We start from the raw sequence: 57,671 nt of genomic DNA, 5'->3' as shown, positions 1-57,671 counted from the left end.
TTATGGGAATATCTTTCCCGGCTTTTTTAATAGTTTGGATAAATTCTTTTCCTGATATTCCTGATAGATTCCAATCTAATAAAATAGCATCAGGGAAGGCCTCTTTCTCAAGTCTGGAAATAGCTTCTTTCCCTGAAAAATAACATTCCACTTTACAACCCTTTTCTATAAGATATTTTGCGACCACTTCGGCGATAGCTTTTTCATCTTCTACAATCATTACTTTAGGTGAGCTAAGCTTGAACCTCAAATCTTTTCTGATATCACTTCTTATCTGGTCTGGAGGGTCAACAAGAGGAAGATAAATCCTGAAAGTAGAACCCTTATGAAGTTTGGTACGAACAAGGATAAACCCTTTGGCCTTTTCTACAATTTTTTTGGTAACAGCCAACCCCAAACCTGTACCGGTTTCAGGATTTTTAGTAGAAAAATATGGGTCAAAAATTCGCCTTAGATGTTCTTGGGGAATGCCAGAACCCGTATCTTTAACCTCTAAACAGGCATAAATTCCGTGTATTTCCTTATTTCCTCCAGGAATATAGCCTTCAGGGGGCTCAGATAGCTCAACTTTAAAAGTTCTTAGCGAAAGGGTCCCAGTTTCCTCCATTGCCTGAATAGCATTAAGACATAGATTCATGATGATCTGAGTCAATTGAACTTTAGATAAAGGAACAAAAAGTCTTGACTCATTTAAATTAATTTGCACTTTTATCCCTTTGGGAATAGTTTCCTGGATGAAAGACAAGGCCTCTTTGGTTTGCTGATTCAAGTCTGAAATTTCAGTTTTTTCTTTATCTTCCGGATTAGCCAGGGTGATCATTTGATTAACTACCTGAGCGGCACGATCACAAAGAGCCAGGATATCTTCTATATTTTTTAGCTCAAAGGAAACTGTATTTCCTGCTATCAGTTCAGCTTTCAGTCTGATAGCGGCTAATATGTTGTTGAAATCGTGGGCAATTCCTGCGGCTAAAGTGGCTATAGCCTCCATTTTTTGCATTTGTATCAAGCGTTCCTGGAACTTTCTTTCTTCAGTGAGGTCTTCTATTGCAAAAACATAGCCTAAGAGTTTGTTTTTTTCTTTGGCAAAAAAAGAACGGACTTTTAAAGATATAATAGTTTCTTTTCCTGAAATTTTGACTTCACATTGAAAAAGTCCTTCTTGATTTACCACTTTAATAATTTCCTCAACACTAAAATTTCCCAGTAAATACTTAAGAAAAGAACAGAAACTTTCAGATTGTACCAGAGAAAAAATTTCTTCTGCCCTAGGATTGATAAAAAACGGCTCTATATTTTCATTAGTAATTACTAATCCTATATCGGTAGATTGTTCCACAATTAGCTGCAGAACATTTTGAACACGGACCAGTTCTTCACTTACCTTTTCAAGTTCTCTGGTTTTTTGGTTTAGAAGTTTCTGGCCTAAAAGAAGGGCCTTTTCTTTTATTTCCCTCTCTAATAAGAAGCGAATATATTCCGGCCCTGTATTTGGAGGTAACACCCAGCGAGCCCCTTTTATAACGTAAGAAAAAGGGTCAGTATCTTTGTTGGCCTCAGGGGGAAAAACAATAATAGAAAGTTCTGGTGCAGCTTGCTTCAGTATAAACACTTCATCAGGGGACACTTCCGGAGAAATAAAAGCAGCTTGAAATTTTTCTCTTTTAAGGATTTCAATACACTCTTTTAACTTCTCCTGGGCATTTACTATAAGCCCGGCTCTTTTTAATAACTCTATCCTCTCTTTTTCAAAGGAATTATTATTAACCAATAATAGAACACGATACGCTTTTTCTATTTTAGGGGCCTTTAAAATTTCTTCTATAGTGGCAAGAAGTTTTTCTTTGGTGCAAGGATAAGATAAAAATCCGGCCACCCCTAAGGCTTTAATTATCTCATCTATTTCTTCTGGAATAAAAAACGAAGAAATTATAAGTACTGGCACATTATGGCCGTTTTCCCATAAAAATCGACAAAGGCCCCAGCCATCAACCCTGGGCATATAAAGGTCAGTAATAATTAAATCAGGTGAAAGTCCAGAAGATAGCAAGTCAATGGCCTCCAGGCCGTCTCCAGCCTGCTCTACAAAATAGCCGGCTTTTTTAAGAGTTGATGCCAGGCGAAAGCGTTGAACTGGTTCATCGTTAACTAGTAAAATTTTTGAAGCCATACTTGCCACCCTTTAATTTTTAGATTAATTCTAAATTAAAGTTTTGTATAGAAGCGAGGTGTATATGAGTAGTTCCCTCCTTTTGAGTATCACAACCTTCCTTTATCTGACAGCGGGCATTTTTTATCTTTTTAACTGGATTTTCCGCTGGCCAAAATTTGGTGTAGCTGGCACCTTTACCGCCGCCTCTGGTTTGCTCCTTCATACAGCCGGTTTTTTCTTGCGCTGGTGGGAATCGTATCAGCTGGGCTATGGCCGCATCCCCCTTACTAATTTATATGAGTCTCTTATATTTTTCGGCTGGTCTATCGTTGCAGTTTACTTATTTATGGAATTCAAGTTCAAATCTCGCGTAATTGGTACCTTTGTAATGCCCTTTGCCTTTTTAAGCATGGCTTATGCCTCTTTTTCTACTAATCAGGAAATTCAACCTCTTATCCCTGCCCTCCAAAGTAACTGGTTAACAGTTCATGTTATCACCTGCTTTTTAGGCTATGCTGCTTTTACCGTAGCTTGTGCCCTGGGGATAATGTATCTCTTGCGTTCTAAAGCCCAAACAAAAAAAGGCATCTGGTCTCATTTACCAGACCTTAGAACTATTGATGACCTTATTTATAAAACCATTCTTTTTGGCTTCTTCTGGCTAACCGTTGGCATCATAACCGGAGCGGTATGGGCAGAACAAGCCTGGGGGAGTTACTGGAGCTGGGATCCTAAAGAAACCTGGTCACTTATTACCTGGTTTGTATACGCAGCTGCTATTCATGCCCGCCTTATGCGTGGCTGGAGTGGTAAACGCATTGCGTTTCTTTCCATTATAGGCTTTGCTTCAGTTCTTTTTACTTACTTCGGGGTCAATTTCTTGCTAGCAGGCCTTCATAGTTACGGTGCAGGCTAAACTTAAGTGTTTAGAGGTGCCTGATGAGGAGTGGGCCTCTTTTAATATAGAAAGGCTAAAAGAGGCCCACAAGACTTTTCCCTGGAAAAGTCTTCCTGAAGAAAACTATCTTCTCCTCAATAATTTGCTTGGCTTTTCTCCTTACGCCACCAATATCCTTTTAAGGCGAAGAGAAGTTCTTGACCTTTTCACTTTATTCCCCTTTCCAAGCCCTAAAGGAAGCCAATGCCTTTTTCGAGAAATAGTTAAAAAAACAACATCCTTAACCCATTGGAAAGACTTTGCTTTAACCCTCAGAAAGATTAAACAAGAAGAAGCAATCAAAATTCTGGCCCATGATTTGGCTGGCAGAGACTTTAGAAAGACTGTTTTTTCTATAACGGCCCTAGCTGAAGCCACTCTCAAAGCCTCCCTTTACTGGCTAACTGAGACGTCTTTCCCTGAAGAATTTCGCCAAAAGTTTTTTATCCTTGGCATGGGAAAATTTGGAGCGAGGGAACTAAACTACAGTTCCGATATTGACATAATTTATTTTTTTCATGGTCCATTATCCCGGAAGGAGCGCTTTATTGCTCTGGCGCGCGAAATTACCCGCATAATGGACACCCTTCTTGAGGGTGATCGTGTTTTCCGGGTAGATCTGGGGCTGCGTCCCGGTGGGAAAGATGGCGAGCTGGTTTACTCTGCTAGAGCAGGGGTCAATTATTACTTTTATAATGCCCATCCTTTTGAGAGGTTGGCTCTGGTTAAAGCCCGGCCTGTGGCTGGCAATATTAAGTTAGGTAAATCCTTCCTAAAAATTCTTAAGCCGGTTATTTATCCCCCATTTTTGGATTTTGCTTACCTGGAACATATAAAAGACTTAAAGGCCCGCATTGAAAAAGAAGCCCGTAAAAAGGGAGCGGAAAAAAACATAAAAATAGGTCCAGGAGGGATTCGCTCGGTAGAATTTTTCTGTCAAACTCTACAAATGATTTTTGGCGGCAAACACCCCTATCTTCGTACCCGCCATACCCTCTGGGCTTTAAATTTTCTAGCTAAATATAAAATATTACCTGAAGATGAAGCCTCTTTTTTAAAGAAAGCCTACATCTTTTTGCGTCAGGTAGAACATAGAATCCAAACGGTTCATTTTCGTCAAACTTATACTTTGCCTGGAGAAGAAATTGCCCTTAAGCGCCTGGCTAAAAGCCTGGGATATACCGGAGAAAAAGCCCACCAGGACTTTCTTTCCGACTTAAATAATATTCGCCACCAAACCGAAGAGATTTTTAGCTCTTTACTTGAACCAGAAAATACCAAAAAGACAAACCTCTCAGAAAAATTGGATTTATTTCTAGAAGGAGAAATACCTTCTAAGGAACTTGCCAGTGAATTGAACCTTCCTTCTCATCTTTTAGAAGACCTTAGAAATATGCTTGAGGCCAAAGGGCCATTGGCTTCTCGCCGTGCTCCCCTGCTTAAAGACATTTTTAAAACCGTCCTTGAAAAGATTGTTTCTGCTAAATTTGAGCCAGAAACTTTGGCCAGATTTTTGAGTTTTTTTGAACGCCTGGGAGGACGTCTTTCTTTTTATCACGCTTTAAAACACGATCCGGAAAAAATAGTAGATTTATTAGATATTTTTAAAAAGAGTGCCTTTTTACAGCACCTTTTAATGGAAGCTCCTGGAGCAGCAGAAGCCCTTTTTGAGCTAGAAACAGCTTTTGTTCCCCCTTCTATAGCCCCAGGCATGCAGCTTGAGGAAGCACTGGGGCTTTTACGTATGGCCAAAAATGAAGAAATTTTTCGCGTTGCCTTTTTAGATTTAAAACAAAAGATATCTTTTCAAGATGTTCCTGCACGTCTATCATCTCTGGCTGATAATATAATCTTTGAAACCTATAAAATAGCCTCTTCTACCAAGCCATATCACCCTGACCAGCTTGTTATCTTGGGGCTGGGGAAGCTTGGAGGAAAAGAACTTGGTTATCGCTCTGACCTTGACATGGTATTCATTACCCCTTCAGAAGAGGAACTGGTTCCGGCCACCAAACTTGCCCAGCGTTTTATTCACTATTTAACTACACCACTGCCTGAAGGCCCGGGATATGAAGTTGATACCCGCTTAAGGCCAGAAGGCCGCAAAGGGCCCTTAGTTATCACCCTTGAAGGCTTTTTAAAATATCACCAAGAAGATTCTGATCTTTGGGAGAAGCTGGCCTTGGTGCGTTTGAGACCTCTTGTTGGAAATTTAGAGGCAGGTGATCTTCTCCTGGAAAAATTGGCAAATATACTGGCGTCTTTTAATTTAGGCCCTGAAGAAGTGGCAAAAATCAGAAATATGCGTTTAAAGATGGAAAAAGAAAGAACCACACCGGGCAAATTCAACCCTAAAGTAAGTCCAGGTGGCCTGGCTGATATTGAATTCATCGCCCTCTGGCTTTCTTTAAAGAATATAAGCCAATATCAGGCTTTATGGGGTTCTTCTATTCTTGAAAGCATTGATTTTATGGATAAAGTTGGTCTTATTAGCCAACTTTTGGCGCAAAAACTAAAAGATAATTACCTTTTTCTCAGGCGTCTTGAACAACTGCTTATTCTACTTTTAGATAAACCTGGAGAAGAAAAAGAATATTCTTTAGAAGAATTGAAGCTCTGTGAGGAATACTTAGGGGGAGGCCTTGATGAAAAAATATCTAAAATTTGTGAAGAAAACCGAAAGCTTTTCAACGAATTGTTAGTATGAGCGAAGAAGTTATTCCTTCAATTTATGATCTTGAAACATATACCTACCCCCTTCCTCAAGAACTAATAGCCCAATATCCCAGCCAAAAACGCGAAGAAAGCCGTTTACTCGTCCTTGACAGGCGTAAACAAAAGATAGTTCACCACGAAAAATTCTCAGAAATTGAACAATATTTTGAAAGGGGAGATCTTCTGGTTATAAATGATACCAAAGTTTTTCCAGCAAGGATTTACGGCCATAAAGAAACCGGCGGTCAGGTAGAAATCTTACTGTTAAGACTGCCGGAAAAAGAAAAGCCTGTTCCAGCCCTTTATAGGGGAAAAAGGATTCGCCCAGGGACAATTATTCGCTTTGATAAGGGCCTTGTAGCCAGAGTTCTTGAAAATTTAGGCGAAGGGAAGGTCCTTCTCTCTTTTGAAAGTCCGGACGACCCGCTGGTCCTTATTCATGAAATAGGCAAAGTTCCTCTTCCTCCTTATATTAAGAGGTCTCCTGAAATTGAAGACCTTTTCCGCTATCAAACTGTTTACGCCAAGAAGCCCGGTTCTGTAGCTGCACCTACCGCGGGTTTTCATTTTACCAATGAACTGCTCAGACGTTTAAAAGAAAAAGGAGTTAAAATCCTTTCCATAACTCTCCATGTAGGCTATGGGACCTTTGCTCCTATAAAAACCAGGGATATCAGAAAGCACCAGATCCATGAAGAATACGTGGAAATTTCTCCTGAAGTGGCAGAAATTATTAATCTTAGCCGTAAGGCTGGCCATGGCCTTTTTGCCGTAGGCACAACTACCATGAGGGCTCTTGAATTTGCGGCCTGCCAAACAGGAAAGGTTGAGCCAGTTTCTGGCTGGTGCGATCTTTACATTTATCCTGGCTTTGAATTTAAAGTGGTAGATCACCTCATAACCAATTTTCACCTGCCTAAGTCCAGTCTTCTGGTTTTGGTAGCGGCTTTTGCCGGGCTTGATCTTATTAAAAAGGCCTATAATGAGGCTATCTCCCGAAAATACCGTTTTTTCTCTTACGGCGATGCCATGTTAATATGGTGAACATGAATTTGCGCAAGGAACTTGAACAAATTGAAGAAAAAGTCCTTTCACCTTTAGCGGCAAAATCGGCAAAAACAAGGGGACGCCAAAGGCCAGAAAAAGAATGTCCAGTTCGCACCGCTTTTCAGAGAGACAGAGACCGCATTGTTCACGCCAAGGCCTTCAGGAGGCTAAAACACAAAACCCAAGTCTTTCTTTCGCCAGGGGGAGACCATTATCGCACGAGACTTACCCATACCCTTGAAGTGGCCCAGATAGCTCGCACCATGGCAAGAGCCCTGCGTCTTAATGAAGATTTGACGGAAGCCATAGCTTTAGGGCATGACCTGGGGCATACTCCTTTTGGCCACGCTGGAGAAGCTGTGCTAAATGAACTTAATCCTGCAGGTTTTCGCCATTATGAACAAAGCTTACGAGTGGTTGATTTCCTGGAAAAAGAGGGAAAGGGATTAAACCTTACCTGGGAAGTGAGAGATGGCATTTTAAAACATTCTAAAGGTAAAGGGCCGATATTACCAAAAGATAAGGCCCAGCTGGCAGCTACTCTTGAAGGTCAACTGGTAAGGGTAGCTGACATTATTGCTTACCTTAACCACGATTTAGATGACGCTTTGCGAGGCAACGTCATTAAAGAAAGCGATATACCCAAGGAATGCCTGAAAGTTCTTGGGCACAGACACTCAGAAAGAATAAATACCATGGTAAAAAGTTTAATTTTTTCCACCTTGAAAGCCGATGACGGCGAGCTCCACATTGAAGAAACAGTCATTGAGGCTATGGATAGACTCAGAGATTTTCTTTTTGCAAGGGTTTATGAAGCCCCTTGCGTTTATGGCGAAATGTTAAAGGCCAAAAAATTCTTAAAAGAACTTTATTTTTACTTTCTGGAAAACGGGCTCCCCTGGGAAAAAAGTTCTATTTATGATGAAGAAACTTCTATTCACCAAAAAATTTGTGATTTTATAGCCGGAATGACCGACCGTTACGCCCTTTCTTTGTTTGAAAAATATTTTGTTCCTAAACCATGGCCTTTTTAAAGGGTTTATCTATAAAGTCCGAAAAATCTTTAAGGTGATATCCATGAAACAAAATACTTTTAATAAAAGCGATATATTTCAAGAAATTCTGAAATTTTTTCCGGGGTTCATAACTATTGTGGACCCTTCACATAAAGTTTTATTTTCTAACAAAAAGCTAATAAAACGCACTGGCTATAATCCAGTGGGGCATCTTTGTTATAAAGCCTTTCATAAGCTGGAAAGTCCCTGCCCAGATTGCCCTTTGGAAAAAGTTTTGAAAGAAAATAAAGCTATTAGCTGGGAAAAAATGAGCCCTTTAGATAATCGCTGGTATGGAGTGGTGAGCATACCAGTGTCACCTTCTACCCATCAAAAAGCCATGCTTACCATTGTGCTTGACATTCACGGGAAGATCGCCGCCCAAAAAGAAGCAGAAAGAAACCGGCGCTTATTTGAAGCCATATGGAAAAAGGCTCCCTTTATTATTACGGCTATAGATCCTCAAACCGGTGAAATTATCTTAGCCAATGAAAGCTTTACTAAAGTGCTGGGCTATGATTTAGGGGAAATAATAGGGAGAAAAGTATTTGACTTTATTCTTCCTGAAGAACGTAAAAAAGCCCAGGAATGTTGCCATAGAGTCTGTAAAGGGGAAGAGAAAGACGAAATAGAATTTTTATGGCTTACTAAAAGTGGCAATCATAAATTGCTCCGAAGTACCTGTTTTCTTGTTGATTTAGCTGAAGCCGGAAACATTATTTTTAATATTGCGCGGGACATTACCGAAGAAAAAAAACTTTCTGAACAGTTAATTCAGGCCCAAAAGATGGAAGCTGTTGGCCGTTTGGCAGGTGGGCTTGCCCATGATTTCAATAACCTTATAACCTCCCTCAAAAATTATGTAGAACTATTAGCTATTAATAAAAATAATCCTGAAAAAGTAGAACACATTGCTGAAAATATAAGGCTTGTGCTGGAGCGTACGGGTAATATAACCCAAAAACTTTTGACTTTTAGTGGTAAACAGCCACAAAAAACGTCCAAATTAAATCTCTCTCAATTTTTACATGAAATGCAAGATTTTTGGCAACGCCTGGTAGGCGAAAACATAGAACTAGAGACGGATATTGCAGATGACATCTGGGTAAAAATAGATGAAACACACTTACAACAGATAATAATGAATTTATTGATAAACGCCAAAGATGTCTTACCCGAAGGGGGAAAAATACAAATTACTTTAGAGCAAAAAGAGTTTGACTCTTATTTTCTTAACAAGCTAAAATTAAAAGGCAAAACTTACGCTATTTTAAGTATCTCTGATTCAGGGCCTGGAATTCCCCAAAAATACCTGCCCTATATCTTTGAACCATTTTTCACCACCAAACCACCAGGTAAGGGAACAGGACTTGGCCTGGCTATGGTTTATTCTTTAGTGAAGCAATATCAGGGTCACATTTCTGTCTATACTGAAGAAGGAAAAGGAACAACATTCAGGATTCTTTTGCCTATAGCTGAAAAGTCCACTACCCAAAGTCCACATACCCAGGAAAACCGAACTTCTATAAAAGAAAAAACAAAAAACTGGTCAATATTAGTGGTAGAAGATGACCCTCTAGTTAAAGAACCTATTATAGAACTACTTAAAAGTACGGGTTATCAGGCAGTAGCTGCACAGGATGGTCTTGAGGCTTTAAATATCATCTTAAAGACAAAGATAGACTTAGTTATAACAGATTTGATAATGCCTAAAATGGGTGGAGAGGCCCTAGTCCAAAAAATCAAAACCAGCTATCCAAATATAAAAATTATCCTAACATCTGGATATCCTGAAAGCTCTGTTCCAGTGAATGGTAAACTCCAGGGAATCACTTTTATTTCCAAGCCTTATTCTTTCTCCCAATTATTACGCGTCATTCAGGAAATGCTAACTGAAAGCCATTAATGCTATTTAATTTTAATACTTAGTATTAAGAGGGGAGCCTGGATGATACTTTTGGATTAGCGGGCCTCTTCTTTGTCATCACTTTTGTCATCACAAGCCCTCTCTGTCATGCAAGCGGAGTAATCTGATAATCCCTGAGACTGCTTCGCCTGTCCCGGTCTCCTCGCAGTGACAATGTAGAAAAGGCTCCTCGCAGTGACAGGTAAAGATGGCATTGCGAGCTACGTTCCCCTCCTCGTCATTACGAGCGAAGCGAAGCAATCTCTGTCACGGGCGGTAGCCTGGGATAAGATTGTTTCGTTGTCCCTGCAGGCCTCCCTATTACCGATTAGGGAGAAGATACTCGTATTTTCCGGCTCCTTGCAGTGATAGTATTGAAAGTTTAGCCATCAGAAAGGATAAAAAAATGCTTTTGGCAAAGATAAAGAAGCTGCGTTATCATTATTTTATGGAAGATAAAAAGGCTTTAAATTGTCCCTTCCAGTCTTTATCCCAAAAGCTTAGAAAAGAATATCTCCCTGCCGAGCGGGTTGCTCCAGATTCTTCAGAGGACATAAATTTTGAAGAAGTTATGAATGGCATAAAAAAACTCCCTGATAGGGAAAAAATATTTTGGAAACCCTCCTATAAACCTCCCAGATTTTTTTCTGAAGAAGAAAAAATTTCCGCAAGAGAAATACTCAAAATTAGAATCAGGGAAACATCAGAATACGTAGAAGAACTAGTAAGAGGTTTTCAAAAAGAAATCTTTGATGCTTTGCATGAAGGCAAAATATCTATATCTCGGACTTTGAACCTTAGAAGACTTTTAGTCCCCGAAGCCCTGGCCGCTCTGGAAGAATTTATCAAGGAATCTTTAGTGCGGGGAGACCACTGTGTGCTTATTATTCATGGTAGAGGGCTTTCTTCCCCTAAAGAACCTGTTTTAAAAACAAAAGTGCATGAATGGCTTAAAAAAGGACCGTATCGTAAGTACATTATAGGTTTTTGTACGGCCAGGCAATGTGATGGTGGGCTGGGAGCTACTTATGTATTGTTATCGTCAAAACCGTTGAAAAAATGTTATTCTCTCACCAAGGGGGCAGGATAGGAGGTGGCCAATGCTTTTACCTCTTCACAGCAGAAAGAATGTCTTACTTCACGGACTTCCAGGAAGCGGGAAAACAACTCTGGTGGAACGCCTTGTCAATAAAATTCCTTATCCAAAGAGAGGGTTTTATACCCGCGAAGTGCGTGAAAAAGGCCGCCGTATAGGCTTTAAAATTGTTACCTTAGATGGCAAAGAAGCCTGGTTAGCCAAAAGGGGAAAGGGCTATCCCCAGGTAGGAAAGTATAAAGTCTATGTAGAACTTTTTGAAAAATTGGCAGTACCTACCATTTCTGAAATAAAAGACGACGAAATAGTTATTATTGATGAAATAGGCAAAATGGAACTTTTTTCCAAATCTTTTCAGGAAGCCGTGCTCAAGGTGCTTGATTCTAAGTCTCCTGTGTTAGCTACTGTAGGATATGGATTAATTCCCTTTGTGGAAGAACTTTTTAAGAGAGACGATGCTATTTTTGCCGAAGTAACCCCTGAAAGCCGGGACTATTTAGTTGACCGGGTAGCCGTAGAGTTTTATCGGCAGGGACTTTTGATAGCCATTGAGGGTTTGGATGGTGCAGGTAAAAGCACTATTATAGAGGGTCTTGCTAAAAAATTGGAAGAAAAAGGCGAAAAAGTTTATGTAACCAGGGAACCTACTTCTGGAGAGTGGGGGCAAAAAATCAGAGAACATCTAGCGGCTGGTTCAAAAATTTCTCCTCAGGCCATGGCTGAATTATTTTTGCGAGACCGTCGGGAACATGCTCAAAAATTTTTGATACCCAAATTACAGGAAAAACAAATTATTCTCTGTGACCGTTATTATCTTTCTACCATGGCCTACCAGGGAGCATGTGAACTTGATGTAAAAGAACTTAAAAAAGCCAATGAAACCTGGGCTCCTGTGCCAGATTTAATTCTCTATTTTCGCGTTCCAGTAAAAGAAGCTTTGAAAAGAGTGAACCAAAGGAAACTCTATAAACCAGAAGTATTTGAAACAGAAGAGTTCTTATCTAGAGTGGCTTCTCTTTATGAAGAAAACCTTAAATATTTCAGACACGAAATCATAGACGCTTCAGCTAACCCTGAGGAAGTTTTGGCCCAGGCCTGGAAAGTATTAACTAACTACCTAGACGAATGGAAAAAGCGATTTACTTAGTCTCCCGTATCCCTGATTATTTCTTTTAGATTTTCAAGGACATAGAGTATATCCTCTACAGCCACGTGAGGATGTTCTTCATAAAAGGTGTCAATTACTTCTAAAAGCTGATCTAGCAGTTCGTGAAATTCATCCATGGTAAGGCCAATGGCCGGCTCCTTAGCCATAAGGCGGTCAAGGTCTATACCATGAACCCTAAGAAGTTCTTCTTTAAGTGCTTTAAGGCGCTTGCTGCGCCCCTTTTTTATGCGTTTTTTATCTTTAATGGAGATGATTTCGGCCATTTTTTACCCCTAAACTTTTATCTTTTTTAAACATAAAAAGTTTCTCAATTAAGTGCAAGATTACATTGTGACCTTTGTAAAAATCTAAAACATTAGTTTTTATATTTTAAGGGAAGAGATTGTTTCACCTCTTCATGGCTCGCAATGACTCCTCTCCCTGTCACTGCGAGGAGATCCTTCGCTTCGCTCGGGACAGGCGAAGCAGTCTAGGGAAAATATTTTGCAAAGGTCTCTACATTTTTCTACGGACAGCAAAATTAAAATAAGCTTGCTGAACAGGAATTTGCAGGGGAATAAAAATTAGGGCGGCCTTGGCCGCCCGTATGTCTATAAGCTTTCTGTTATCTCTACCCAGCCAAAAGTAGCTTTATCTTTGGGAGAATAAAGAATGGTTTCAGGAAGAGGGTCTCTTTTTAAGCGGCGTTTAATAACCTCTCGCACTTCTTTCACCCGCCAGTAGGCCAGAAGCAGACCACCAAAAGGGTCATCAGTCCAATACCCCGTTCTTAAAGGAATATGGAACTGGCGCAGGCGGTTGGTTAAGTCCTCATAAAAAGGCACAAGTTTGGGCATTGTTTCCCGGAAATGCCTAAGTTCTGCCCGAGCTAAACCTTCACAATAGCTAAGCCCGGCATATTTTATCACCTGCGGAATTTCGGCTTCAAACTCGGCCACGCCAACAAAAACCTGATGTTCTTTCTTTTTAATTATTCGGCCGCTTGAAACCTCTATAGTTTGCACCAGGCGGATGGTAATTTCTTCTAGCCAGATTTTTTCTGGCAACACTAATTCCTGCAGTTCCAGATAGCGCTCACACAATCTATCAAGCAAGAAGTCTTTTACAGAAGAGATTTTGTCAAAGTTTCCAGCCATTAGAAAGACGCGTACCAGCTCAGCAAAATCAGAGTGTTTACCAAGGGCATAGAAAAATAGGGCTTCTTCTATAGAAGTCCTGATAAGGCTACCTGGAAAAAAGGGCTTTCCCCCTTCACGGGGAAAGCCTGTTTCCTGAGCAGCTATAGGCGTATGGGCTACAAGGTAGAGCTTCATTTAAGCCTCCTCCCCGGCGTAAAAGACCTTTACTTCCTCATGTGGATTCATCTTATCAACAGCTTGAAGAATCGAGTAGCCCGCTTCGGTAATAGTATTTTTGCCCACATAGCCGGCGTGGCGAGCGGCTTTTAAGGCCTCGTCAAACACGATGGCCGGAAGCCCGCTGCGCTTTATGGCTTCCTTTATGTTTTTAGGCAAAATCCTGATGCGCTTTTCTTTAACAAAAAGAGTTCCCACTTCAGATAAGGCCTTTAACACACGGTAAATCAAGGGGTTGATAGGATGGCCAAAGTTTTTGGGCACCCCTGAAACAGCTCGGTCAATCATTTCCCCGGCTTCAGTTTCAATGATGTTTCCGTCAGGCATAACATTTATGAGGTGACGGGCCTCAAGTTTTTCAAGGGCCCATTTAAAGCGTCGCCTTTTGCCTTCGCCCACCATGTCAAAAAGTTCTTCCACACTAATACCACGGCTCGGAATAGAAGCCAGAATTTCGGCTTCATAACGGGTGAGATGGGGAGTTCTCAAAATAGTTTCTGCCAGTTCACCGTAAAGATAACCAGAGCGTGTTGGCTCGCCTGTCCCTAAAAGGCCTGCCTCTAAGGCTTCGTCCACCCACTCTACATTGGGAGCCGAAAAGGAACGGTGAGTAATGGTTACTGCCTTAACCGCCGTTGAAGAAATCTCGCGCACTTTAACTTCCTGGTCTTTTAAGACTTTACGGCCAAAATCTGTAAGCTCAAAGACCTCTCTTCCTTTCAGGTCTTCGGTGGTATGGATCAAGTTGAAAGACTCAAGGCTATAAAGGCTTAGGCGCAGGGAAAAGTTATCGTCATACCAGCGAGCCAGGTCTTTAGCTTCCATAAACTGGCTGGCAATTTGCTGATACTTCTCAGGCATCTCTTCAATCTTTCGACCATAACGAGCCAGAATCTCTTTGTATTGCTTTATTTTGCGGTCAATCATCTCAGCCCGCAGGTTTTTGAAGGTGGGTACTTCTTCAGGGTTGTTTTGAGCCTTTTGCCATAGATGTTCTATGGCCTGGAGAATTTCTATTTCTTCTTCTTCAATAGCTATAGTCCAGGCATCAGGAGTGACTTCCCGTTTCCACAAACGCAACACTTCTAAAGCCCAGTAGCCTGCTGGCAAAAGTTCTTTGTTCTGGTCTATGTAGCCAAGGCTCTGGAGGATAGCGAGAGTGGCTTCAGGCACTTCTTTTTCGTCAGCTACATCTGCCAGAGCCCATAGTATATCACTGGTGAGCACATCTCCTTCACCAAATCCACCGTAAGTGAGGGCCTTTTTAACGGCCTGTCCCAGGGCGGTAAAGGCATAAATATCTGAGGCAGGGACACTATAGGCAATAAGCCTCATGGCTTCAAGAAGATGCTTAGTATGGGTGTCAGTGGTCAGGAGCGAAGCCCTGGCCGGGCCAGCTGGGAGCTTGCGAATTTCCTGGGCAAGCTCTGAGGAAATTTCAAGCTCTGGCTCAAGGGCCTGATAAATTTCAAAAACTCTTTTTCCAGCCTCACTTAAACCTATGTATTCTTTGCCGGTTTCTTTGTCTTTTATAGGAGCAGCCAAGCCTCTTTGCTGTAAAGGCTCTATAGCCAGGGGCCCAAGCTGGCCGGCTAAACCTGCCGCCTCAAGCATGGCCACAATCTCTGTGCCAAGCCAGCGCCAGCCTTCAGGCCACTTTTCAGGAGAGGAAAGTTTTTCGCGGTTAATTAAGTCGTGAAGAACAAGGGCCAGTTCCTTACCAAGGTAGGTAAGTTCCCTTTTTAAAGGGGCAGACTGGCGCACCAGGGCCTGCATTTCCAGTTCAAGGTAAAGGTCTTCGTCGGCTTCTAAAATTTCCATGCCTTTAGACTGGGTTTCCTCTTCAAAGGAGAGCAATTTCAAGAGCGCCTCGGCATGTCCTTTCTTGATAAGCATTTTTCGCCTCCTCGTTAGAATTTTCAAACAATTGAACCATAGGCACGAGACTTTAGGTGTCAAGGCCTAAAGAGTAACAGACAAATTATTTTTGAACCTTTTCGTTTAAGTGGAAATGAAACTCTCGCGCTTAGCGAAGTGGTCAAAGCCCTGAGGAGAAACGTTGTTTTTTTGGCCGCCTTTTATCAAATACAATCCTTCTTTTGCTATAAAGCGGCCAATTTTAAACACCTGGCGTCCTTTAAGCGCCAAATGAAGGAACTTTTCCCTGTCGTGAGGCACGGTGAAGAGCAAAGCAAAGTCTTCTCCGCCGGAAAGGGCGTAAAATAAAGGGTCCTGTTTCAAAGGTAAGTCCTTTAGGACTAAAGAAAACGGAACTTTTTCGGCTTCAATTTCTGCTCCCAGGTTGTTTGCCCTGCAAAGTCTTGCAAGGTCAAGAAGCAGGCCATCTGAAATATCCATCATGGCTGAAGCAAGGTTTTCTTGGGCCAAAAGCTTTCCGAGTTCTATTTCTGGTTCAGGATCAAGGTGGGCCAATTTAATAGGCTCTGGGGGCTCAAGGCCCTTTTGCCAGAGTTCAAGAGCCGCAGCTGAAGCCCCCAAAGGACGCGAAACAAAGATTAAGTCTCCGGCTTTCGCCCCCTGGCGAAAAATAGCCACTCCCGCAGGTGCTTCTCCCACCAGCGTCAAAGTTAGGTGCCAGCGTTCTGGATTGCGAGTTACGTCTCCTCCAATTAGGTCGGCCCCGTAGGCCTCAAGCTTTGAGGTAAGCCCGTTTAAAAGGCCTTTGAGTTCTTCTTCAGAAATTTCTGGCAAGCTCAAGTTAAAAAGGGCATAAGAGGGGGCCCCTCCCATAGCCGCTATGTCACTAAGATTAACAGCAGCAAGTTTCCTTCCCACAAAATACGGGTCAAAGTAGGAAAAATCAAAGTGGATACCTTCTACCATGGTATCGGTGGTAAGGAGCTCCCAAAGGGAGCCCCTTGAGATAACCGCACAGTCATCTCCTATGCCGGAGATGACTTCTTTTCGCGTTGCGGGATAGTTTTTTTGTAAAAAATAGAGGATTTCTTCTTCGGTCATTAGTGAGAGCAAATCTCAAGTTCACTGAAGAAAAAGGCTATTTCCCTGGCGGCTGATTCCGGACTGTCTGAACCGTGAACCGTGTTTTCCCCTTTACTTAAAGCAAAGGTCTTGCGAATAGTGCCTTCAGCAGCTTCAGCTGGGTCTGTGGCACCCATGATTTCACGGCACCTGGCAATGGCGTTTTCCCCCTCAAGAACAAGGGCCACGATAGGGCCAGAAGCCATGTATTCGGTAAGTTCTTCGTAAAAAGGTCTCTCCTTATGAACAATGTAAAACTCTTCAGCCTGGGCCTTTGTTAGGTGAAGCATCTTCATGGCCACCACTTTAAGACCACCCTTTTCAAAAAAACTCAATACTTCGCCAATAAGATTACGTGCTACTCCGTCGGGTTTAATTAGACTCAAAGTCCTTTCTACAGGCATAATATTCCTCCTGGTAGTATAATTTTCCTGGGCGAGGCTTAGCGCAGGTTTTTAAAGAAGTCAACTCCCGGCAATCACTCTTATTATATCTGTGGCTGAAAGAACTCCCACCGGAATATATTTGCCAGAATGAGAAGAAATAACTAGTAAACGATGAACTTTATTTTTTATCATTATGGCTGCTGCTTCTTTAAGGTTAGCATTAGGATCAATACTATAAGGCTTGGGATACATTAAGTCTTCTGCGACTAGGTCAAAAATTTTGGGGCCATATTCTTTTAAACCCTTAATAACATCAGAATGGCTCAACACCCCCATAAATTCTCCGCCAGGTCCTATCACAATAAGGGCATGTACTTTGCTTTCGTTAAAGGTCTTAATTATCTCTTCAAAAGTGGTATCAATGTCCACGGTTATTAGGGTTCGGCTCATAACTTCGTTAACTTTTATCTGGGTTAAGTCTTTCATCGGCCCCTCCTTATTGAACTTTTCAATGCTATATCACAGGCTTGGAGATTTTATCATCTTAGAAAAGAAAAAATTTTTTTTAAATACCAATTCCTATTCAGATTTTCTCTTAAAATTGCACTTTATCGGCAGTTTTTATTTAGCGAATATTAGCTGCCGGCCAGGTCAAGCTCTGCGGTAAGAATACTGGGGCTCCCAATATTGCCATAAAAAGTCAAATCATTTCCCAGGGCTTCAATCTTTTCAAAAAGAGAAAAAATATCACCTGATATTGCCATCCCGCTTACAGGAATTGTTTCTCCCTTATGGTGAAGGAGACCTGATACACCCAAAGAAAATTCTCCTGAGATAGAATCAGCGGTGTGCATACCTAAAACTTCCAAAACCTCAAAGAATTGGGGCAACTTGTTCGTAAGCTGTTCGGGAGTTTTTTCTCCTGGCTGAAGGTAGAAATTGGTAAGCCCTACTGAAGGTTGATTTTTAAAGCTACCTCTTCTAGCATTACCAGTGGAAGAGTAGCCGGCCTTTTTTCCCCAGTAGGAATCAAAAAGGAAGTTTTCTATTCGGCCTTCCTTTACCAAAATGGTTTCTCTTTGGGCTATACCTTCGTCATCAAAAGGCCTTGTGCCAATGACATCAACCAGAACGCCATTGTCAACTATGTTTATAAAAGAAGGAAATACCTTTTGGCCCATCTTATCCTTTAAAATTGATTTACCTTTGACCAAATTTTCGCCCAAAAATGATTCTGAAAGTAGTTCTAAAAAATCAACCGCCACGTGAGGAGGCAAAAGAACCGGAATTTTTTGAGAGGCAAGAGGTTTGGCGCCAAGTCTATTAACAGCCCGATAAACCGCTTTTCTGACGACCTCTTCTGGGCTTATTCTTTCTCGTAGAGGGAAAAGTTGCCATTCCCAGCCCATCTGGGCTTCATCGCCGGCCATGGCAATAACCACGGCTACCAGGGAAAAAGCTCCGTAATCCCAGCTGGCTTCAAGGCCGTTGGTGTTAGCTAAATAAATTTTCCCTTGACGATGGCTAAGGCCCACCTCCTGAATCCTTTTTATGCGAGAATCACAGGAAAAAGCTTTTTCTTCCATGTGCTGAAGGATATCAAGCCCTTCTTCAGGAGAAATCAAAGACTCTTTTACCGGCGGTAAAATGGGGTAATCCTCAGGGACGGGAAAGGTATAGTCATCTTTGGGCATAGCAGAAGCCATTTCGTAGGCCTTAAGCGCTGTGCCAAGAATATCTTCTGGAGAAAAAGAGGTTGTAAAGGCAAAGCCAAGCGCACCGTCCTGCAAAACTCTTACAGCTAGGCCACGTTCTTCGTAAGGTTGAAAATTTTCAAGACGGCAGTCTTTCTTTTCTATTTTCAGGCCGCGTTCTTCGTAAGCATATATTTCAAGAGCTTCAAGGCCTTTCCTTTTCTGCCAGGCAAAAAGAATATCTTTTATCTGGTCCACCTCAGGCCTCCTGTTTTTTTAAGCTTTAAACCATTATAATAACCCTGTTTTAAGAATTAAGCTTTAATTTAGTTTTGTGACCCTGAAAAATTTGCAGGAATAGTTAAGCATTATGAAAAAAATACAGATAGAAGTAACCAGCCTTTGTAATCTTAACTGTACTTATTGTCTCAAAAAATATCAGGAAATAATCCCTGAGCATTTAAGCCCTAAAAATTTTGAAAAAATACTTGAGCAATATCCGGTTCAAGAGTTTGTATTGTACGGTTTTGGTGAACCTTTGCTGCATCCCCAGATAGAAGACTTACTTGATATGACCAAAGCTAAAGGAAAAGTATTTTTACTTACCAACGGCACTTTGACCTCAAAGATAAAAACCGTTGCCCAAAAAGTTGATTCTTTAGGTTTTTCAGTGGATAGCATAAGCAAAAGCAAATTCAGAGGCCTGGTTTTTCAGGAAATATTAAACACCATAGAAAAACTGGCAGAAACCGTCCCAGTAAAGCTATCAACTGTTTTATCTACAGAAAATGTTAATGATTTTTTATCCCTGGTAACTTGGGCTGGTGAAAGGGGGATAGATGTATCTGCCAGCAATTTGGTCCCGTATGATTCTTTTATGGCTGAAGCGACTCTCTATCTGGAACTAAGTGAAAAGACCGTAGATGTCTGCCAGAAATTCTTAAAAACATTTCAAGAAGCAAAGGAACTCTTTCAAGGGATAACCTCTCTTTCTCCTCAGGCTAAAAAGATTTACCAAGAGATACTTGACCACCTGGATGGATATCACCTAAATCTTGAGGCCCTGGTCAAAGGATGGGCGAAAATCGCCAGGGCCAAAAAGGCCAAAAATTTACTGGAAAAAGCGAGAGAACTGGGAGACAAGTTCAATATATCAGTTGAACTTCCACAAGTATTTGCTGACGAAAAGAAGAGATTTTGTCCTTTTGAAGAAGCACTTTTCGTAAGAGCTGACGGCCAAATTGCCCCCTGTGCAGAACTGGCCTATAAACATCCTCTTTTTGTGAATCTTAGACAAAAAGAAGTCCAGGAATACACCGGCTTTTCCAAAGTTTTCAACCTTAAAAAGAAAAATATCGTCGGTAATTATCCCTGGTGTGGCGATTGTCAGCTGGTAGATGGCTGCTGGTTCTTAGAGGAAGGTATGGACTGTTATGGTAATCAACCTTCCTGTAGCGAGTGCTTATATAGCGCTGGCTTGGCCAGATGCATTTTGTAAGATTATTTACTTGAAATCTTTGCAAAATATTTTTGTGACGGCTTCGCCTGTCCCGAGCGAAGCGAGGGATCTCCCCGCAGTGACAATACAGCCAAGTCATTGCGAGCGGAGCGAGAAGCAATCTCAATCCAGTAATCTAAGAGACTGCTTCGTCGGCCTTTAGGCCTCCTCGCAGTGACAAGTAGTTGGAGTGCTCCTCGCAGTGCAAGGAGGGTTCGTCATTGCAAGCCTTTTTCCTACCCCGTCATTGCGAGCCACGAAGTGGCGAAGCAATCCCTGTCGCTAGGCGACATCATCGCCGTGGCGGTCTCAACCTATCTATGTATTTTTGCAAAGCTCTCTCTTAATGACTCAAAAGTTCTAGAACTAATTTTGAAAAAAGATTGCTTCACAAGGCCCAAGCAAAACAGCCTGAGTATAGGCAAAGGTTTCCTCTATTGATTTGGGGAACGGCCGTAAACATCGTCAAACCGGACGATATCGTCTTCGCCGAGATATTCACCATTTTGTACTTCTATTATTTCTAGCGGTATTTTGCCAGGATTTTCCAGACGGTGTTTAGTAGATTTGGGCACAAAGACCGATTCATTTTCATGCAAAAAATATTCCTCATCGTCTATCTGAACCCTGGCTGTTCCTCTCACCACAACCCAGTGTTCTGAACGATGATAGTGCATCTGGAGACTTAAGCGTTCACCTGGGTTTACCACAATGCGCTTTATTTTGTAGCGCGGGCCTTCTTCTAGCACAGTATAACTACCCCAAGGGCGATAAGTGGTTACATGTTCTAAAGCCTCAGGATAACCTTCGCTTTTAAGCTGTTTTACCAGGTTGCTTACCTTTTGTGCTTCCCCTTTCTTGACAATTAAAATAGCATCTGGAGTTTCTACTACCAGGTGGTCCTCAAGGCCGATGGTAGCTATGAGACGTTTTTGCCCAAGAATCATGCTGTTTTCCGTATCAATAGTAATAACTCGCCCAGTTTTAGCGTTGCCAGAAGAGTCTTTATTTAGGACATCAAAAAGGGCATCCCAGGAGCCAATATCGTTCCAATAAAGAGAAAGGGGAACCACCGCTACCCGCGACGACTTTTCCATTAAGGCATAATCTATAGAAATGTCAGGCATATCAGCAAAATTGGCCGTCAAAGAAGAAAAGTCCTGCTCATAAAGGGCAAAAATATCGGGAGCACAAGAGGCAAGCTCTTTTGAAAAAACTTCCGGGGTAAAAAGAAAAATACCGGCGTTCCAGTAATAGCCCCCTTCTTCAAGATATTTTTTAGCGGTATTTAAATCTGGTTTCTCGGTAAACCTGGCCACTTCGTAAGCGGAAAAGACCGGGCTTTCTTCTAAAACTTTGCCCTGTTTTATATATCCATAACCTGTTTCTGGGCGGGTAGGAGTAATACCAAAAGTTACTAAAAAGCCATCCTGAGCAACTTTGGTAGCCTTTTCAACGGTTTGGGCAAAAACGTTCTTAGGCTCTATTAAGTGGTCAGAAGGACAAATAAGAACAGGTTCATCAGGGCTAATTCCCCAGTGTTCTAAAGCGTATTTAAAACCATAAGCAATGGCAGGCCCGGTGTTTCTGGCCAGGGGTTCACATAGCAATTGATACCCTGAAATATCATTAAGATGCGCCTTCACATGAAACTTATAGTCTTCACAGGTCAGAATTAAGATATCTTGAGGCTCAAGAAAATGAAGTAGTCTATCTACCGTTTGCCTTAAAAGAGACTTGTCTCCGTTTAGTTTCAAAAATTGTTTCGGGTAATCCTTGCGTGATAACGGCCAAAGCCTTGTACCAGAACCTCCAGCTAATACGATAGCCTTCATGTTTGACCCCTTAAGCCTTATTTTTGAGCGGTGGCTGACCAGTTGATTCAATAACTGATTGCCAGAAACGGCTTTTTAAGTCCACCTGTTTTCTCTTTTTAACCGCCGCCGTTAAAGGAATATGGATGTAGCGGTCGTTAAGATAGCTCACCATAAGCCCGGTCTTTCCGGCCATAGCGGCATGCACGGCATACTGCCCTAAAAAGCCACAGTAAATCCTATCATCTACAATGGCCGGCACACTTCTTATGATGTAGCTTGGGTCTATGTAGCGGATATAAATTTCTATTCCTTTCTTGGTGAAATACTCCTTGATTTTGTCTTTTAAGAACTTGCCAATATCACCCAGTTTGAGGTTGCCAGAGGCATCGTATTCAGGCGGGTCAGGACGTACGTATTTTTGGCCAGCACCTTCGGCCACCACAATAACGGCGTGTTTTCTGGACTCAAGGCGGCGTTCAAGTACTGGAAACAGCCCGTTTGGAGGCTCAATGTCAAAGTCTGCCTCAGGAATTAGACAAAAGTTTACTTCTTTTCTGGCAAGGGTGGCTGCTGCTGCAATGAAACCAGCGTAACGCCCCATCACTTTTACTAACCCTATACCGTTTGGTACGGCTATAGCTTCGGTATGAGCACAGCGAATGGCCTGGCAAGCCATTTCTACGGCGGTATCAAAGCCAAAGGTCTTTGAGGTAAGAAAAATGTCGTTATCAATGGTTTTAGGAACAGCTACTACGGCAATTTTCAAATGCCGCCGGCTTATTTCTTCTTTAATGAGAGTAGCGGCCCGAAATGTCCCGTCTCCGCCTATCATGAAGAGAACCTGAACATTTAACCTTTCTAGCGCGTCAACTATTTCGTCAATAGGTTGATGGCCACGAGAAGTTCCTAAAATTGTCCCACCGAGCTCGTGAATGTTAGAAACAACCTCTGGGGTCAGATACATTACATCATGACCATATTTAGGTATAAAACCCTGGAGGCCATATTTGATTCCGAAAATGTGTTTTACACCGTAAGAAAAATAAAGGGTTAGCACGATAGAGCGAATAACATCGTTTATACCCGGACATAAACCACCACAGGTCACTATAGCCGCCCTGGTTTTCGCTGGATCAAAGTATATACGAGGCCTTGGGCCAGCAAGCTCTGCGGTGGGCGGAAGTTTTTGTTCTTCCAGACACTTCTTTAGATAGGCTTCAGATATTTTTAAAGCTACTCTAGCGTTATCGTCAACATAACAAAGAGGTTCTTTCTTGAGGGGGTTTTCAATTTTTCTCTCCCCTAAGGATTCAATGGTAAAATCTAAGTCTTCATCAATAATTTCTTCAAGAATTTCAAATTGACATTCCATAACTCCCCCTCAACTTTAGACTTTATTTTTAGAGACCTTTGCAAAATATTTTTCCTGAGACTGCTTCGCCTGTCCCGAGTGGAGCGAGAGATCTCCGAGACTGCTTCGTCGCGCTGGCGCGCTCCTCGCAGTGACAGTTGGGAACATGCTCCTCACGGTGACAAAATGGGTTGTCATCGCAGACCCCCACTTTATTTTATCATTTCAAGCCCCTTTCCTGATGTGTTATTGCGAGCCACGCTCCCCTCCCATCATTGCGCGTCACGCTCCCTTCCCATCATGCGAGCCTTTCTCTATCCCGTCATTGCGAGCCACGAAGTGGCGAAGCAATCTCTTCCTTTAAAGTATAAAGGAACTAATAATTTAGAGTTTTTGCAAAGGTCTCTTTTAGATAATCTTAAAAAACTTATCGTATCAAGGCTTTTCTTTTTAAAAGATTTTGTAAGGCAGAATAAAGTTCAGGGAAAGAAAAGATATACCCTGCTTCTAGCAACCTTTTAGGACGAGCCTTTACACCCCCAGTTAGAAGAGAAGCCAGTTCTCCAAAAATAATCTCAAGCACTCGGGGGGGAAGAGGCAAAAGAGCAGGACGCCGCCACACCCGGGCAAGGGTTTGCGCGAACTCTTTGTTTCTAACAATTCCAGGGGCTACCAGGTTAAAAGGCCCTGAAAGGTCTTTTTTTTCAATGAGAAAAGTTACTATACGGCAGACATCTTCTATATGAATCCAGGGGAACCACTGCTTGCCATGACCAATAGGCCCACCAAGACCTAGCTTGAAAGGGAGACGCATTTTGGAAAGGGCTCCACCTCCTAGCCCCAGAACTACAGCAAATCTTAGAGTACAAACGCGAACCCCTTGACTCCTGGCAGTAAAAGCAGCCTCTTCCCATTCTTTACAAACCTTTGCTAAAAAATCCTTCCCGGGGGCACTTTCTTCGGTAATTTCTTCTTCGCCGCGGTCAGCTCCATAAAAACCTATAGCTGAAGCATTTAAGAGAAGTTGGCCTTTACTTAGAACTGAAACAATATTTTGGGTAGCCAAAAGACGGCTTTCGCGAATAAGTTCTTTGTATTTAGAAGTCCAGCGAGCAAAAATATTTGTCCCTACCAGATTGATAACTACATTTGCTCTGGCACACTCATGTAACCAATCTCCCGGAACTAAAGGGTTGCCGTAGGAAGGGGTAACGCCTTCAGGAATCACTAAAGCCCTTTCTGGCCTTCTCACCAGGACTTTTACCTTAAAGCCTCTTTGTAAGAGATACCGGCTTAGATGCCTTCCTATAAAGCCAGTGCCTCCGGCTATAAAAACTTCCAATTTACCCCTCCGTTTCAAATCAAATTTTTACTTTAATTTTGAGTTTTTGCCAAAAATAAATTTGTCTTTTTCTGTTTTTATGTTAATTTTTTCACAAAATAATGTTAAATTTGTTTTTAAATGCAAAATATTTTAAACTATTTCATAAATAGAGAAGAAGCAGGGGCCCTTTGAAGGGAGGGGCTTAAGTTATATGTTAAAACCAAGTACATGTGAAAAAGAATGTCGTCTCGAACATTTGCTCGAGTTATCACTCAAGTTTATTACCAAACTTTTGCAAGCCGAAGAGGAAGAAGATATATGGGCCTTGATTTTAGTAGCAGTTACTTCTGCTCAAGGGCTTAAGTTTAACCGGGCCTTTATCTTAAAAAAAGAAGAAACCCAGGACATCTTTCATGGAGTAACGGGCCTTGGTCCTCTTTCTCCTGAGGAAGCCTTTAGAATCTGGTCAGCCCTAGAGGTTGAATCTCCCTCTTTTGAAGAGCTTGTAGCTAAAGCCAGGGAAGAGATAACCGATTACAGCTTACCTATTGTAAAGTTTGCTAGAGAGCTTTCTCTAAATCTGGCTGACCTTTCTTCATGTGGAAAAGAGTTAAACAGCTCAAAAGTATTTCACTTAAAAGAAGAAGACTACCCACAACTCAGCCCTGTATTTAAAAAATTAGGAGTAAAAGAGTTTGCACTGGCCCCTATAAGGACGCCAGTGATGTATGGTTTTATCCTGGTGGATAATTTTGTTACCCAAAAGCCATTTTCTCAGCTAGAATTTCAGTTCTTAGAGACCATTTCAGGCCTAAGCAGTATAGCTTTACAAAAACTTTGGTCTTCTAAAGAGCTTCTTAAGCATAAAAATCTCCTTCTAGAAGCAGAAAGAATAGCCGTCTTAGGGGAGCTTTCTTCAAAAATTTTCCACGAAATACGAAATCCCGTCTCTGCTCTGGGGGGGCTTTCAAAGGTCCTACTCAAAAAAGAAGTCCCAGAAGGGCTTGAGGGTTACTTGAGAACAATGGTTCGTGAGGCTGAAAAACTTGAAAATGTCTTAAAAGAACTTTTTCAGTTCATGCCTTCCTTTGAACTCAAAAAAGAGCCTGTAAGGCTTTATCGCCTTTTTCAAAGTGCGTTGGTTCTTTTCCTTGGTATTTTTAAAGAAAAAGGCATTCATGTCTCTTTTGAATGTTCAGACGGTGACCCTATACTCAACGTTGACCCTAAAGAAATGCAACTTGCTTTTATCAATATCCTTAAAAATGTGGTAGAAGCCTTGCCTCAAGGCGGAAACTTAAAAATAGTCCTGGAATATAAACAGGGGATAACCCTTAAAATAACAGCTAAAGGTTTTGATGTGGCCCAAAAGTCCTTTGATAAGCTTTTCACCCCATCTCCAGATACTTCAGAAAAAGCTGTCTCAGGTCTGGGCTTATCATTAGCCAAAAGGATAATTGAATTACACGGTGGAAAGTTCTCTCTTGCATACCCAGAAACATCTGGTATGGAAGTCACTATATTTTTTCCGGAAAAGCTTGTGGTAAATGGAGAAAGAAAATGAAGGTCTTATGGGCTCCCTGGCGAATGGAATATATCCTTGGTAAAAGAGAGCCTGGATGTCCCTTTTGTCCCCCGGAAATAAATCTTCCTGATGAAAAACGTCTTATCTTGTATGCTGATGAACAAACCATAGTGATAATGAATAAATTTCCTTACAATACCGCTCACCTGCTGGTTTCACCCAGAAAACATGTGCCCGAACTGGACGATTTATCTCCAGAAGAACTGTCAGCCCTTATGTTAACCACCAGGATGTGTCTTAGGGTCTTGCGAGAAGTGATAAGGCCTGACGGGTTCAATGTGGGTATTAATCTTGGTAAAGTAGCTGGTGCAGGCATTCCAGAACATCTTCATATCCAGATTGTCCCACGCTGGGATGGTGACGTTAACTTTATGACAGTTTTTGGCGATGTGCGTGTAATACCTGAACATATGTTAGCAACCTATCGCCGACTGTTTCCTCATTTTGAATTATACCGGAAGGGAGAAAAGTCTCTCTGAACAAACAAATTTTAGCCAAACAGGCTTTAAAAGTTTTATCTACCCATAAAAGGGCCTGCAAGCTCTGCCCGCGAGAATGCAAGGTTGACCGAGTTCAAAAACAAGGGTTTTGCCGAACAAGCTTTAAACCTAAAATTGCCGGTTACGAACCCCATTTTGGTGAGGAAGCCTGTCTGGTAGGAGAAAAGGGTTCAGGAGCAATCTTTTTTTCTGGCTGCAATCTGGCTTGTGTCTTTTGCCAAACCTATGAAATTTCCCACTTAGGGATTGGCCAGGAAATATCTCCTGTCCAACTTGCAGACATTATGCTGGAACTTCAGAAAAAGGGTTGCCATAACATAAACCTCGTTTCTCCAAGCCACCAGGTTTATCAAATAGTAGAATCTTTAGAATCAGCTTTTAACAGGGGGCTTTTCCTTCCCATCGTTTATAATACCGGAAGCTATGACAAATTAGAAACACTAGAAGCCTTAGAAGGTATTGTGGATATATATCTAGCAGACTTTAAGCTCTGGACACCAGAGCTTTGTGCCAGATATTTAGGAGCCAGGGATTATCCTGAAATAGCCCGCAAGGCTATAAAAGAAATGTACCGTCAGGTGGGAGATTTAGTTTTAGATGAGCAAGGGATGGCTCGCAAAGGCCTAATAGTCAGGCATTTGGTCATGCCAGGCCTTCTTAAAGAAACAGAAAAAATTTTGGCCTTCTTAAAAGAAGAGCTCTCCCCGGAGATTTATCTAAATTTAATGGGTCATTATCACCCTGCGGGGAAAGCATCAGATTTTCCGGAAATAAACCGCCCTTTAACTAAATCTGAATATGAAGAAGCCTTAAAATTGGCTAAAGATCTGGGCTTTTCAAAAATTGATAACACTCATAGATCCCTACTAGACTTGTTATTATTAGATTAATCGCAATTTTTCTTAAAAAAACTCTAATTTTGACATTTGCTAAAGATTTTGTTATAAATCTTTTTATAAAAAGATGGCTAATTATTTTTTTATGAAAATAGTTTGCTTGACAAGCTTTGACCCCTATAGTAACTAGCGCTTTAAAAGAGAATCTTTGAATTAAGGAGGGCATTATGCCGGTAGTAGAGTACAAAGGTAAAAAGTTTGAGGTAGATGAAGACGGTTTCCTTCTAGGCGGCTTGGATGCGTGGTGCATGGAGTGGGTTGAATACGTAAAGCAGCTTGAGGGTATTGAAGAGCTTACTGATGAACACTGGAAAGTAATCAAGGTTCTCCAGGATTACTACAAGAAGAACGGTGTAGCACCCATGGTTCGAGTTCTTTCTAAGGTGACTGGTTATCCTCTTAAGAAGATTTATGAGCTCTTTCCCTCTGGCCCCGGTAAGGGAGCCTGTAAGATGGCTGGTCTTCCTAAGCCCACTGGTTGCGTATAAGAAATTTATTTGGGGCGGTCCTGGCCGCCCTTTTATTTTTCTTAGAGCTTGGTCTGAGAAGTAGTAGTCTGTCTAAAACACAGCAAAAATTGTGTCGCAGTATTTAGTAGCTTTACCACTTGCGTTGTCCTTTGTTACCCGATGGTTAGGTAGAATTTTTGTAAAACCTTGTTTTTGGCCTGTCATTTAATTGTTTCCATAGATCTTGGTGCTGGACACCTTTTGAGTTTGCAAATAATTCGTAAGTAGAGTAATAGAGATTGCTTCTCTCCGTTTCGCATGGCACAATAAGAAAAAGGTCCATATAGAGCAAAATTGTCCTCTGGTTCCTATAAAAGGAACCCTATTGCCTTTTGTAGGAAGTTTTCCATATTTTTACACCTTGCTTGTGCCCGCATGAGTTAATAATAAAAATAAGACCTTTGCAAAATATTTTTCTGAGACTGCTTCGCTTGTCCCGAGCGAAGCGAGGGATCTTCTCGCAGTGACAAACAGGGAGAGTCATTGAGAGCGAAGCAATCTGATAATCCCTGAGACTGCTTCGTCGCGCTTGCGCGCTCCTCGCAGTGACAATATGGAAAAGGCTCCTCGCAGTAACAAAATGAGCTTCTCATTGCAAGCTACACCATCCCTGTTATTGCGAGCCTTTTTTCCTACCTTGTCATTGCGAACCTTTTTCTTCCCCGTCATTGCGAACCACGAGTGGTGAAGCAATCCCTGTCGCGAGGTGTTAAATCTAATGTTAAAATTTTTACAAAGGCCTCATTTAAGAATAAATTTTTCTTAAACAAAAATTCAAATAGATTGTAAATAACCTTTGGTCCTCATAAATATTTTTGGTTTGACCTCCATCTCTTTTTTAATATAACTACATTCTATATATATTTTATCAAATTCAGGAGGTTGTGAGTATGAAATGGGTAAAGGGTGTTTTTTGGTTGGCAATCTTTTGCTGTTTTTTAGGTCTGAGCTCGTTGGCTATGGCTCAAACTTCCACCGCAGAACTTTTAAAGAAAATTGAAGAACTTTCCCGCGAGCTTGAATCTCTTAAGAAACAGCTGGCCGAAATGAAAGAGGCCCAGGAAGAACAGATGGCCACGCAGGAAGAAAACACTGAATTCCTGGAAGAAGTGAAAAATAACATGGGTAAATTCAAAATCTGGGGAGACATTAGAACCAGGATTGACTCTACCCGGGCCAAAGTGGCCACCAGTTACTGGAGCTATTTTAACGGAATTTATTATGATCCAAATCTCTATCGCATGGTCCCTATGATTGATATGGCAGACCCAGGTCTTATGCAACCCCGTAAAGGATACCGGGAAAATGATACTTTGTGGACCAACCGTATGCGCCTCAATTTCAAGGTGAAACCTACTGAAGACACCGTGGTTAAAGTGCGCCTGGCGTATTACAAGATCTGGGGCCAATCTGATGACTATGTTTCTCCTGAGCTTTTCCCGGGCATGGATAATAATTTCACCTTTGGGGTCAGGCCTTCTGATAGTCGCCTCTATGTGGACCGGGCCTATTTTAACTGGACAAATATCGGCGGGTTGCCAATATGGATATCCCTGGGAAGACGCCCTACTACCCACGGAGTCCCCTCTCATATACGGGAAGGACTTGACAGGCGAGATGCTACCCCGGCTGGCATTAACATAGACATTCCCTTTGACGGTGCCACTGTTGGTTATCAATACAGCTGGCCCTGGCCAGGGAGAATTCGTTTTTGTTATGGTCGTGGTTTTGAATCTGGCTTTAAAATGCCCATTGACCGTGCTAAGGATGACATAGACTTTTACGGTATTGCCTGGGACGTTTTAGATGATCCTGAACGCAATATGCTTCTAGTGGTGCAGGCCTTTAAGGCTGAAGGCGTGATGGATTTCCCTGAAGGCACCTGGTTTATGTCAAAACTTGGCCCAGGTTACGTAACCACCTCCAACAACCTTGGTGATATTTATGAAATTGGCGCTACCTGGCTCCACAAAATTGATATCCCTGCCCTTGGGCTTGAAGGCGTTGATTACTTTGTCTCTCTGGGGCTTTCTATAACTGACCCTGATCAGATAGGGGCTATGCCTATCTATGTTCAAAATCATCCTTTACTCGGAGATTTTTTTACCCAAATGTATTATACCCTGTTAGGAGGCTTTTCTCTTGGGGATCCCTCTGCGGTGGATACTGGCACCCACACCGGTTGGGCAGTTTACCTGGGCACCCGTATTCCTTTACCCTGGGTTCCTGGGGCCAAACTCGGTCTAGAGTATAACTATGGTTCTAAATGGTGGATGCCCTTTATGGTGGCCACTGACGACATCTATCTCAATAAGTTAGCTACCCGTGGCCACGTGGCCGAAGTTTACTGGATTCAGGACTTACCTGCCGGTGAAGCCCTTTCTGAATACGCCAAAGTGTTTTTACGGGTAGGTTTCCAGTATTTCTGGTTCAATTATAGTGGAAGCGGCTCCTGGCTTGGAGAACCTCATGAAATTAACGAGCTTGACGATATAGGTACTATGGGGCCTGTAAATTCACAGATGTTTGTGCCTCTTGAGCACATGTATAACCTCTATCTTTCTCTTGAGCTCTTCTTCTAAAACAAAAGGGCCGGTGCTTCCGGCCCTTTAAACTCCCCTTTTTTCTCCCCAGAGCACCTTGTGAAGCTGGAGTTGGAAACGCACCTGGAGCCTGTCTTTTATTATCCACTCAGCCAGCTCTTGGGGTTTAACTGTTTGCCAGACGGGTGAAAAAAGCACCTGGGTGTAAACCGGAAGGTAAAACCTGGCCAAAATTTCTTTGGCCCAGTTGTAGTCTTCTTTATCGGCAATTACGAATTTTACCTGGTCTTTACGGGTTAAATAGGCCAGGTTTTCATAACACATGTGGTGAGTCATGCCCGAGGAAGGAGTTTTAAAGTCCATTATTTTTACCACTTCTTTAGGGACTCGCCCTAAAGAAACACTTCCATTTGTTTCCAGAAGAATAGTTGCGCCTTTTTCCAAAAAGGCCTTCATCAGGAGATAAACATTTTCCTGTAGAAGAGGCTCGCCACCGGTTATTTGAACAAATTTAAGAGATCCCTCTTTTTGCCAGCGTATAAGAATTTCAGAAAGACCAAGCAAGTTATTTTGGGGCTTCTGGGCATAAATGGTATCACACCACTTACAGCGCAAATTACAACCTGAAAGCCGCACAAAGAAAGTAGGAAGGCCCATATAAGTGCTTTCTCCTTGAAGGCTTACGAATATCTCTGCTACGTCAAAGAGGGGTTCTTCGGCAGGCATTAATCCTTCAGGTAAGAGGCACAGGAGCGTTCTGTTTCACATACTGTTACACGAACAAGCTCTACTCCATAAGAAGCCATTTTAGGGGCAAGCTTTTCAAAAATATAGCGGGCAATATTTTCCGAGGAAGGGTTTTGGTCCTGAAAGGCAGGGTGTTCATTTAAATTTTGATGGTCAAGCTCTTCAAGCACTTCTTTTAGGTGTTTTTTGAGGTTTTTAAAGTCAACAAGGACGTCTATTTCGTTAAGTTTTTCACCCCTTACGGCAATTTCTACCTTCCAGTTGTGGCCGTGGAGCCTTTCACAGGCCCCTGGGTAATTGCGAAGATAATGAGCTGCGGCGAATTCATCTCTAACAGTGAGTTCAAACATAGGCTAATCCTCGGAAGGTGTTGGAGGCGGCGCGGGGATTCGAACCCCGGAATAACGATTTTGCAGACCGTCGCCTTAACCGCTTGGCTACGCCGCCTCTGTTTGTTGGTGGCGGCGCAGGGACTCGAACCCCGAACCTTGCGGATATGAGCCGCATGCTCTTACCAGTTGAGCTACGCCGCCACGCTCTTCTTTAAATGTTCTAGATAGAGTCCAAGTTGTCAAGGTCTGATAGAGAAACAAAATATTCTCGTGAAAAGGCTTAGCTTGTCCCTGAGACGGCTTAGTCGGCTTAGGCGCTCCTCGCGGTGACAATAGGGAATGTACTCCTCGCAGTGAGATAATAATGGGTTGCTATTGCAAGCTCCGTTTTTCTTTATCATTTTCAAACCTCTTTTCCTGATGTGTCATTGCGAGCCACGGCTCTCACCCCGTCATTGCGAGCTCCACCAGGGGCGAAGCCATCTCGTGAAAGCAATCCTTGTCGCGAGGCGACAGAGTCGCCGTGGCGATCTCAATCTATCAGGAATTTTCAAAGATCTCTTCATATCTGTGTTCTTATTTTGCAAAACATAACAAAACTGGCTAAGATTTGGTCAAGAAAATAAAAGAGAGGTGAATTATGGCAGGGCATTCTCATTGGGCGCAGATAAAACGCAAAAAAGCCGCACAAGACGCTAAACGGGGTAAGCTTTTTACCAAGCTAATTCGCGAAATTATGGTAGCAGCCCGCATGGGTGGTGGGGACCCCAGTGCTAACCCGCGTCTGCGAGCAGCTATTCAGGCCGCTAAAGCTGCCAATATGCCTAAAGAGAATATTGAAAGAGCCATCCGCAAAGGTACTGGCCAGGAGCCAGGAACAACCTGGGAAGAAGCTACCTACGAAGGCTACGGCCCGGGCGGTGTGGCTGTCCTTATAAAAAGCGTTACTGACAATAAGAGACGCACGGTTTCTGAATTAAGGCACATCTTTAGCAAATGTGGCGGCAATCTCGCAGAACCAGGGGCCGTGGCCTGGGTTTTTGAACAAAAAGGCCTGATACTTATTGACCGCCAGGGTACTGACGAAGAAAAGCTCCTTGAAACAGCCCTTGAGGCGGGAGCTGAAGACGTAAGAGAATACGAAAGTGAATTTGAAATTATCACCCTTCCTGAAGACCTTGAAAGCGTTAAAAAAGCCCTGGAAGACGCTGGTTTTATTATTCAATCGGCTAAAGTTACCATGGTGCCAAAGTCCACAGTAAAAATAGAAGACGAAAAGACTGCCCAGCAAATGCTCAGGCTTATGGAAGCCCTTGAAGACCACGACGACGTCCAGCAGGTTTACGCTAATTTTGATATTCCAGACGAACTCATGGAACGGGTAGGTGCAAACATTTAATGCGGGTTTTAGGCATAGACCCAGGCTCTCGGGTAACAGGTTTCGGCCTGGTGGAAAAAGGAGATATTCCTTTGGCCTGGGGAATAATTCGCCTTAAAGAAAAAGACCTGGCCCGGCGTCTTTGGCGTATATACGACGAAATTATGTCTATTATAAAAGAGTTTGAGCCAGAAGTTATCGCCTTTGAGGAGGTAATTCCAGAAACCTATCCGCGAGCAGCGCTAAAGCTCGGCCAGGCCCAGGGCGCAGCCCTTCTTGCGGCTGCCCAGGCCAGGGTGCCCGTGTTTTTTTATCACCCCCTGGAAATAAAAAAGGCCATCACCGGCTATGGGAATGCCTCTAAGGAGCAGTTGCGCTACATGGTAAAAAATATCCTTGGCCTTGAAGAAGATATACCTGTTGATGCTTCAGATGCCCTTTCAGTAGCCCTTTATCATTTACAAAGTCACCAGTGGAAAAATGTTAGCTCAGGTTAGAGGCAAAATCGTAAAAAAGATTCCTGGCAAAGTCTTTATGGCTACAGGGTCAGTGGTGTTAGAAGTTTCTGTTCCCTTAAACTTAAGTCAGAACCTTCCGTCAGAAGGGGAGGACTACACCCTTTACACCACCTTGCGCTTGCGGGGAGAAGTACTTGAACTTTACGGTTTTAAGGACTGGGATACCAAGCTTTTTTTTGAAAAACTTATATCTATTTCTTCGTTAGGGCCAAAACTTGCCCTGAATATTCTTTCTATTTTTGAGCCCGAAGAATTTGTAGAAGCAGTGGTAAAAAACGATATCAAAAAACTGTCAGAAGTGCCGGGCATTGGCCCCAGAAGAGCGGAAAAGCTATGTGTGGAACTGCGCACCCGTCTTGACCTTTCTCCCCAAACACAAAGTCCCTTGTGGGACGAAGCGCTTTCTGCGCTCCTTAACCTTGGTTTTGCCGAAAAAGAGGCTCGCAAGGCCTTAAAAGCTGTTTTTAAAGAAGAGAAAGACCTTACAACCTTGATAAAAGAAGCCCTTAAGAGACTTTCCTGATGGCCAATGTAGAAATACGCCCTAAAACTCTTGCCGATTATATCGGTCAGGAAGACGTAAAAAGAGAACTAAATGTATATCTTTCGGCGGCTAAGGCTAGAGGAGAGGCCCTTGACCATGTTTTGCTTACCGGTTTTCCTGGCCTTGGTAAAACTACTCTAGCTCACATTATTGCTAATGAACTTGGAAGTAAGCTACACGTAACTTCAGGAGCAGCCCTGGAACGCCCAGGAGACCTTGCCGCTATTCTTTCAAATCTTTCGGAAAGAGATGTTCTTTTTGTGGACGAGATACATCGTTTGCCAGCCTCTGTGGAAGAGATCCTTTACCCAGCCATGGAAGACTTTAAGCTTGATATTGTAGTGGGCAAAGGCCCAGGAGCACGTATTTTGAGGCTTAGTCTCCCGCGTTTTACCCTGGTAGGGGCTACCACCAGAAGCGGTCTTTTATCTGCTCCTTTGAGAGACCGCTTTGGCATAACCTTTAAATTGGACTTTTATAACGAAGAGGAACTACTGGCCATTGTCCTTCAATCGGCAAGGGCCCTGGATATAAGAATAGAACCTGAAGGCGCGAGGGAAATTGCTAAACGTTCCCGCGGAACACCGCGGATTGCCAATCGTTTGTTAAAACGGGTGGTTGACTTTGCCTATGTAGAGAAAGTAGAAACTATCACCAGGGAATTGGCCCGCAAAGCCCTTTCTCTTATGGACCTTGATGAAATGGGGCTTGGGCCTTTTGACCGAAAACTTCTCCAAGTGATAATGGAAAAGTTTGACGGCGGCCCTGTAGGGCTTGATACCCTTGCCACCGCCCTTTGTGAGGACCCTCGCACCCTGGAGGACGTTTACGAACCCTTTCTTATCAGGCTGGGCCTTATCAGGAGAACCAAGAGAGGGCGAGTCCTTACCAACCGCACTTACGAATATTTTGCCAAGAGAGGTGTAGGTCATGGCAAACTCTTCTAAAATAACTATACCTGATTTGCTGAGCAAAAAAGGCCAAGAAAAAATATGTGCCCTTACAGCCTATGATGTTCTCTGGGCAAGGCTCCTTGACGAAGCAGGTATAGATTTAATTCTCGTGGGAGATTCTGCGGCCATGATAGTCCTTGGCTATGAAGATACCCTTCCCATTACCATGGAAGAAATGCTTGTCTTTGCGAAAGCAGTTTCGAGAGGTGCCAAAAGGGCGTTGGTAGTGGGTGATATGCCTTTTCTTTCTTACCAGACCAGTCAGGAAGAGGCCATTAGAAACGCCGGGCGTTTTCTCAAAGAAGGAGGTTGCCAGGCGGTAAAAATAGAAGGTGGTGAGGAGATGGCCGAAACCGTGGCCGCGGTGGTAAGGGCAGGTATTCCTGTTATGGGCCACATCGGGCTTACACCTCAGAGGGCCCATGCCCTTGGTGGCTTCAAAGTTCAGGGAAAAGACCTTGAATCAGCTCAAAAGCTTATAAGAGATGCCAGGGCCCTTGAAGAGGCAGGTGTGTTTTCGCTGGTGCTTGAATGCGTTCCTAAAGAGCTTGCTGCCTATATCACCAGAGAACTTTCTGTGCCTACCATTGGCATTGGTGCTGGCCCTGATTGTGACGGGCAAATCCTTGTACTTCCAGACCTGCTTGGTCTTTTTGAGGCCTTCAGGCCCAAATTTGTTAAATCTTATGCTAACTTTGCCGAAGAGGGCCGCAAAGCCTTAAAGGCCTATCTCCAGGAAGTAAAGGAAGGTATTTTCCCCGGCCCAAAAGAAAGCTTTTCTTTAAGCGAAGAGGTTAAGAAACTCTTGAAACTGGGAGAGTAATCATGGACATTGAAGAAATTTTAGGAGTAATAGCGGGAATTATTCTTGCGATAGTTCTCATAATTACGGCCTGGGCTATTTTTAGTGCTTACCAGCTTTACCGTGAAGGAGCATCTCCCCCAATAGTAGCCCGTAAGGCCTGTAGCCCTATTAAAGCAACTGGAGATCTCACAATGAGCGCCCTAGATGCTCTTTTACCTTCCTGGGGACCGATTGATACCGTTATAGCGGGGCTTAACAAAGTAGTTGCAGGAAGTGTTTCCCTGTGCGAAAAAACAGTGGCTGGCTTTCTTGATAAAGAAGACTTCCAATTTTCTCCGCATTCGCCATCCCCTGAACAAAAGCCTCAAAAACCAGAAGGAGGAATTGCCATTTAAGTTTGCTTCAAACTATCGTGCATAGAGCGTAACACTTTAGCCAGTTTAGGCCACATGGTTACTCCTATATGCTCCCAGCGGGCTATCTTTTTGACTCCCAGTTCTTTGAATATCTTTCCAGCCAGCTTAAAACGCCGTGTTTCCATATCATTTCCCCAGAGATGGTGGCAGTTTTTGGGAGGACAACCAGCCACTAATACTCCATCAGCCAGATCTCTAGCCAGAATTTCAAATACTACTTCGGGATTTAGCGAAGCTGAACATCTTATCCTTATACTTCGGTATCCAGCTGGAATTTTTTCTCCATAAACACCCATTAAGTCTCCTGCGGCATAAGAACACCAATAACACAAAAAGGCTAGAATACGAGGTTCATCAGGGGAACAATTATTAAAAGCCACCTCAGCCATTTTTAACAATTGAAAGTCTTCCAGGTTCAGCAGTTTAATGGCGTTAGAACCACAGGTTGCGTAACAGAGACCACAGCCTTTACAAAGGGCTGCTTCAATTTGGGCACCATTTTCATCAAAATTTATAGCCCCATGGGGGCATACCGCCACACACATTCCACAACGCGAACACTTTTCAGGCTCAACCGTAGAAACATATTTGGCCACTCGTCCTTTTAAGGCCCCATAGATTCTAAGGGCAGCGGCCTGGCCGGACTCCACACTTTCCTGCACGTCTTTAAAACCTTTAGCTGTACCTATGGCAAAAACTCTTTCTACGTAAGTTTCTAAAGGGTTTATTACCCTGGGCTGGAATTCGTAGGGAAAACCGTAAGGGTCAAGCTCAACGCCAAACATTTTGGCAACCTTGACACCAGAAGGCACCAGAGGTTCAGCCAGGACCACTAAATCTGCCTCAAATTCGCCTTTTTCAGTAATAACCTTGAGCCAGCCCTCTTCACCTGGTTCAATTTTCTCTACTTCGGCTTGAATAAAACCTACCCCTTTATTTTCTGCTTCCCTACGGAAGGCTTCAAAGGCTCGGCCACAGGAACGCAGGCTCTTATAATAAACGTTTACTTCTGTACCAAGGTAGGCCATGGATAAACGCACGGCATGTTTCATAGCCGCTAAACAACAGAGCCTTGAACAATAACCCACTTCGTCTTTCTGGCAGAGAACAAAGGCGATACTTATGGGTGGTTTGCCTTTAAACTTATTGGCCCAAAGCCTTTCAAATTCAAGCATAGTAACTACATTTGGCAGGTGATAGGATAGTTTTTCAAAGGTATTCATGTCATAGCCAGAAAAACCAGTGGCCAGAGCTACTGCTCCATAAGTTTCTTCAAATGTTTCTGATTGGGCTTTAAGGTCAATGGCTTTAGTAGGACAAACTATTTCACATTCACCGCATTCAGTACAGGCTTCTTTTATCAAGTGATACACATTAGGAACCGCTAACTTAAAACTTTTATCTATGACTTTGCGATTTTTGAGGCCTATATCAAAATCATTGGGAACAGTTTCAGGACATACTACCGCGCATTCTCCACAGCCTATACATTTTCGAGGATCTACAAACTGCGGCCCTTTTTCAATGGTAACAATAAAATTTCCGTTTTTCTTTTTCACAGCAGTAACTTTAGAAGAGAGGAACAAAGAAACATTATCCTGAAAGAGGGTTTCACGCCCTATTACCGGCCCGATACATTCACTGGTACAAACTGAAGGATAACCTTCTGATTGCCAGAGGAGAGGAATCTGACAGGCATGCCCCCCAATGTAAGATTTTTCTTCTACCAGGGTTACTTTTACTCCCAGATCTCCCAGACTTTTGGCACAACTCATTCCTGCTACCCCAGCTCCGATTACCAAAGCTTTTTGGGCAATTTCTCGTGAAGAGTAAGCTGAGTGATTGGTAATAAGTTTTTCGTAGCCCATTTGAAGCAAATCAAGGGCTTTAGCGGTGGCGGCTGAAGAATCGTCATGAATCATGAAACACTGCTCTTTTATGTTCACAACTTCAGCAAAACCTGGATCTATCTCAAGGAAAGAAAGAAGTTTTTCTAAACGTTTTTCATCAAAACTGAGCGAAGAACGTTCAGAGCAGCCTACAAAAAGTAAATGGGTAAAGTGTCCTTTATAATCAGCAAGTTTTTCTTCTGGAGACAGGCAAAAATCAGCAAACTTTAAAACAGCCTCTATTCCTGATAAAGATTGTGCTTTTTCAAACAAAGAGGAAAAGTTTATCTTTTTTTCCAAAAGTCCCCCACAAGAGCACAAAACTACACCTATGCGCTTATTTTTATTTTCCAAAGCTCCTTCCCCCTTTGCGTTCTCTTTTTTTGCTATACGCCTAGTTTTTTTGTTTGTCAAACTGTTTCTCAGTATCAAAAAAAGCTTTAAACACTTTTAAAAACAACCTGAAAAATTTTCTTAATTAGTGAGACCTTTTCAAAGTTCTAAAAACATTAAGGAGGACTCAACCTATATTTTGAGCGGTCTCTAGAAAATAGCCTTGGCTCTATTTTTATTTTGTGGTTAATATAGGCTAAATTGGGAGAAATTTATGTCTTCTTTTACTTTTACCGACAGGATTAGAGAAATAAGCCGGCCCTTTTTATTACCTATCGTCAACTTTTTGGCTCGGCTAAAAGTCCCGCCTAATGCCGTTTCTCTGGCTGGTTTTTTAGGTTGTGTGGCCACAGGAGTAGCCATTGCTTTTGGCTATTTTCAGTTAGCAGGGATTTTTCTTTTAATTTTTGGCCCTCTTGATGCCATAGACGGCCTTTTAGCTAGAAGTACTGGCCAAAAGTCAATTTTTGGGGCTTTTTTTGATTCCACCCTTGATCGCTATGCAGAAATCGCCATTTTTGGAGGCTTTTTATATTTTGCCTTTAATTCCCAGGCCCCTCTGGTGGGGTACCTTGCTTTTGCCGCCCTATGCGGTTCCCTTATGGTTAGTTATACCAGGGCCCGGGCCGAAGCCCTTGGGCTTGACTGCAAGGTAGGGCTTCTTACCCGCTTTGAGCGCCTGGCCCTTTTAACCGCAGGCCTTTTATTAGGCTGGTTTGTACCTATCCTGGCTATTCTGGCTATCTTTGCCAATATCACCGCCTTGCAACGGATATTCCATGTCTGGCGCCAAACAAGGAACTGAACCAGGCACGCTTTACGTAGTTGCCACTCCCCTGGGCAACCTGAAAGACATAACTCTGCGAGCGCTTGATATTTTAGGTACGGTAGATCTTATTGCCGCGGAAGATACGCGCACTACTTTAAAACTCCTTAATGCCTATCAGATAAAGGGACCCAAACTGGTTCCCTATCATGAACATAACGAGAAAGAAAAAGCTCCCCTTTTGATTGAAAAACTTCTGGCTGGCAAAAGCGTAGCTCTGGTGAGTGAAGCCGGAACTCCTGGTATTTCAGATCCTGGAACCTTTTTAGTCCGTTTAGCCCATGAAAAGGGAGTAAAAGTTAGACCTGTTCCAGGCCCTTCAGCTATCTCCACCGCTCTAAGTGTAAGCGGACTGGATTTAAAAAGAGGTTTTATTTTTATCGGATTTCTTCCTTCTAAAAAAGGTGAAAGAAAAAAAGTATTAGAGCAACTCAAAGATGAAAAAAGACCCTTTTTGTGTTACGAAGCCCCTCATCGTTTAAAGACTATGCTGGCTGATGCCCTTGAAATCCTTGGTTCCAGAAAGGTTTTTGTAGCTCGGGAGATGACTAAAAAATTTGAAGAATACTTCTGGACAGACCTCCCCTCTTTACTTGAAAAAATTTCAAAGAAAAAATCCCGTGGAGAATTTACTTTATTAATAGAAGGAACCTCTGAAAATCTTCCGTCTAAAATAGAAATACCCCCCGAGGAAAGACTAGACCTTCTTTTAACCAAGGGCTTAAGCCTTAAAGAAGCCGCAAAGCAGGTAGCCCAAGAATGCGGCATCTCCCGTAAGGAAGCGTATCAACTGGCCTTAAAAATTAAGAATGCTCTTCCAGAAAAGCCTTAACCTCAGCAAAAAAGGCTGAAAGGATTTCTTTTTCCTTTACTTTTTTTACAATTTTTCCCCTGCGAAAAATTAGTCCCACGCCTTTGCCTCCAGCAAGGCCTACGTCTGCCTCGCGGGCTTCCCCAGGACCGTTTACCACACAACCCATCACCGCAAGCTTGATAGGCTGTTCAATACCTCTGGCAAATTTTTCTACCTCTTCGGCAATGGGGAAGAGGTCTATCTCGCATCGGCCACAGGTTGGACAGGAAATAATTTCTGGGCCACGCTCGCGCAAACCCACGGCCCGCAAAATCTCATAAGCCACCTGGATTTCTTCTTCAGGATCTCTGGTGAGGGAAACACGAATGGTATCACCTATGCCCTCTGAAAGCAAAAGCCCCAGGGCAAAGGCACTTTTTACCGTGCCAGCAATAAGGCCTCCGGCTTCCGTGACCCCAAGATGAAGAGGAAAATCGCTTTTCTGAGAAAACAGACGATAAGCATTTATGGTCGTCCAAGCGTCTGAAGATTTAAGAGAAACCTTAAGGTTTTCAAAACCAAGGTCTCCCACTATAAAATCAAGGTGTCTCAGGGCACTTTCTACCAGGGCCTCGGCGGTGGGGCCTTTCCATTTGCGGATAAGGTCTTTTTCAAGTGAGCCAGCGTTAACTCCCACTCTCACCGCAGCTCCTCGCTCTTTAGCGGCAAGAATGACTTTGCGCACGTTTTCAAGGCCTTTTATATTGCCAGGATTTATGCGAATACCATCTGCCCCGGCCTCAAGGGAGGCTATAGCCAGCCGCCAATCAAAATGAATGTCTGCTACCAGGGGAATGCTTATCTGTTTTTTTATTTCTCTGATAGCCTCAGCGGCTTCTTCATCAGGCACAGCCACCCTTATCAGTTCACAGCCTACTTCTTCAAGGCGCTTAATCTGGGCTACGGTGGTGGCAATATCCCGGGTGTCAGTATTGGTCATAGATTGCACCACTACCGGATGACCACCGCCAATAAAAATGTTGCCGACCCTGATAGTTTTAGTATTCTTTCTGGTAATTCTGGACATTTCTGTTACAAAAGAAGTTGCAAAGCTTTTTCATCTGATTATAACATCTTTTAACTGTTTATAATATGGGCAAAACTTTATGGAGGCAGCCTTGAATTTAGTTAAAGCTAAAAAAGAAGCCCAGAAATACATTAAATTAATGCCCAAGTTCCTCAAATTACTTTACAAATTGCTTAAAGACCCTAGAGTACCCGCCAAGGATAAGACTATTTTAGCCGCAGCCATAGTCTATTTAATGAATCCTCTGGATTTTATCCCTGACATGATACCTTTTTTCGGCATGGTGGATGATCTTTACCTGGTGGGCCTTGCTCTTTTACGCTTACTTTATCACACCAACGAACAGGTCTTGCGTGATAATTGGGAGGGCGAAGAAGATATTGTTTCCCTGGTGAAAAAAATAGTGGAAATAGGGGTCAAGCTTTTACCTCCGCGAGTGCGAGAGTCAGTTCTTGGCAGTTTTGAATAGAATTCTTATTTTCTTAACGAAATAGAAAATAGCAGGGGGTTGAGAAATGGGTGAAAAGAAAATAAAACTCGCTATAGCGGGTGTAGGAAATTGTGCCAGTTCCTTAATCCAGGGAATTTTTTATTATCGTGATAAAGGCCTTGATATTTCTCAAGGAGTTATGTTCCCTGATATAGGCGGATATAAACCCTGGGATATTGAAGTAGTAGCAGCCTGGGATATAGACGAACGCAAAGTGGGTAAAGATGTTTCTGAGGCCATTTTTGCCCCGCCAAATTGTACCACCGTGTTTTATCCCGACGTCCCAAAGTTTGGTACTATAGTTAGAAAGGGCAAAGTCCTTGATGGTTTTGCCCCCCATATGAAAGATTATCCGCCTGAAAAATCTTTTGTTCTTTCTTCTGAAAAAGAAGACGAACTTGAAGACGTGGTAGCTGTACTTAAAGACACGGGCGCCGACGTTTTAATAAATTATGTACCAGTTGGGTCTGAACAGGCAGCCCGTTTTTACGCCGAGGCCTGCCTTAAGGCCGGGGTAGCTTTTATAAATGCCATGCCCACCTTTATTGTTTCAGAAGAATGGGGTAAGCGCTTTGAAGAAGCGGGTATCCCGGCCGTAGGAGACGATATCAAAAGCCAGGTAGGAGCTACTATTGTTCATCGTGTACTTACCAAGCTCATGATTGACCGGGGTGTTCCAGTAAAACGTTCTTACCAGGTAAACTTTGGTGGGAATACGGACTTTCTTAATATGCTCGCCCGTGAACGTTTAAGCACCAAAAAAGTTTCCAAGACCGAAGCTGTAACTTCTCTTCTGCCTTATGATATTGGGTCAGATAATATCCATATTGGCCCTTCTGACTGGATTCCCTGGCTTAAGGACAATAAGATCGCCTATATCCGGCTGGAAGGTGAGCTTTTTGGTGGAGTGCCTATGTACATAGAATTAAAGCTAAGTGTTGAAGATTCGCCTAACTCTGCTGGTTCCGCTATGGATGCCATCCGTTGTGCCAAGCTGGCTAAAGACCGTGGTATAGCCGGGCCACTTCTTTCTATATCTGCTTACACCATGAAACATCCACCCAAACAGTATCCTGACGATGTAGCTAGGCAAATGGTTTTGGAATTTATTGAAGGCAAACGTGAACGTTAGGAGGAAGGTATGTTTTCTTTTTCTGAGCGATTGCAAAAACTTCCGCCATATCTCTTTGTAGAGCTTGACCGCATGAAGGCCGAAGTCCAGGCTAAGGGTGTAGATGTGATAGACCTGGGGGTGGGAGACCCTGACCTTCCCACCCCTTCTCATATTGTTGAGGCGGCTAAAAAAGCCTTGGATAATCCAGAAAATCATCACTATCCCTCAAGTGTGGGAATGTTTTCTTTTCGTAAAGCAGCGGCCAGCTGGATAAAAAACCGTTTTGGTGTTGAGCTTGACCCGCAAAAAGAGGTTGTTTCTCTTATAGGCTCAAAGGAAGGTATTGCTCACTTCCCTCTGGCATTCGTAAATCCTGGTGATGTGGTCCTGGTGCCCACTCCCGCTTATCCTGTATACCACATAGGTACCCTTTTTGCTGGTGGGGAAACTTATTATCTGCCTCTTCTCCCTAAAAATAACTTTTTGCCGGATTTAGAAAGTATTCCTCAAGATATTCTCTCCCGGGCCAAAATCCTCTGGCTCAACTATCCCAATAATCCCACCGCCGCGGTGGTTGATAAAGAGTTCTTTGCCAAGGTAGTAAATTTTGCCAAAGAACATAATTTGATAGTGGCCCACGATGCCGCTTATACCGAGCTTTATTTTGACGATTACCTGCCCCCAAGCATCTTAGAAGTTGATGGTGCCAAAGAGGTGGCCATAGAGTTTCATAGCCTTTCTAAGACTTACTGCATGACTGGCTGGCGAATAGCCTTTGCTGTAGGCAATGAGTCTCTTATTGCCGGGCTTACTAAAGTAAAAAACAATGTTGACTCTGGTGCCTTTCAGGTGGTTCAAGAGGCAGCTATAGCTGCTCTCACAGGGGACCAGCAGTGCGTGGCTGAGTTCAGAGGTATCTTCAAAAAACGCCGTGATGTCTTGGTTGAAGGGTTGAAAAAGCTTGGTTTTCAAGTGGAGGCCCCTAAAGCCACTTTTTACGTCTGGGCCAAGGTCCCTGACGGCTATACCTCGGCTGACTTTGCGGCCAAACTCCTTAAAGAAGCAGGCATTGTAGTAACACCTGGAAATGGCTTTGGGGAGCCTGGTGAAGGCTTTTTCAGAGTGGCCCTAACCGTTGACGAAAATCGCCTTGAGGAGGCTATCAAACGCATCTCCTCCCTCAAGTTTTAAAACGAGCCTTTATTGGCATAGGCTCTAATCTGGGAAACCGGAAATTTTTTTGTCAGAGGGCCCTTTGGGCCCTCAAGACCTTTCCTGGTATCTCTCTTATACGATGGTCTCACCTTTACTTAACACCACCTGTGGGGTTCTCTTCTGATAAATATTTCTATAACCTGGTAGCGGAAATAAAAACCTCACATTCTCCTTGGGCTTTGCTTTTTTGCCTCTGGCAAATTGAATTAAAATATGGACGCCGGAGGACCGGAGAAATTACAGACCGTTCCCTTGACCTAGACATTTTGCTCTACGAGGGAATAGTCCTTAATTCTTCTCTGCTTTCTCTACCCCATAAAAGACTCTATGAACGATCCTTTGTTTTAATCCCGCTTGCTGAATTGCTTCCTCATGAAAAACATCCTATGCTAAAAAAGACATATAAAGAACTTTTGTTTGAACGGCCTACTTCAGAAAGAGAGGCCATAAAAGATTTGGGGCCATTATGTTTAGAATAATCCTCATTATAGTTCTCATTTGGCTTATCTGGTTTGCATTAAAAGCTATCTGGAAAGATTTACGACGTGTTCGCCCTAAGTCTAAAACTTCAAGTTCTCTTCCCGAAGTAGCCGATAAGTTGGTAAAAGACCCGGTCTGCGGGGTTTATTGCCCGCGAAAAAGTGCTTACACAGCTATATGGCAGGGAAAAGTTTATTATTTTTGCAGCGAAGAATGCCGCCAAAAGTTTTTAGCCGAAAAAAAGGCCAAGGCCTCTTCTTCTGGCTGATACTTTTTTCTTTTTATTGTTCCCCTTCTTTAGCTGAACTTTATTATTACCGCGATGCCTCAGGAACCCTTTATATAACTAATATTCCTACCAACCATATCCTGATAAAAAGAACTAAGCCTAAAATTCCTGAACGAATTTTTCAAAAAGCAGGCCGTCTTTACGGGATTGACCCGGCCTTGCTTAAAGCTATTGCCAGAGTAGAGTCCAATTTTGACCCCTACGCAGTATCTCACAAAGGAGCACAAGGGCTCATGCAGCTTATGCCAGCTACAGCCAAGGCTTATGGAGTTAAAAATTGCTTTCATCTGGAAGAAAATGTTAGGGCAGCCGCGGCTTTCTTAAAAGATTTATTGGAAGAATTTGAAAGTCTTGAGTTAGCTTTAGCGGCGTACAATGCCGGGCCTAATAAAGTTAAAAAATTCAAAAAAATTCCACCTTATCCAGAAACTCGCCATTATGTAAAAAAAGTCCTTTATTTCTATTCAAAGTATAAAAAATAAAAATTTTTGTCGTTTTTTCTATTTTCCATCTTAAAAATAGACATATTACGCTTTACAATATAAGTAACAATATTAACGTAGCCTTTTAGAGAGGAGGAAGCCGTGAAAATATATTTTGACCCAGATATACCAAAGGAAATACAGGAAGATATCAAACAAGTAGTAGAAGAACAGGTAGAAGGCCCTTGCCCTTCTTGTGGTTGCGATGAAATCTACGTATCACTCATTGATAATACCCTGGATGTTAAGTGTTATGACTGTGGTGAAAGCTTTTTTGAACTGGAACTTGAAATAGAAGAACAACAAACCGCTTAATTTTTATTGCGTTCAATAAAAGCATAAGCGTTATGGGCATGGATAGACTCAAAGTTTTCAGCCTCAACCGAGAACCAGGTAATTTCTTGGTTCTCGGTAAGCCGGCTGCATACTTCTCTAACTACATCCTCTACGAACATGGGATGGTCGTAAGCCCATTCCGTCACAAATTTTTCGTCAGTCCTTTTCAGTAAGGGATAAACTGGCGAAGAGGCACATTTTTCTACAATTTCAATTAGCTCTTCAATCCAGATAAATTTTTTAAACCTCACTTTTACCCTGACAATTCCCCTTTGATTATGAGCCCCCTTCGCACTTATTTCTTTGGAACAAGGGCAAACCGTCATAATTGGAACTTCTACTTCAAGAACAAGGTCACGAAAATTTTCTCCCATAGATCCCAAAATTCGGCAATTATATCCCATAAGGCCCACAGCTTTTGAAACAGGAGCCTCTTTTTCCATAAAAAAAGGAAACGACATTTCTATATGGGCTACTTTGGCGGTTAAGCGTTTTCTCATTTCCTGCAAAATACAGAGTATCTTTTTAATGTGAATTTCGTGGCGAAATTCGTTCAAAATTTCCACAAAGCGGCTCATGTGGGTGCCTTTAAAATGATGTGGTAAGTCCACGTACATATTTATTTCCGCAATGGTATGCTGTATACCTTTATGGCGGTCAAGGACAGAGACAGGATAGCGAATACCCTTTATACCAACTTTATCTATCTCTATCTGCCGATAATCTGGCAAGCTTTGAACGTCTTTGAGCTCGCTCATTTTAAATGATTTTCAAGTCTTTCTACCAGTTTAATAGCCACTTTTTTGGGAGGTTCGATATCTAAAATTGATTGCCCTTTTCTTTCCGCCCTGGCTAGCTCTTGACTGGCAGGGAAGTGAACTAGCACCTGGGCCCCAAGCTCTTTTTCCAGGAAAATAAGGTCTTCTTTGTCTTCTATATTGTTAGCCACAAAAAATATCTTTTTTACCCCGAGGTCTTTGGCCATTTTGGCTATTTGTTTAGCTGTTTCTATGCTTCCACGGTAAGGCTGCACTACTATTAGCACGGCGTCAATGGCAGAAATAGTGGCGCGGCCAAAAGGTTCTACCCCTGCTTCCAGGTCAATTACAATCGCTTCTTTGCTCTGTAAGAGCAGAAAAGAAAGGAGACGCCGTAAAACGGTTTGTTCCGGGCAGGCACAACCTCCTCCCGCTTCTTTAACCGCTCCGAGAACCATGAGTTTTAAACCATTTTTAACAAGGGTAAATTTTTCAGGAAGGTCATCTACTTTAGGGTTGAGAGAATAAAAAGGACCGTCTTTTTCGGCTCTGGCGGTAAGGAGGTCTTTCATCTCGGCAATGGGGGTGACTTTATCCGCTTCTTTAAAGCCAAGTAAACGAGCTAAATGGGGGCTTGGGTCCGCGTCTATGGCTAACACTTTATAGCCCTTTTCTAAAAGAGCACCACAAAGCAAGGCCGCTATAGTTGACTTTCCTACTCCACCTTTCCCACAAACAGCTATCTTCATGTTAAGAATTTTTAGCAGCTAAAAATAATTTTTGCCAGTACTAATTTAAATAGCCTTAGTGTAACTTGAAAAATTTTGCCTGTCCCTTAGTTTATTAGCAACTAGAAAGCAAAGGAGGCATTATGCGGTTCAGTCGCTATTTTGCTCCCACCTTACGAGAAGAGCCGGCTGAGGCAGAGGTTGTTAGCCACAAACTTTTGCTACGCGCTGGTATGATAAGACGGGTGGCCTCAGGTATATATAATTTTCTTCCTCTGGGGCTTAGGGTTTTGCGCAAAGTGGAAAATATCGTCCGTGAAGAAATGAACCGGGCCGGGGCCCTAGAGGTTTTAATGCCTCTGGTACAACCAGGTGAATTGTGGCGGGAAACCGGCCGCTGGGATAAGTTCGGCAAAGAGCTATTGCGCTTCAAAGACCGCAAAGACCATGATTTCTGCTTGGGCCCCACCCACGAAGAAGTTATTACTGACCTGGTAAGAGGAGAAGTTAGATCTTATCGCCAGCTCCCTCTTATACTTTATCAGATTGCAACCAAGTTTAGAGACGAGATAAGACCTCGTTTCGGCCTTATGCGGGGGCGAGAATTTATCATGAAAGACGCCTATAGCTTTGATGTTGATGAAGAAGGTCTTGATAAAAGTTATCAGACCATGTACGAAGCCTACGAGCGCATCTTCAAAAGATGTGGTCTTAAATTTAGGGCTGTATTAGCTGATACAGGGGCCATCGGTGGTAGCGAGTCCCACGAATTTATGGTGTTGGCAGATACCGGCGAAGACGTAATAGCCACCTGCCCGGCCTGTGGTTATGCCGCTAATTTAGAAATGGCTGAGGCTCAAAGAGAGTTTTCTTATCCAGATGAGCCTGAAAAACCCCTAGAAAAGGTAGCAACTCCTGAGGCCAGAAAAGTTGAAGAAGTTACGGCTTTTTTGGGCGTTTCTCCAGAAAAACTGGTCAAAACCCTGATATATATCGTTGATGGCCAACCTTACGCGGTGTTAATCCGCGGAGACCACGAGTTAAACGAAATAAAATTGAGAAAGGCCCTGAACGCAGAAGAGGTACAAATGGCTGATTCTGAAACTGTGGAAAAGCTTACCAGCGCTCCGGTAGGCTTTGCCGGCCCGGTGGGGCTTTCTGGTGTAAAAATCATCGCTGATAAAGCTATAACAGGTCTTAAAAACTTTATTGTAGGGGCCAATGAGGCTGATGCCCATTACGTAAACGTTAATTATCCCAGGGATTTCCAGATAGAAGCGTTCTTTGATCTAAGAAATGTGATTGAAGGAGACCCCTGCCCTAAGTGTGGTAAGCCTCTTAAGCTGGTGCGCGGCATAGAAGTTGGCCATGTGTTTAAGCTGGGCACTAAATACAGCGAGGCCATGGGAGCCACTTTCCTTGACGCCGAAGGCAAAGAACGGCCTTTTGTAATGGGTTGTTATGGCATAGGGGTCTCGCGTACCATGGCGGCAGCCATTGAACAAAACCACGATGAAAATGGAATTATCTGGCCTGTAAACATAGCACCCTTTCACGTGGTCCTGCTCACCCTTAATCCCAAAAATACCTCTCTTATGGAAGTTTCAGAAAGGCTTTATAAAAAGCTTGAAGCCGAAGGGATCGAAGTTTTATGGGACGAAAGAAATGAACGTCCAGGTGTGAAATTTAAAGACGCTGATCTGATAGGCTTCCCCTGCCAACTGGTAGTAGGTAAAACCTTTGAAAAGGAAGGAAAGCTTGAAATCAAAGAACGTGCTACAGGCGAAAAAAGGCTTTTAAGCGAAGAAGAAGCTATAAATTTTCTCAAAGAAAGGGTTACAGCAGGTTCTGGTGAGTAAAGAAAGGCTTGATAAGCTGCTGGTTAAACGGGGCCTGGCCGAAAGCCGTGAAAAGGCTCAGGCCCTGATTATGGCCGGACAAGTTTATGTTAATGGCAAACGCCTTGATAAAGCCGGCCATAAAGTTCCCCTTGAGGCTGAAATTGAAGTGAAAGGAAAAGGGCTTCCCTTTGTTTCTCGTGGAGGCCTAAAACTCGCTCACGCCCTAAAACACTTTGGTTTAGATGTAAAAGGACTCATTTGTGCCGATATAGGGGCTTCAACTGGCGGTTTTACTGATTGTTTATTACAGGCTGGAGCCCAAAAAGTTTACGCCATTGACGTGGGGAAAGGTCAACTTCACTACAAATTACGTCAGGACCCTCGCGTAATAGTCCTTGAAGGAGTAAACGCTCGTTATTTATCAGAAAAAGACCTTCCTGAATTGGTAGATTTAGTCACTATAGACGTATCTTTTATTTCTTTGACCAAAATCTTACCAGCGGCTCTTCGTATTTTAAAGCCAGGGGGAAAAATTATTGCTTTAATAAAACCCCAGTTTGAAGTAGGGCGCGAAAAAGTAGGAAAAGGCGGGGTTGTGCGAAACCCGGCTTTACACCAGGAAGTTATTAAAAAAATTGAAGAGTTCTCCACCAAGGAGTTATCTCTCAAGTCTCTCGGAGTAGTGGAAAGCCCTATACTGGGACCAGCGGGAAATAAAGAGTTCTTAATAGTTCTTGAAAAGAGGCACTAATCGAGTTGGCTTCTTTTTTTAAAAATGTTATAAAAAGTAAAATGTCCTTCTTTGAAAGGGGGTAGTATATGCTAGTTAAAGAGTGGATGACCGAAGATCCTATAACCATTGAAGAAAACGCTTCTATCATGAAGGCCGTTCAAATGATGAAAGAACACGGCATGCGTCGATTACCGGTAGTCAAAGCAGGCAAGCTGGTAGGAATTATTACTGACAGAGATATTCGTGAGGCTACACCTTCAAAGGCTACCGCTTTAGATGTTCACGAACTTTATTATCTCCTTTCTGAAATAAAAGTAAAAGACGTAATGACTCCTGACCCTATAGCCATAACTCCCGATGTTACCGTTGAATACGCAGCGGTGGTCATGTTAGAAAACTGTATTTCTGGCTTACCTATTATAGACGAAGAGAAACACGTTTTAGGAATCATTACCCAAACAGATATTTTTAAAGTGCTCATTCACATTACCGGTATTTATTATGGTCCCTGGCAGATAGCTTTTATGCTTCCAGCCCAACCTGGGCTTATTTCCGAATTGGTTCAGGATATACGCCAATGGGGAGCACGGATTGTTACGGTATTAAGTGCTTATGAAGGGCTTGAACTTGAAAGAAGGCGAGTTTATATCCGGGTAACTGGCATAGAAGAAGATAAGTTTAAAGAAATGGTAGAATCCCTTAAGAAAAATTATGAGGTTCTTTACTGGGTAAAAGATGACCTTTCTTACATTCCTCGCAAGGGAGAAGTATCTAAAAGCCAAGAGGCCTCAAAAGCTCTCTCAAAATGCTAGGAAAAGTTCGCCGTGGTAAAGAATTTTTGAGTTCGGGGATATTCTGCTCTTTAAAAGGAAAAAGCAGGGTTTCTTCTCCTCTTAGAGGGTCAAAATCTTTGGTTTCTATAAAAACTATTCCCTGAGGTGGTTCAGGATTTTTATTTTTGTAATTATTAGGTCTGCTTTTCATTACTTCAACCCAGAGGGGACAGGCAGCTCGGCCTCCTGTCTCCAATCTACCCAGGGGTTTAATGCGGTCATAGCCTATCCATACTCCACAGGTCACCTCGGGGGTAAAACCAATAAACCAGGCATCATGGTAGTTATCAGTAGTGCCTGTTTTACCAGCCACCCAGACCCCCAGTTGCTTGGCACAACGGCCGGTCCCTGCTCTTACCACTTCATGCAATAAAAATTCCATAATATAGGCGGTTTCAGCCGAAAGAACCCGTTTAGAGGATTTTTCCCAGCTAATTTCCTGGCCATGGCGGTCAAAAATGCTATCTACCAAGGTTTCCTCATTTAAAACACCTTGATTGGCAAAAACGGAATAAGCTCTTACCAGTTCTAAAAGTGACACTCCACTACTTCCTAAGGCTATGGAATAATCACGAGCTAAAGGGCTATTTATTCCCATGGTCTTTGCCATGGTAATCACATCAGGCAGTCCCACCGCATAAGCTAATTTAACGGCAGCGGTATTACGGGAGTGTACCAGGGCCGTGCGCAAACTTATGGGACCAAGATAGCCCTTATCAAAATTTTTAGGCTGCCAATAAGAACCTGGCTTGGCTCCGGGGAGCACCACGGGCTCATCAACAATTTGGCTGGCCGCCGTAGCCAAGTTTTTTTCCAGAGCAGCTGCCCAGATTAAGGGTTTAAAGGCAGAACCTGGCTGCCTTCTCGCCTGAATGGCTCGATTAAATTGATTATGATCAAAGTCTCGGCCACCAATTAAAACCCGTACAGCTCCGCTTTTGTTATCAAGACAGATTATAGCTCCCTGAGGAATGTCTTTTTGTTTGTTTCTTTTGGCGATTAATTTTAAGTGTTCTTTAAGCCTTTTTTGGGCTTCTTCTTGCCAGAGCAAATCAAGTGAAGCATAAATAGTATAGCCACCAGTATATAAACTCTCTCCCAGTTTTTTTTCTAAACGGCTTTTCAAAACAGTAAGAAAATAAAGGGCCTCTTTTTTGGGAGAAAAGTCTCCGGGATTTAATTTTAAAGGGCTGGCCATGGCTTTTTGAGCGGTCTCAAGACTTATATAACCTTCTTCAGCCATTCTTTTGAGAACATAAGCACGCCTCTTGAGAGCCAGTTCAGGGTTGCGAAACGGATTATAAAGGCTAGGAGCAGGAGTTAAGCCGGCAATGAGGGCTGCTTCAGGGAGGGTTAGCTCCCAGACGTGTTTATTAAAATAAGTGCGAGCCGCAGCTTCTACCCCGTAAGCCCCGGCCCCGAGGTAAATCTGGTTCAGATAAATCGTCAATATTTCGTCTTTAGTAAGGGCCGAGTCTATTTGCCAGGCAAGGATGGCTTCTTTGAGTTTTCGTTTAAAAGTTCGTTCACGAGTTAAAAGCAGGGCTCTGGCAACCTGTTGCGTTATGGTACTTCCTCCCTGAACTATTCGCCTTTCTTTTATGTCTATGATGATAGCCCTTAAAATACTCCAGAAATCAAGGCCCTGGTGCTCATAAAAACGGGCATCCTCAGCCGAAACAAAGGCCTGAATCAAGTACGGAGGCACCTGCGAAAGGGGAACAGGGAAGCGCCTCTCTTTATACCAATAAGCCAGAACCTCTCCTCGATGGTCTAAAACCGTGGTAGTAGCTGGTGGTTCGTAGTTAGCTAACTTTGATATGCTGGGAAGGTTGAGAGAAAGATAAAAGTATATCAGAGCCAGGATTAGGCCAAGAGAAATGGCTGCCGCACTGAAAAATATTACAGCCAGGTGAAAATGATTTAAAACCCTTTGTTTAGGGGAACGTCTTTTAGGCATTTTAAACTTTTAGGGAACGTAATCGATTAAGAGCTGTTGCTAGCTCAATGGTCCGAAAGAAAGCCAGGTCTCCCCGTGGTAAGGGGCTTAAACTTTTAAGTCCCTTTTCTTCAATAAAAGTTTTTATATAGCTAACTCCTTCTACCAAGTTTTTGCCCTCTTTTAATTTTTCGGCTAAAAGCGGAAGAGCTAAAGCCATGGCCCTTGTCTGGTCAACACAAACCAGTTGTTCCACCGCTGAAAGGTCAATTATCTCTTTGCCCCAGAGGATGTTATCCCTTGCTTTGGCCTTTGGTGGTTTCTTGGGTGTTTTGGGAAAGCTTTGCGGGGCAAAGCGTCTTGGCTCAGGTTTTTTAAAGGGATTTTGGACCTCTTTTAACCGGTTTGACGGATAATTTTTAATAATTTCTCTGGCCCTGATGGTAGCATCCTGAGGAAGATAATTATCCATAACAATTACCGTATCAGCCACATCAAGGTAATCGCCGCAACCACCCACTACAATTATGCTTGATACGCCAAAATTTTCGTACAATTCGCGCACCCGGTCAATAAATGGCGTAATGGGTTCTTTTTCTTTGCTGACGAGCATCTGCATGCGTCGGTCCCTAATCATGAAGTTAGTGGCTGAGGTATCTTCGTCAATAAGGAGCACATCAGCTGAAAGCTCTAGGGCTTCCATGATATTGGCGGCCTGGCTGGTGGAGCCAGAGGCACAATCTGTGGTAAAGGAGCGAGTATCAATTCCCAAGGGAAGGTTATTTATGAAAGGCGAAATATCCACTCCGGTGATTTTACGGCCATCTTCAGCCCGAATTTTTACCGCCAGGGGAGAGGTTACCACCAGTTCACGGCCATCTCCAGGAACATGGTTATAAATACCAAGTTCAAGGGCCCGCAAAAGCGTAGATTTGCCGTGAAAGCCACCCCCGGCAATAAGAGTCACTCCGGGCCTTATGCCAAGGCCCCTTATGCGGCCGCGATTGGGAAGCTCTACTTCAATGGCTAAAGAATCGGGCGCTTTGAAGGGAATGGCCTTTGAGGCAGGCCTTGGGTCCACGCCGGAAGCCCTTGGTAAAATACTACCATCGGCCACAAAGCCTATGAGGCCCAGATCTTTTAGCTTACTACGCAGTAAGTCGGCGTCTTCGTTTGTTTCCACAAAGGCCTTAAGAAGGGTTTTGTCCAGATGGGAATAACAGAGGGCTTTAGCCAGTTTAGGCAGGTAATCAAGAAGTATTTTCCTGGCTTCTTTAGCCAGGATACGCCGTCCTGCCGCTGGAAGGCCTACAAAAAAGCGAAGTTCTAGGCTTCCATTCTGGCTTACCTCAAGGGCTGTGCGGGGAAGAATTTCCTGCCCCGGGCCGTGCACTTTAATGATTCCGCCTTTGCCTGTGCCTATTTTTCGGGAAAAGTTTTGAGCCATCCTGGCGGCTTGATAGGCCAGATAGTTTTCCAGGCCAATCCGCCGAGAAAAAGAGCTGTAAAAATGTGAAGGAATTTGGGCTATGTCGCCGGAGATTTTTAACCTTAAAAGGCTTGGAGGAGCAAAAGGGTCAGATTGCACTTTGTCTATAAAAAGCTCACCCTCGGCAAAGCGATAAACTCCGGCGAGCTCTTTGTAAGCACCGTATCCTTTGCCGTCAATACGTTTTAATTTGGTTTCAAGGTCTTTTAAGTCCATATCAGGAGCGTCTTTTAAAAGCCCAGAGCAGGTGGCTCCTGGGGAATTCTCTGGCAATAAGCCTTTCTAGAATTTTTTTAAGTTCTTTTAAATTTCTGGCCTGGTGGTCTTCGTTGAAAAAGCCCCTTTCTTCCAGCTGAAACCCCTCTTTCGTTTTTATTACCCTGACGATGCGGTTTTTCTTTTTACAAAGCAGGTCAATACATTCGCCTTCTTTTAGTTCTTTGCACTGGGAAAGGCTCCAGTTAAGGGCCTTCTCTATCGCTATTCGGGCCATGCTCCCGTGTATTTTAGGGCAAAAATGGGTAAAAACAAGGGGGCTTAAAAACTTCTCCAAACCGTGGTTGACACGAATTATTTTTTCTTGCTACATATAGAATTCTATAAAATTCATAAAAGGGAGGGCGTGTTATGTATTTCTGGTCGTTGCTATTGGCTTTGCTCCTGGGGTTTTTATCAGTAATGCCTGTAAAGGCACAGGAATCACAGGCTATTTCTCTGGGCGAAGTGGTAGTTACCGCTACCAAAACAGAGACGGCTATTAAAGATGCACCAGCAAGCGTTACTGTGATTACCAAAAAAGACATGGAAGCCAAACACCTGGTTACCATAGACAAGGCCCTTGAGACCGAAGCCGGCGTTTATGTTAAGCGCTCTAAAGGGCTTATGGATACCCTGGCTTCAGTTACCCTGCGGGGTATCCCTTACCAGAAGAGGACTCTAATTTTGCTTGACGGAATTCCCATAAATGATGGTTATTATGGTGGTGTTCCCTGGAGTAATTTTTCTACTGAAAGTATTGACCGCATAGAAGTGGTGCGCGGGGCTTACTCGGCGCTCTGGGGTGGAAACGCTATGGGCGGGGTAATAAGCCTTTTTACCGAACTTCCCCAAAAGCTTACCTACTGGGCCAGGGCCGGTTTGGGGGGCGGAGAAAGTGTAACTCAGGGTTATCGCCTGGGTTTTGGAAATCGTCTGGGAGATGTGTCTTTCCTCCTGGGTTTTGAAAAAGATATAGACCACGGGTACCCAACTACCCCTGTCCTGCGTTCCCCCAAAAGTGGCAGTGGGGCTCTCGCAGGCGGTTATCCTATGCTAGATCCTACTGGAACAGAAGTTAAATGGGTAGTAGGTGACAAGGGTGACAACTGGGGACGAAGGGAAAATTATAATGCTGCTCTGGGCTGGGCCTTTAGCCCGGACGGTTTTTTAAAACTTACCTTTCAGCACGGCTGGACTAGTTACGGCTACGGCCCCCCTCACACTTATGTTTATGACCCCACCACAAGTGAACCCGCATTCAGTGGAAATGTATCTTTGCCTGATGGACAATATGTTTCTGTCAGTCCTTCAAACTACATTTACTATACGGGAATAGGTCGCAATCAAACAGACCTCTGGGCACTAAACACTAAAAACAAGTTTGGTAAAGCTGAAGTAAATTTTGTGTTGGGATACACTAAAAGAGATAAATATTATACCGTTACAAAGACATATACTAAAGATTACAATACTGCTGACGGTACATTATCCGAAACCAAAGCAGATACTTTTTATACCGACTTAAGCACCACTTTTCCCTGGTTTGCCAGACATAAGTTAACTACAGGAGCAACTTATCGTCTGGATAAGGCACATACTAAAGAATACGAGCTTTCTTTTTATCGGGACCCAAGCTCTAAAGGAGATGAGACCTATCGTTCAGGCGGTTATGTAGGAACTCTGGGCCTATTTGCCCAGGATAAGTGGGTTCTTAAAAAGAACTTAAGTTTATTTTTAGGCCTGCGTTACGACCACTGGTGGACTTATAACGGTTATTCCAGTGTAGATGGCTCTTATTCTTCAAGGGATACAGGGACGGTTTCACCCAAGGTGGCTTTGGTATGGGAGCCTTTTCAGGATACCACCTTACGGCTTTCTTACGGCAAGGCCTTTCGGGCCCCCAATGTGTATGAGCTTTACCGTACCTGGACCTCTTCCTGGGGAACAACCTATCATTCAAATCCTAACTTAGGGCCGGAGAAGGCCTATACCACTGAAGCCTCTTTAAGTAAAAAATTATGGGAAAAACGCCTGGAGCTAAACCTGAGTCTTTATCACACTAAACTAAAAGACTTAATTTATCGTAAAACAGTGGGTTCGGATAAGTATTACATAAACGCTGGTGAAGGAGAAATTTATGGCCTTGAAGCAGGTGTTAAGGCCAAACCTACTCACTGGTTAAACCTGGGAGTGAATTACACCAGAAACGATACTAAAATCACCTCTAACCCGGCAGATCTCTCTTCTGAAGGCAAACGTTTTGTAGAAACTCCACCATGGATCTGGAATTTTAATGTGGGGATTGAGATACCCAGAGTTACTTTTGCTTTTAATGGACACTACGTCGGCAAAATTTATACAAATGAAGACAACTCAGATGTTGCTGAAGGTGTTTACGGCGCTTACGAGAAACACTTTGTGGCAGACTTTAAGGGAACGGTCTATTTGCCAGTTCCTTCCTGGCTTGCAGGAGACAAGCTTGCCCTTTCTCTTTCCGTAACTAACCTGTTTGACGAAGACTACTTTGATTATTACAAAGCGCCAGGGCGTAGCTGGTTCTTATCCCTTGAGTTGAAACGATAGCTAAATAAACGGGGCGGGGCCTCCGCCCCTTAATACATTAGAGATCGCCACGACGGCTTATTCGCCTTGCGATGACACTCTGGAATGTAAAAAGCTCTTATTATCTGACTTCTATTTTTTCCCACTCAAAACTAACTATATTCCGCTCTTTCTTGCTGAACTCTACTCCAATAAGATAAATTTCCTGGCACTTATCAGTATATTTTTCGTAATACTTTCTGGTTTTAAGCTGCTCTAAGGCCCTTCCTTCTGGCTCAAGCTCTACTACTTTGAACTCAAAAAGATAACACCTGCCGTCAAACAATACGGCCATGTCAAGGCGGCCGTGGTTGGTGGTATCTTCCACGCGCACGTCAAGGCCAAGGGCCGTAAAGTAGCAATAAAAGATACTGGCATAAAACCCCTCGTAGCCTGAAAGCTCTGTTTTGCGGTACCAATCATAAGGAATTGAAGCAAAAAAAGACTTGAATATACCTTCTAATTTTTGAAAATCGTTGACTTCAAGGGCATCATAAAGGCGGTCAATAATTCTTTCTTTTTCTGTTCGTTTTTCTACATACCAGTTAAGAATAGTATCTGTAAAACTCATTTTAACTTCCAGATTAGGATAAGAGAGGAAGTACCGACGGCGAGGCCCCTTCCTTTGTAAATCTCTGATGGTGAGATAGCCTGTTTGAAAAAGAATGGTCTCAATCTCAATGTAGTCTATGTCAAAGGACTCAAGTATGTTTTCACCAACTTCCAGGTCTTCAAGCTCTGGAATGAAATACTTTTTTTCAAGGAGAAGCTTGATGAGAAAAGTAGGCGTGCCGGTTTCAAACCAATATGGGCGGAATTCATATTCTCTTAAGAAAAGTAATATGTCAAAAGGATTATAAACAGGTTCAC

53 protein-coding genes and 2 tRNA genes (1 of these 55 running past the window's edge) are annotated in these 57,671 nt (G+C 43.0%); 32 read left to right on the top strand and 23 right to left on the bottom strand.

Features of this window, described 5'->3' with window-relative positions; all coding sequences use genetic code 11:
- Positions 1–2,170, bottom strand: partial view of a response regulator gene (locus TH606_RS02730; protein ID WP_068541168.1) — the 5' portion only. It extends 131 nt beyond the left edge of the window; 2,170 of the gene's 2,301 nt are visible here — the first part of the coding sequence; the start codon lies at positions 2,168–2,170; its stop codon lies off the left edge, out of view.
- A 64-nt stretch (positions 2,171–2,234) separates the two neighbouring features.
- Here TH606_RS02730 and ccsB point away from each other — a divergent pair, with 64 nt between their 5' ends.
- The 7 genes from ccsB (at position 2,235) to TH606_RS11305 (ending at position 12,055) form a co-directional block, all read left to right on the top strand.
- The gene (gene ccsB, locus TH606_RS02725; RefSeq protein WP_068541167.1) at positions 2,235–3,068 is read left to right on the top strand and encodes a c-type cytochrome biogenesis protein CcsB; all 834 of its coding nucleotides are present in this window, start codon (positions 2,235–2,237) and stop codon (positions 3,066–3,068) included.
- Positions 3,058–5,796 carry a [protein-PII] uridylyltransferase family protein gene (locus tag TH606_RS02720; RefSeq protein ID WP_068541166.1) on the top strand — a complete coding sequence of 913 codons (2,739 nt, stop codon included), beginning with the start codon at positions 3,058–3,060 and terminating at the stop codon, positions 5,794–5,796. Before ccsB ends, TH606_RS02720 begins: the two co-directional genes overlap by 11 nt.
- On the top strand, positions 5,793–6,848 hold the full coding sequence (gene queA / locus TH606_RS02715; RefSeq protein ID WP_068541165.1) for a tRNA preQ1(34) S-adenosylmethionine ribosyltransferase-isomerase QueA: 1,056 nt from the start codon (positions 5,793–5,795) through the stop codon (positions 6,846–6,848). The genes TH606_RS02720 and queA overlap by 4 nt, the downstream gene beginning before the upstream one ends.
- A gap of 2 nt (positions 6,849–6,850) precedes the next feature.
- Entirely contained in the window at positions 6,851–7,885 is a 1,035-nt protein-coding gene (locus tag TH606_RS02710; RefSeq protein WP_068541164.1) for a deoxyguanosinetriphosphate triphosphohydrolase, read from the top strand.
- Positions 7,886–7,928: 43 nt separating this feature from the next.
- Positions 7,929–9,812 carry a hybrid sensor histidine kinase/response regulator gene (locus TH606_RS02705; RefSeq protein ID WP_157627845.1) on the top strand — a complete coding sequence of 628 codons (1,884 nt, stop codon included), beginning with the start codon at positions 7,929–7,931 and terminating at the stop codon, positions 9,810–9,812.
- A 406-nt stretch (positions 9,813–10,218) separates the two neighbouring features.
- Positions 10,219–10,902: a Smr/MutS family protein gene (locus TH606_RS02700; protein WP_068541162.1), complete on the top strand. Its 684-nt coding sequence runs from the start codon at positions 10,219–10,221 to the stop codon at positions 10,900–10,902.
- A 10-nt stretch (positions 10,903–10,912) separates the two neighbouring features.
- Positions 10,913–12,055 (top strand): NTPase, encoded by a 1,143-nt coding sequence (locus TH606_RS11305; protein ID WP_082863478.1) that lies wholly within the window; start codon positions 10,913–10,915, stop codon positions 12,053–12,055.
- On the opposite strand, the gene TH606_RS02690 is transcribed toward TH606_RS11305, so the two are convergent.
- The 7 genes from TH606_RS02690 to TH606_RS02660 all read right to left on the bottom strand — a co-directional run bounded on the left by TH606_RS02690 (position 12,052) and on the right by TH606_RS02660 (position 18,769).
- On the bottom strand, positions 12,052–12,339 hold the full coding sequence (locus TH606_RS02690) for a hypothetical protein (RefSeq protein ID WP_068541161.1): 288 nt from the start codon (positions 12,337–12,339) through the stop codon (positions 12,052–12,054). The two genes, TH606_RS11305 and TH606_RS02690, sit on opposite strands and share 4 nt — an antisense overlap.
- A 327-nt stretch (positions 12,340–12,666) precedes the next feature.
- Positions 12,667–13,389, bottom strand: coding sequence for a hypothetical protein (locus TH606_RS02685; protein WP_068541160.1), 723 nt, complete (start codon positions 13,387–13,389; stop codon positions 12,667–12,669).
- Positions 13,390–15,327, bottom strand: a complete 1,938-nt coding sequence (locus TH606_RS02680) for a DUF505 domain-containing protein (protein ID WP_068541159.1) — start codon at positions 15,325–15,327, stop codon at positions 13,390–13,392.
- Between the two features lie 105 nt (positions 15,328–15,432).
- Entirely contained in the window at positions 15,433–16,410 is a 978-nt protein-coding gene (thiL, locus tag TH606_RS02675; RefSeq protein WP_068541158.1) for a thiamine-phosphate kinase, read from the bottom strand.
- A complete protein-coding gene (gene ndk / locus TH606_RS02670) occupies positions 16,410–16,835 on the bottom strand; it encodes a nucleoside-diphosphate kinase (protein WP_068541157.1) in 426 nt (141 codons plus the stop codon). Before ndk ends, thiL begins: the two co-directional genes overlap by 1 nt.
- Before the next feature lie 60 nt (positions 16,836–16,895).
- The gene (locus TH606_RS02665; RefSeq protein ID WP_068541156.1) at positions 16,896–17,303 is read right to left on the bottom strand and encodes a CBS domain-containing protein; all 408 of its coding nucleotides are present in this window, start codon (positions 17,301–17,303) and stop codon (positions 16,896–16,898) included.
- A 149-nt stretch (positions 17,304–17,452) separates the two neighbouring features.
- On the bottom strand, positions 17,453–18,769 hold the full coding sequence (locus TH606_RS02660) for a TldD/PmbA family protein (protein ID WP_068541155.1): 1,317 nt from the start codon (positions 18,767–18,769) through the stop codon (positions 17,453–17,455).
- A gap of 112 nt (positions 18,770–18,881) precedes the next feature.
- Between TH606_RS02660 and TH606_RS02655 the strand changes: the two genes are divergently transcribed.
- Positions 18,882–20,009: a radical SAM protein gene (locus TH606_RS02655; protein WP_068541154.1), complete on the top strand. Its 1,128-nt coding sequence runs from the start codon at positions 18,882–18,884 to the stop codon at positions 20,007–20,009.
- Between the two features lie 434 nt (positions 20,010–20,443).
- Here the strand turns inward: TH606_RS02655 and TH606_RS02650 are convergent, their stop codons facing one another.
- The 3 genes from TH606_RS02650 to TH606_RS02640 all read right to left on the bottom strand — a co-directional run bounded on the left by TH606_RS02650 (position 20,444) and on the right by TH606_RS02640 (position 24,519).
- A complete protein-coding gene (locus TH606_RS02650; protein ID WP_068541153.1) occupies positions 20,444–21,844 on the bottom strand; it encodes a mannose-1-phosphate guanylyltransferase/mannose-6-phosphate isomerase in 1,401 nt (466 codons plus the stop codon).
- Positions 21,845–21,854: 10 nt separating this feature from the next.
- Entirely contained in the window at positions 21,855–23,198 is a 1,344-nt protein-coding gene (locus tag TH606_RS02645; RefSeq protein ID WP_068541152.1) for an ATP-dependent 6-phosphofructokinase, read from the bottom strand.
- A gap of 406 nt (positions 23,199–23,604) precedes the next feature.
- The gene (locus tag TH606_RS02640) at positions 23,605–24,519 is read right to left on the bottom strand and encodes a TIGR01777 family oxidoreductase (RefSeq protein WP_068541151.1); all 915 of its coding nucleotides are present in this window, start codon (positions 24,517–24,519) and stop codon (positions 23,605–23,607) included.
- A 193-nt stretch (positions 24,520–24,712) separates the two neighbouring features.
- Between TH606_RS02640 and TH606_RS02635 the strand changes: the two genes are divergently transcribed.
- From TH606_RS02635 to TH606_RS02615, 5 genes are all read left to right on the top strand, one after another.
- The gene (locus TH606_RS02635) at positions 24,713–26,065 is read left to right on the top strand and encodes a sensor histidine kinase (protein WP_068541150.1); all 1,353 of its coding nucleotides are present in this window, start codon (positions 24,713–24,715) and stop codon (positions 26,063–26,065) included.
- Positions 26,062–26,565 (top strand): HIT family protein, encoded by a 504-nt coding sequence (locus TH606_RS02630; protein WP_068541149.1) that lies wholly within the window; start codon positions 26,062–26,064, stop codon positions 26,563–26,565. Before TH606_RS02635 ends, TH606_RS02630 begins: the two co-directional genes overlap by 4 nt.
- Positions 26,535–27,476, top strand: coding sequence for a radical SAM protein (locus tag TH606_RS02625; protein ID WP_068541148.1), 942 nt, complete (start codon positions 26,535–26,537; stop codon positions 27,474–27,476). The genes TH606_RS02630 and TH606_RS02625 overlap by 31 nt, the downstream gene beginning before the upstream one ends.
- A gap of 173 nt (positions 27,477–27,649) precedes the next feature.
- Complete coding sequence (locus tag TH606_RS02620; protein ID WP_068541147.1) at positions 27,650–27,970, top strand: TusE/DsrC/DsvC family sulfur relay protein; 321 nt, start codon at positions 27,650–27,652, stop codon at positions 27,968–27,970.
- Positions 27,971–28,881: 911 nt separating this feature from the next.
- Positions 28,882–30,573: a DUF3373 family protein gene (locus TH606_RS02615; protein ID WP_068541146.1), complete on the top strand. Its 1,692-nt coding sequence runs from the start codon at positions 28,882–28,884 to the stop codon at positions 30,571–30,573.
- A gap of 27 nt (positions 30,574–30,600) precedes the next feature.
- On the opposite strand, the gene TH606_RS02610 is transcribed toward TH606_RS02615, so the two are convergent.
- From TH606_RS02610 to TH606_RS02595, 4 genes are all read right to left on the bottom strand, one after another.
- Positions 30,601–31,260 (bottom strand): radical SAM protein, encoded by a 660-nt coding sequence (locus tag TH606_RS02610; RefSeq protein WP_068541145.1) that lies wholly within the window; start codon positions 31,258–31,260, stop codon positions 30,601–30,603.
- A complete protein-coding gene (queD, locus tag TH606_RS02605; protein ID WP_068541144.1) occupies positions 31,260–31,631 on the bottom strand; it encodes a 6-carboxytetrahydropterin synthase QueD in 372 nt (123 codons plus the stop codon). Before queD ends, TH606_RS02610 begins: the two co-directional genes overlap by 1 nt.
- A 21-nt stretch (positions 31,632–31,652) precedes the next feature.
- Positions 31,653–31,728, bottom strand: a tRNA-Cys gene (locus tag TH606_RS02600).
- A gap of 9 nt (positions 31,729–31,737) precedes the next feature.
- A tRNA-Met gene (locus TH606_RS02595) sits at positions 31,738–31,814 on the bottom strand.
- 439 nt (positions 31,815–32,253) lie between these two features.
- Here TH606_RS02595 and TH606_RS02590 point away from each other — a divergent pair.
- Genes TH606_RS02590 through TH606_RS02565 form a run of 6 tightly spaced genes read left to right on the top strand, consistent with a single transcriptional unit; the run spans position 32,254 to position 36,206 of the window.
- The gene (locus TH606_RS02590; RefSeq protein ID WP_068541143.1) at positions 32,254–33,012 is read left to right on the top strand and encodes a YebC/PmpR family DNA-binding transcriptional regulator; all 759 of its coding nucleotides are present in this window, start codon (positions 32,254–32,256) and stop codon (positions 33,010–33,012) included.
- Positions 33,012–33,488, top strand: a complete 477-nt coding sequence (ruvC, locus tag TH606_RS02585; RefSeq protein WP_068541142.1) for a crossover junction endodeoxyribonuclease RuvC — start codon at positions 33,012–33,014, stop codon at positions 33,486–33,488. Before TH606_RS02590 ends, ruvC begins: the two co-directional genes overlap by 1 nt.
- Positions 33,472–34,032 (top strand): Holliday junction branch migration protein RuvA, encoded by a 561-nt coding sequence (gene ruvA / locus TH606_RS02580; protein WP_068541141.1) that lies wholly within the window; start codon positions 33,472–33,474, stop codon positions 34,030–34,032. Before ruvC ends, ruvA begins: the two co-directional genes overlap by 17 nt.
- Complete coding sequence (ruvB, locus tag TH606_RS02575; protein WP_068541140.1) at positions 34,032–35,000, top strand: Holliday junction branch migration DNA helicase RuvB; 969 nt, start codon at positions 34,032–34,034, stop codon at positions 34,998–35,000. The genes ruvA and ruvB overlap by 1 nt, the downstream gene beginning before the upstream one ends.
- Entirely contained in the window at positions 34,984–35,829 is an 846-nt protein-coding gene (gene panB / locus TH606_RS02570) for a 3-methyl-2-oxobutanoate hydroxymethyltransferase (protein ID WP_068541139.1), read from the top strand. The genes ruvB and panB overlap by 17 nt, the downstream gene beginning before the upstream one ends.
- 2 nt (positions 35,830–35,831) lie before the next feature.
- On the top strand, positions 35,832–36,206 hold the full coding sequence (locus TH606_RS02565; protein ID WP_068541138.1) for a hypothetical protein: 375 nt from the start codon (positions 35,832–35,834) through the stop codon (positions 36,204–36,206).
- Here the strand turns inward: TH606_RS02565 and TH606_RS02560 are convergent.
- Positions 36,203–38,416 carry a hydrogenase iron-sulfur subunit gene (locus TH606_RS02560; protein ID WP_231887725.1) on the bottom strand — a complete coding sequence of 738 codons (2,214 nt, stop codon included), beginning with the start codon at positions 38,414–38,416 and terminating at the stop codon, positions 36,203–36,205. The genes TH606_RS02565 and TH606_RS02560 overlap by 4 nt on opposite strands.
- A gap of 307 nt (positions 38,417–38,723) precedes the next feature.
- Between TH606_RS02560 and TH606_RS02555 the strand changes: the two genes are divergently transcribed.
- Together TH606_RS02555 and rsmI are read left to right on the top strand one after the other, a co-directional pair.
- Positions 38,724–39,314, top strand: a complete 591-nt coding sequence (locus TH606_RS02555; protein WP_068541137.1) for a CDP-alcohol phosphatidyltransferase family protein — start codon at positions 38,724–38,726, stop codon at positions 39,312–39,314.
- The gene (rsmI, locus tag TH606_RS02550) at positions 39,289–40,167 is read left to right on the top strand and encodes a 16S rRNA (cytidine(1402)-2'-O)-methyltransferase (RefSeq protein WP_068541136.1); all 879 of its coding nucleotides are present in this window, start codon (positions 39,289–39,291) and stop codon (positions 40,165–40,167) included. The genes TH606_RS02555 and rsmI overlap by 26 nt, the downstream gene beginning before the upstream one ends.
- On the opposite strand, the gene ispG is transcribed toward rsmI, so the two are convergent.
- Positions 40,139–41,215 (bottom strand): flavodoxin-dependent (E)-4-hydroxy-3-methylbut-2-enyl-diphosphate synthase, encoded by a 1,077-nt coding sequence (gene ispG, locus TH606_RS02545; RefSeq protein ID WP_068541135.1) that lies wholly within the window; start codon positions 41,213–41,215, stop codon positions 40,139–40,141. The two genes, rsmI and ispG, sit on opposite strands and share 29 nt — an antisense overlap.
- A gap of 91 nt (positions 41,216–41,306) precedes the next feature.
- Between ispG and TH606_RS02540 the strand changes: the two genes are divergently transcribed.
- The 7 genes from TH606_RS02540 to TH606_RS02510 all read left to right on the top strand — a co-directional run bounded on the left by TH606_RS02540 (position 41,307) and on the right by TH606_RS02510 (position 45,600).
- Positions 41,307–41,684, top strand: coding sequence for a YkvA family protein (locus tag TH606_RS02540; RefSeq protein ID WP_068541134.1), 378 nt, complete (start codon positions 41,307–41,309; stop codon positions 41,682–41,684).
- A gap of 46 nt (positions 41,685–41,730) precedes the next feature.
- Entirely contained in the window at positions 41,731–42,837 is a 1,107-nt protein-coding gene (locus TH606_RS02535) for an inositol-3-phosphate synthase (protein WP_068541133.1), read from the top strand.
- 9 nt (positions 42,838–42,846) lie between these two features.
- Complete coding sequence (locus TH606_RS02530) at positions 42,847–44,010, top strand: LL-diaminopimelate aminotransferase (protein ID WP_068541132.1); 1,164 nt, start codon at positions 42,847–42,849, stop codon at positions 44,008–44,010.
- Positions 44,011–44,021: 11 nt separating this feature from the next.
- Positions 44,022–44,513 (top strand): 2-amino-4-hydroxy-6-hydroxymethyldihydropteridine diphosphokinase, encoded by a 492-nt coding sequence (gene folK, locus TH606_RS02525; RefSeq protein WP_068541131.1) that lies wholly within the window; start codon positions 44,022–44,024, stop codon positions 44,511–44,513.
- Positions 44,501–44,782, top strand: coding sequence for a YHS domain-containing protein (locus tag TH606_RS02520; RefSeq protein ID WP_068541130.1), 282 nt, complete (start codon positions 44,501–44,503; stop codon positions 44,780–44,782). Before folK ends, TH606_RS02520 begins: the two co-directional genes overlap by 13 nt.
- Complete coding sequence (locus TH606_RS02515) at positions 44,728–45,285, top strand: lytic transglycosylase domain-containing protein (protein WP_068541129.1); 558 nt, start codon at positions 44,728–44,730, stop codon at positions 45,283–45,285. Before TH606_RS02520 ends, TH606_RS02515 begins: the two co-directional genes overlap by 55 nt.
- 102 nt (positions 45,286–45,387) lie before the next feature.
- The gene (locus TH606_RS02510) at positions 45,388–45,600 is read left to right on the top strand and encodes a hypothetical protein (RefSeq protein WP_068541128.1); all 213 of its coding nucleotides are present in this window, start codon (positions 45,388–45,390) and stop codon (positions 45,598–45,600) included.
- On the opposite strand, the gene folE2 is transcribed toward TH606_RS02510, so the two are convergent.
- Entirely contained in the window at positions 45,597–46,379 is a 783-nt protein-coding gene (gene folE2 / locus TH606_RS02505; RefSeq protein WP_068541127.1) for a GTP cyclohydrolase FolE2, read from the bottom strand. The genes TH606_RS02510 and folE2 overlap by 4 nt on opposite strands.
- The gene (locus tag TH606_RS02500; RefSeq protein WP_068541126.1) at positions 46,376–47,128 is read right to left on the bottom strand and encodes an ATP-binding protein; all 753 of its coding nucleotides are present in this window, start codon (positions 47,126–47,128) and stop codon (positions 46,376–46,378) included. Before TH606_RS02500 ends, folE2 begins: the two co-directional genes overlap by 4 nt.
- A 122-nt stretch (positions 47,129–47,250) precedes the next feature.
- Between TH606_RS02500 and TH606_RS02495 the strand changes: the two genes are divergently transcribed.
- The 3 genes from TH606_RS02495 to TH606_RS02485 all read left to right on the top strand — a co-directional run bounded on the left by TH606_RS02495 (position 47,251) and on the right by TH606_RS02485 (position 50,493).
- Positions 47,251–48,966, top strand: a complete 1,716-nt coding sequence (locus TH606_RS02495) for a proline--tRNA ligase (protein WP_068541125.1) — start codon at positions 47,251–47,253, stop codon at positions 48,964–48,966.
- The gene (locus TH606_RS02490) at positions 48,959–49,699 is read left to right on the top strand and encodes a TlyA family RNA methyltransferase (RefSeq protein ID WP_082863474.1); all 741 of its coding nucleotides are present in this window, start codon (positions 48,959–48,961) and stop codon (positions 49,697–49,699) included. Before TH606_RS02495 ends, TH606_RS02490 begins: the two co-directional genes overlap by 8 nt.
- Before the next feature lie 68 nt (positions 49,700–49,767).
- The gene (locus TH606_RS02485) at positions 49,768–50,493 is read left to right on the top strand and encodes a CBS and ACT domain-containing protein (RefSeq protein ID WP_068541123.1); all 726 of its coding nucleotides are present in this window, start codon (positions 49,768–49,770) and stop codon (positions 50,491–50,493) included.
- Here the strand turns inward: TH606_RS02485 and TH606_RS02480 are convergent.
- The 3 genes from TH606_RS02480 to TH606_RS02470 are packed head-to-tail and all read right to left on the bottom strand — an operon-like array spanning position 50,453 to position 54,435.
- Positions 50,453–52,474: a penicillin-binding protein 1A gene (locus TH606_RS02480; protein ID WP_068541122.1), complete on the bottom strand. Its 2,022-nt coding sequence runs from the start codon at positions 52,472–52,474 to the stop codon at positions 50,453–50,455. The two genes, TH606_RS02485 and TH606_RS02480, sit on opposite strands and share 41 nt — an antisense overlap.
- Position 52,475: 1 nt before the next feature.
- Positions 52,476–54,158: an ABC-ATPase domain-containing protein gene (locus TH606_RS02475; protein ID WP_068541121.1), complete on the bottom strand. Its 1,683-nt coding sequence runs from the start codon at positions 54,156–54,158 to the stop codon at positions 52,476–52,478.
- Between the two features lies 1 nt (position 54,159).
- On the bottom strand, positions 54,160–54,435 hold the full coding sequence (locus TH606_RS02470; RefSeq protein WP_157627844.1) for a hypothetical protein: 276 nt from the start codon (positions 54,433–54,435) through the stop codon (positions 54,160–54,162).
- Between the two features lie 134 nt (positions 54,436–54,569).
- On the opposite strand from TH606_RS02470, the gene TH606_RS02465 reads away from it, so the two are divergent.
- Positions 54,570–56,783: a TonB-dependent receptor gene (locus tag TH606_RS02465; protein WP_068541119.1), complete on the top strand. Its 2,214-nt coding sequence runs from the start codon at positions 54,570–54,572 to the stop codon at positions 56,781–56,783.
- A gap of 100 nt (positions 56,784–56,883) precedes the next feature.
- On the opposite strand, the gene TH606_RS02460 is transcribed toward TH606_RS02465, so the two are convergent.
- Positions 56,884–57,671 (bottom strand): PD-(D/E)XK nuclease domain-containing protein (locus TH606_RS02460; RefSeq protein ID WP_197460493.1); only part of this gene is annotated, 788 nt, incomplete at its 5' end.

Origin of the sequence: Thermodesulfatator autotrophicus (genome assembly GCF_001642325.1) — a bacterium.
GTDB lineage: Bacteria > Desulfobacterota > Thermodesulfobacteria > Thermodesulfobacteriales > Thermodesulfatatoraceae > Thermodesulfatator > Thermodesulfatator autotrophicus.
Note: the sequence above shows the minus strand (reverse complement) of the source record. Positions and strands in the feature narration are given on the sequence as shown.

Excerpts from the sequence above, each read along its gene's own strand:
- ccsB (WP_068541167.1), top strand. The coding sequence starts at position 2,235 with ATGAGTAGTTCCCTCCTTTTGAGTATCACAACCTTCCTTTATCTGACA.
- queA (WP_068541165.1), top strand. The coding sequence starts at position 5,793 with ATGAGCGAAGAAGTTATTCCTTCAATTTATGATCTTGAAACATATACC.
- TH606_RS02710 (WP_068541164.1), top strand. The coding sequence starts at position 6,851 with ATGAATTTGCGCAAGGAACTTGAACAAATTGAAGAAAAAGTCCTTTCA.
- TH606_RS02705 (WP_157627845.1), top strand. The coding sequence starts at position 7,929 with ATGAAACAAAATACTTTTAATAAAAGCGATATATTTCAAGAAATTCTG.
- TH606_RS02700 (WP_068541162.1), top strand. The coding sequence starts at position 10,219 with ATGCTTTTGGCAAAGATAAAGAAGCTGCGTTATCATTATTTTATGGAA.
- TH606_RS11305 (WP_082863478.1), top strand. The coding sequence starts at position 10,913 with ATGCTTTTACCTCTTCACAGCAGAAAGAATGTCTTACTTCACGGACTT.
- TH606_RS02690 (WP_068541161.1), bottom strand. The coding sequence starts at position 12,339 with ATGGCCGAAATCATCTCCATTAAAGATAAAAAACGCATAAAAAAGGGG.
- TH606_RS02685 (WP_068541160.1), bottom strand. The coding sequence starts at position 13,389 with ATGAAGCTCTACCTTGTAGCCCATACGCCTATAGCTGCTCAGGAAACA.
- TH606_RS02680 (WP_068541159.1), bottom strand. The coding sequence starts at position 15,327 with ATGCTTATCAAGAAAGGACATGCCGAGGCGCTCTTGAAATTGCTCTCC.
- thiL (WP_068541158.1), bottom strand. The coding sequence starts at position 16,410 with ATGACCGAAGAAGAAATCCTCTATTTTTTACAAAAAAACTATCCCGCA.
- ndk (WP_068541157.1), bottom strand. The coding sequence starts at position 16,835 with ATGCCTGTAGAAAGGACTTTGAGTCTAATTAAACCCGACGGAGTAGCA.
- TH606_RS02665 (WP_068541156.1), bottom strand. The coding sequence starts at position 17,303 with ATGAAAGACTTAACCCAGATAAAAGTTAACGAAGTTATGAGCCGAACC.
- TH606_RS02655 (WP_068541154.1), top strand. The coding sequence starts at position 18,882 with ATGAAAAAAATACAGATAGAAGTAACCAGCCTTTGTAATCTTAACTGT.
- TH606_RS02650 (WP_068541153.1), bottom strand. The coding sequence starts at position 21,844 with ATGAAGGCTATCGTATTAGCTGGAGGTTCTGGTACAAGGCTTTGGCCG.
- TH606_RS02645 (WP_068541152.1), bottom strand. The coding sequence starts at position 23,198 with ATGGAATGTCAATTTGAAATTCTTGAAGAAATTATTGATGAAGACTTA.
- TH606_RS02635 (WP_068541150.1), top strand. The coding sequence starts at position 24,713 with ATGTTAAAACCAAGTACATGTGAAAAAGAATGTCGTCTCGAACATTTG.
- TH606_RS02630 (WP_068541149.1), top strand. The coding sequence starts at position 26,062 with ATGAAGGTCTTATGGGCTCCCTGGCGAATGGAATATATCCTTGGTAAA.
- TH606_RS02620 (WP_068541147.1), top strand. The coding sequence starts at position 27,650 with ATGCCGGTAGTAGAGTACAAAGGTAAAAAGTTTGAGGTAGATGAAGAC.
- TH606_RS02615 (WP_068541146.1), top strand. The coding sequence starts at position 28,882 with ATGAAATGGGTAAAGGGTGTTTTTTGGTTGGCAATCTTTTGCTGTTTT.
- TH606_RS02610 (WP_068541145.1), bottom strand. The coding sequence starts at position 31,260 with ATGCCTGCCGAAGAACCCCTCTTTGACGTAGCAGAGATATTCGTAAGC.
- queD (WP_068541144.1), bottom strand. The coding sequence starts at position 31,631 with ATGTTTGAACTCACTGTTAGAGATGAATTCGCCGCAGCTCATTATCTT.
- TH606_RS02590 (WP_068541143.1), top strand. The coding sequence starts at position 32,254 with ATGGCAGGGCATTCTCATTGGGCGCAGATAAAACGCAAAAAAGCCGCA.
- ruvC (WP_068541142.1), top strand. The coding sequence starts at position 33,012 with ATGCGGGTTTTAGGCATAGACCCAGGCTCTCGGGTAACAGGTTTCGGC.
- ruvA (WP_068541141.1), top strand. The coding sequence starts at position 33,472 with ATGTTAGCTCAGGTTAGAGGCAAAATCGTAAAAAAGATTCCTGGCAAA.
- ruvB (WP_068541140.1), top strand. The coding sequence starts at position 34,032 with ATGGCCAATGTAGAAATACGCCCTAAAACTCTTGCCGATTATATCGGT.
- panB (WP_068541139.1), top strand. The coding sequence starts at position 34,984 with ATGGCAAACTCTTCTAAAATAACTATACCTGATTTGCTGAGCAAAAAA.
- TH606_RS02565 (WP_068541138.1), top strand. The coding sequence starts at position 35,832 with ATGGACATTGAAGAAATTTTAGGAGTAATAGCGGGAATTATTCTTGCG.
- TH606_RS02555 (WP_068541137.1), top strand. The coding sequence starts at position 38,724 with ATGTCTTCTTTTACTTTTACCGACAGGATTAGAGAAATAAGCCGGCCC.
- rsmI (WP_068541136.1), top strand. The coding sequence starts at position 39,289 with ATGTCTGGCGCCAAACAAGGAACTGAACCAGGCACGCTTTACGTAGTT.
- ispG (WP_068541135.1), bottom strand. The coding sequence starts at position 41,215 with ATGTCCAGAATTACCAGAAAGAATACTAAAACTATCAGGGTCGGCAAC.
- TH606_RS02535 (WP_068541133.1), top strand. The coding sequence starts at position 41,731 with ATGGGTGAAAAGAAAATAAAACTCGCTATAGCGGGTGTAGGAAATTGT.
- TH606_RS02530 (WP_068541132.1), top strand. The coding sequence starts at position 42,847 with ATGTTTTCTTTTTCTGAGCGATTGCAAAAACTTCCGCCATATCTCTTT.
- TH606_RS02520 (WP_068541130.1), top strand. The coding sequence starts at position 44,501 with ATGTTTAGAATAATCCTCATTATAGTTCTCATTTGGCTTATCTGGTTT.
- TH606_RS02515 (WP_068541129.1), top strand. The coding sequence starts at position 44,728 with ATGCCGCCAAAAGTTTTTAGCCGAAAAAAAGGCCAAGGCCTCTTCTTC.
- folE2 (WP_068541127.1), bottom strand. The coding sequence starts at position 46,379 with ATGAGCGAGCTCAAAGACGTTCAAAGCTTGCCAGATTATCGGCAGATA.
- TH606_RS02500 (WP_068541126.1), bottom strand. The coding sequence starts at position 47,128 with ATGAAGATAGCTGTTTGTGGGAAAGGTGGAGTAGGAAAGTCAACTATA.
- TH606_RS02495 (WP_068541125.1), top strand. The coding sequence starts at position 47,251 with ATGCGGTTCAGTCGCTATTTTGCTCCCACCTTACGAGAAGAGCCGGCT.
- TH606_RS02485 (WP_068541123.1), top strand. The coding sequence starts at position 49,768 with ATGCTAGTTAAAGAGTGGATGACCGAAGATCCTATAACCATTGAAGAA.
- TH606_RS02480 (WP_068541122.1), bottom strand. The coding sequence starts at position 52,474 with ATGCCTAAAAGACGTTCCCCTAAACAAAGGGTTTTAAATCATTTTCAC.
- TH606_RS02475 (WP_068541121.1), bottom strand. The coding sequence starts at position 54,158 with ATGGACTTAAAAGACCTTGAAACCAAATTAAAACGTATTGACGGCAAA.
- TH606_RS02470 (WP_157627844.1), bottom strand. The coding sequence starts at position 54,435 with ATGGCCCGAATAGCGATAGAGAAGGCCCTTAACTGGAGCCTTTCCCAG.
- TH606_RS02465 (WP_068541119.1), top strand. The coding sequence starts at position 54,570 with ATGTATTTCTGGTCGTTGCTATTGGCTTTGCTCCTGGGGTTTTTATCA.